The following is a 44,071-nucleotide window of genomic DNA, read 5'->3' on the forward strand; positions in this document are numbered from 1 at the left end:
CGCGTCAGTTGCTCGAGTTCCTCAAGGCCGATCACGACCGAGGACGAGCCTGCGAAATTCGCTTCTATCACGCGCTGCGACAGCATCGCCTGATTGATTACAAGTTCGCCGACGAGGTTGATCAGCCGATCGACGCGATCGAACTCGACGCGGATCGTCGTCTGGGTCGGGACGACGGCTGCGGTCTTGGATTCAGCTTTCGCAATTTCGGCCGCCGGAGCCGGCGTGCTGGCCGGTTCAACGCTCGTTGTTTCCAGTAAGGCCTGCATTTGCGGCGTGGCAGGCTCGGCAATCGTTTGCGACGGTGCCTCGGGCTCGACCGCCGGCGCGCCGCTCAATGCCTGACTGAGTAACGCCGCTATATCGGCGTCAGAAACTTCCGCCTGGCTGTCGGTCTCGATTGAAAGATCGGCTTCGCCTTCGACGAATTCGAACACTTCACGCACATCGGCGATTTCGTGCTCGGAGTTGAGATCGATGGACCACGCCAAGTAAGCGCCGCCCGGATCGACGGCATCGAGTTGCGGCACCGCGGATGTATCGCAGGTCGCCTGCATGATGCCGAGACGGTTCAGCTCGCGCAAGACGAGCACGGTCTCGTTGGCGTTGCCGTAGAGCTCGGGGCGGGGGCTAAAATTGATGCGATAGTCGTGGCTAGGTGTTGCCGGTATGTCTATTGTGATTTCCGGTAATCCGAAGTCGATGACCGTCGGCTGAAAGTCGATGACTTCCTCGACCTCTTCGGCCTGACCTTCGATCACCGTCAGCGCCTTCACTTCGCTCGCGATGGCGGCGTAGCTCGACTCGTCGATTTCCTTGCCATCGCGAGAGGCTTCGACGAGATCGGCAAGAACGTCGGCAGCGCGGAGCATGACTTTCATCACGTCCGGCAAAGGCGTCAGCTTGCCGCTGCGAACATGATCAAGTGCCGTCTCGAAACTATGGGCAAATTGCACCAGCGCGGTGAGTTTGAACGCGCCAGCGCCGCCCTTGATGGAATGCACGGCGCGAAAAACCGCGTTTACGGTTTCGGAATCGGCACTTCCTTCGTCCATCGCGAGCAGGCCGAGTTCCATCTCGGAGAGCTGCTCTTCGCACTCCTGGAAAAACGTCTGCCGGATTGCCGCCATTGTATCCACGGTCATCACTCCACTCGTGGACTTAAGCTGCAACGCGCCGGATGGCGGCGATGAGTTTGACTGGTTCGAAGGGTTTGACGATCCAGCCGGTCGCGCCGGCTTCCTTCGCCCGCGTCTTTTTCGCCGCGTCGCTCTCCGTCGTCAGAACGAGAATGGGAACGTTGCGGTAGCGGCCGTCTTTGCGCACGGCCTCAATGAGACCGAAGCCGTCCATCTTCGGCATGTTGATGTCCGTCACGATGACGTCCGGCATCGCCGTCTGCAGAACCTCGAGTCCGTGAACGCCATCGACGGCCTGCATCACGTTAAAGCCCGCTTCCGCGAGCGCCATTCTCAGCATGTCCCGCATCGTGCGAGAATCGTCGACCGTGAGTATCGTTTGCGTCATGGCGTTGTTCCTTGGAGCATCAGGTCTTCGCGCGACAATCCGATCAGCGCGATCGTATCGAGTAGCTCAGAGCTGGAATTCGTAACGCAGTAACTCATTCCGTCGGCCTGCCAGGTGCGCGCGGCTGCGATCAAGATTTGCAGCGACTGCGCACCAACCCGGCGAACCTGACTTGCATCGACGACCAGCGCGTTGCCGCGCCGCGCCAGCAGCATGTCTTTGACGGCCGCCGCAGCCGAGGCGTCGAGGCAGTCCGGCAATATCAGCGCAGCTGAACCTACCTCTGGCGCCGACTCGACGATCCCGTCCATCGGCGTAGCTTTGGCTTTGGCAATTGCTTTGGCCTTGGGGGCCGCAGCTTTCCTCGGCTTGGCCTTCGCCTCTGCCGATTTGCCGGTGCCAGCCTTCAGCCGGCCGCCGGAAGCGGCCGCTTTCTGCTTTGCGCGCGGCATTTAGAATTCCTCCCAGCCCGCATCGGCTCCTGACGCGGACCTGTGGTGGTGCGTTCCGTTCATCGCCACCTTTGACTTCGCCGCGGTACGCGTCGCGCGAGCGGCGGGCTTGGCGGTTTCGCGGCGCGACGACATCTCGACGACCGTCTCATCTCCCGTTCTGAACCGGCTGACGAGGCGGGCAAGTTCCTCGGTCTGCTGGGCCAGTGTCTGCGTCGCGGCGGTCGCCTGTTCGACCATCGCGGCGTTCTGCTGCGTCACCTGATCCATCTCGTTGACGGCGGTGTTGACCTGCTCCAGGCCGTGGGCCTGCTCGTTGGCGCTTGCAGCAATATTCGTCACGATGGTGTTGATTTCGGCGACCTGCGAGACGATGCGTGTCAGCGCAAGGCCGGTTTCGCCGACAAGCTGCACGCCTTGTGCGACCTGACCCGTCGAAGCCGAAATCAGACCCTTGATCTCCTTCGCCGCTTCGGCCGAACGCTGAGCCAATGCGCGAACCTCGGACGCAACGACCGCGAAGCCACGGCCGGCATCGCCTGCACGCGCTGCCTCAACACCGGCATTCAATGCCAGAAGATTGGTCTGGAACGCGATCTCGTCGATGACACCGATGATCTGGCTGATCTGCTTCGATGAATTTTCGATGCCGTTCATGGCTTCGATAGCTTTGCGGACAACCTCGCCGCCCTTTTCCGCATCGGCCTTGGCGACCGACACCGTTTCGCGGGCGTGCGTCGCGCCGCGTGCCGTCTTGTTGACGGTATCGGTGATTTCCTTGACGGCGGCTGCCGTCTCCTCGAGGCTGGCTGCCTGGTTTTCCGTGCGGCGCGACAGATCGTCGGAAGCCTGCGAAATTTCCTCGGTCCCGAGTTTGATGCTGCCGGCGCCTTTCTTGACGAGCGCGATCGTGCTCTTCAAATGCGTGACGGCGGAGTTGAAGTCCGACTTGAGCTTGGCAAATTCGGGCGCGACTTCGATGTCCAAGGCTGACTCGAGATTACCTTCTGCAAGGCTCGACAGTGAGCTACCGAGTGCGTCGACAACGAGGTGGATTTGCTTTTCAGCAGCCACTTTCTCGGTCTGCGCGCCTTCGAGCTGACCCATCATCAGATTCATCTGACTGATGATCGCCTCGTATTCCGAAATGACCTTCTCGGTAATGCGGTGAGAGAAGTCGCCTCTGGCGATGCGGTCGGCGGCTCCCGTGAAGGCGTCCATGAAGCGCTCATGCTCGTGGGCATAGTGATCGCTTTGTACCTGCTGCTCCTTGGCGGCAGCGACTGCCGCGTCGGTCATCGCCTTGTTCTCGACGACGGCTTCCTTGAAGCGGGCCAGAGCTTGCGCGATCAGTCCGTTTTCATTGCTGTCCGTCAGATGGGGAACGTCGACGCTAAGATCCTTGCGGCTGATCTGGTCCATGGCGCGGATGAGATCCGCGAGCCGCGTCGACACGCCCTTCGCCAGCATTGAGACGACAAATATCGCGCCAACGGTTGCTGCGAGAAGGAGCGCCAGCGTCCGATATAAGGCACCGCGCGCGTCGGCGGCATGAACCTCGGCCAATTGCACGAAGAGATCACCGGCCTCGCGGGCGATTACGCCGACCGAGCCATTAGCGCTAGCCAGCGCGTCCTGGATCTCGGGTGCAATCTGAGCGCGCTGGAAGTTCGCGGTCTTAAGTTTTGAGGCAATATCGTCGAGTTGCGATAGAAGCTGATCGCCTCCTGTTCCCAGCGTGCGCTTGGCATTGCCTGAAGCGTCGTCGGCCATCAAATCGCGGAGCGGCTCACGAAGGTTTTGCGTCGCTTCGCGCATGGCACTGTAATTCATCGCCAGCGCGGCTTCATTGGCACCGGCGCCAGGAGCAGCGAGAGTGTTCTGAAGCTCTACGAGGGCAAGTTTGATTTTAGGCAGGCGGTGAATGAGGATCTCTTGTGTGTGATGGGCATCAAGCGAGGTGTCCACGGTCATTGCCGAGTCGTCTGCAATTTCGCCGAGCAAATCGACGCCGATGCGCGCCCGTTCGCCTGCCGATTTGGCGCTGACGAATGCATTGATCTTGGGCTGGACGCCAGCGAACTGGCCGCCGCGCGACGTAAGCGCGGTCAATTCGCCGTTCGCCATTCCGGACCTGGCGTCATCCGAAGCGAGATCGGACCAGACGGCGCGTGCAAGATTTGCTCCCGCAATCTCTCCTTCGACTATGTTGATGTCGCCCATTTTATTGGACGCATAGATGCTCAATTGGATCAACGACGGTACGAGAAATATCGCCGATATCAGGGCAAGCCTGCGCGGCATTGACCACGTGCTGTTGATGTAACCGATGACCATGGCTTCGACCTGTTGCTAGCGGTTGTTGATGATTCGTCCAGTCGGAACGAAAGGAGAGAGGGCTATAGAGAGGGCGCTCGTGCGACTTCGAAAGTCGCTCGACATGCGTTGCCGATCGCGAATTATCGGCGATTGAGGCTGAGAGGCGGCCACGAACCGTCTTTGCGGCGCCCGGCACAAAACCGGCAGCGCTTGACGTTGTGATCGAATATTGTTGCAGCCGACGAATTCGCTTCATCCGATCGTGCGATCGGATGCGATTGGACATACGCCATGAGCGTGTTCCTGCTTTCTAAAAGCCCGGAACATGTCGGGTTGTACCGACTCGGCTGCGCGGCATCATGCCTATGATTCGAGTATCAAGCAGTCGTTCGATACAAATAGCCGTCAAAACTATCGAATTCGTTTACAACGTCGGACGGCTGCATTTTTCTGTACTTTAGTTTCTTGCAACGATATTTAGGCGGTATTTATCGGCTCGGAATTGCAATTCCGATTTATGTGCGCTGCCGTCAATTATAATTCCAAAATGATTTGAGGGCGGCGCGGCCGTTACACACGACCTTTTCCAGCTCATGGGATCAATACGGCGCATATTCCGTTCGCGATGTGCCCCAGCCGCAAACCTTGCCAAACTATTTATTTAGCCAGGATAGGCGTCGCGGCGCCCGGATGAACACCGCCCCGATAGACGTGTCCTGCATGTGCACCATGCGGCATTTGACGATGAAATCGTTTTCCGGAATTTCGAGATAAAATTCATTCTCGACGGCTTCGGGTCGCGCAATTTTGATTCTCGCGCCGGCCTCCGATAGGTCGATCACGGTTGCCGACAGGCGCGCGCCGCCGTCCTGGACGATCGTTGCCGATTTGAAAGCTGGCCGGCGGCCGAATTGGCGCCGCCCGGGAGGTTTATCTATCACGAAGTGCTCACTTCATATGAGTCCGGTAGAGGGTGAACGAGCGACCTTGCGTCGAACTGGTTGCGCTGCGGTATATGCAAAAGATCATTATGCGTAGAAGCCTTGATTATGCGAAGTGGCGGGAAAATCCCGACTAATTCAACTTTAAGACATTTAAGTCTAATTATTCGTATCGAGAGGCTGAAATCCGAGAGGATTCCATCAGAGGCATGAAGCCGTCCTGTCGCGCCAACATCTGAGTGGCATGCGCAATCATAGATCGAAAGCCGCTCGAGATGGGCCAATGCCCAATCTCGCTCGTCGCTCCAACCCGCCGCAAAGCGCAGGGAGGAACGGCGAGGATAGAGCGGGGGGAAATGGCGCCATGGCGTTGAATTTAGATGGTCTCGCTTCCAGTGCTTCGGCCTCCAAAGTCGTGGAGCGCAAAGTCAAGGGACTGCCCCATCTCGACTCATCTTGGGGCGCCAAAGGGCTCGCCTCGGCGCTCGACCAGCTGGGTATCGTGTCCGTCACGGACGCTGAAGGCTGCATCGTACATGCGAACGATGAGTTCGTCCGCGTTAGCAAGTACACGCGCGAAGAGCTGCTCGGGCAAAACCATAGGATGCTGAATTCGTCACATCACTCGAAAGAGTTCTGGGACGAGGCGTTTCGCAAGCTTGCCAAGGGCCAGCCGTGGCGATCACCGGTGAAGAATCGCGCGAAGGACGGCGGCTTCTACTGGGTCGACGCACTAATCGTTCCCCTCAAAGGCCGGAATCGCCGGACGAAGGGATACCTGTCGGTCCAGATCGATATCACCGTGGCGGTGACGCTCCATATCGAATTACAAGAACGCACGGCTCTCCTGCAGGGAATTGTTGAAAATTTCCCGGGCGGCATCGCGGTGTTCGACAAGGATCATCGCCTGATTCTTTGCAACGAAAAGCAAAAGCAGTTGATGGACTACCCGAGCGAGCTGTTCGAGAATGGCCCGCTGACGCGCGAACGACTTTATCGTTTCAACGCCAATCGTGGAGAATACGGCGCAGGCGACATCGAGGAGCAGGTCCACTCGCGGCTCGAAATGGCTCGAAACGGAGCGCCCTATATCTACGAAAGACAGCGGCCAAATGGAAAATACGTCGAGGTTCGCGGCACGCCGCTGCGTGACGGCGGTTACGTCACCACTTACCTCGATATCACCGATCGCAAACGCGATCAGGAAACGATTGGCCGGCTTGCGCACCACGACGCCCTGACAGGACTGCCGAACCGCGCCCTGTTCCACGATCGCATCCGATTGGGCCTGGCACGCGTGAAGCGTGGTGACACGCTGGCACTGCATTGCCTCGATCTCGATCGGTTCAAGTCCGTCAACGATACCTTGGGCCATCCGGTTGGCGACTCCCTGTTGAAGGCGGTAGCGCATCGGTTAATCGGCACCATACGGGACACCGACACCGTTGCCCGGCTGGGTGGCGATGAGTTCGCAATCATACAGGTTGCCCCGAAGTCGCTCGCAGAGGTCGAACGGGTTGCCAAGCGCGTCATAGCCGAGCTGTCGGAGCCGTTCATTATCGGTGAAAACTCGATTTCGATCGGAACGAGCATCGGAATTGCGATGGCTCCGCCCAACGGCATTGACGTCGAGCAATTGATGAAGAACGCGGACATGGCGCTCTACCGCACCAAATCGCTCGGCCGCGGCACATTCGGTTTCTTCGAAGAAAACATGCACGAACGGCTGCAAAGCCGGCACCAAATTGCAATGGGACTCCGCGAGGCCATCGCAAATGGCAAATTCGAGCTGCATTACCAGCCTATCGTCAACGTCAAGACGCGCAAGATCGCCGGCTGCGAAGCACTCATCCGCTGGTCGCATCCCGAGCGAGGATTGATCCCGGCGTCAGAATTCATTCCCATCGCCGAGGAGTGCGGTCTCATCGGTCAGATCGGCGATTGGGTTCTCAAAACCGCCTGCGCCGAAGCCAAGCATTGGCCGGACGACATCTGGGTTGCGGTGAATATTTCCGCGGCTCAGTTCCGTGGCCAGGATCTCATCGACAAGGTAACGGACGCATCGAACGGTTTCCCGCTCTCGCGCCTTATTATCGAGATTACGGAAACGCTGCTCATGAAGGATCGCGAGGTCGCAACGGTCACGCTCGATCGGCTACGAAAGATGGGCGTCCGCTTCGCAATCGACGATTTCGGGACTGGCTTTTCATCGTTGAGTTATCTGCAGAGCTTTCCGTTCGACAAGATCAAGGTTGATCGCTCGTTCGTGTCGGCTATCGCCAATCACAAGCGCTCCACGACGCTGCGGCGCTCGATCATCCAGCTCGGTTACAATCTCGGCATGACGAGCGTCGCCGAGGGTGTCGAGACCGAGCAACAGCTCGATCTGCTTCGTGCCGAGGGATGCGTAGAAGCGCAAGGCTTTCTCTTCTCGCGCGCCGTTCCAGCGGCGAAGGTCCGTACGCTTTTTGCCAATCCTCTATGATGAGATGCTTGGCGCCAAGGATGGAAGGGTGACAGGGTCATGCTGAGCGCACTTCGTAAGATTTCGGAAACCTCGAAATCACCGCGGCGGGCCGTCAGCGTCTCAAACGAGCCTGTCGAAGGCAACGACCTTTTCGAAGCGCTTGTTTGCGAATTCCATTGGACCGCCTTGCAGATCGGCGCCATCACCTGCTGCATGAACGCGAGCCTCGCGTCCGGGCGCACCTGGATGCTCAGATCATGCATCAACCTCGTGCCTGTGGAATCTGTCGTTGTGAAACAGGCGCTGCGCTCCTGGCAAGACCTGGAACTTCCACGCGAGCTCGCGGCTGCAATCGGCCGAATCTATTTCGATCTCTCCGATGCCAAAAGGCTCGCCCTACCTTTGATCGATAGCGCCGGCGTCTTCGTCGGCCCCCAAATTCCGTTGGCCAAACTCGAACAAATTACTGCCGTCTGGCGCAAACTGGCAGAAGACTGCAATGGAGCCGTGCAGGATCTCGAACCGGAAACCCGCTGGCGCCTTAGCGGCCTTTACACCAGCAATGCACTGGCTCTAGGCAAGTTCATGAAAGAGGCGATGACCGGCAAGCGGTCATGCGTCAATCAATTCGGCGAAGTTTCACTTCCGGTTCTCCCGCAGCGCCGCAGAACGCGCCGTTTCACGTTTCTGCAGCCGTGCAAAGTTACATTCCAAGGCAGCACCTCAATCGCGTCCGCGCGCGAGATTTCCAAGAATGGCATCGGCCTCAATTGCGAGCGCGGATTCAAATTGAGGGATCCGCTATTGCTGGAGTTGAGAAGCGGGCGCCAGATGAAGGGTATTGTCGTCTGGTGCAAAGCCGGGAAGGTCGGCGTTCAGTTCGATAGTCCCCTCGCCGATCACGACCCGCTCATTTCGACTTGAAAAGTCTAAAGCGAATCGAGCCAGGCTATGCGTCGGACATGATGCAATTGCGCCCGGCAGCCTTCGCTTCGTAGAGCTTCGCATCGGCGCGATCGAGAAACCCGTCAGACTGTTCGCCGTTCCGCAACTGCACTATTCCGAATGACGCCGTGACTTTGCCGATGGGTTGTCCGGTCTTGTGGTGCATCCACTTTTTGCTTTCGAGTTCACCGCGGATTTGTTCACCCAAGTATTGCGCTCCGTCGATCTTGGTATGCGGAAGCACGACGATGAACTCCTCGCCGCCATAGCGTACGGCAGTGTCGCGGCCCTTGATATTTTTCGCCAGCATTTCTCCGAAGCGCCTCAAAATCTCATCGCCCACCGCGTGCCCAAACGTGTCGTTGATGCGCTTGAAGTGATCGACGTCGGCCATTATGAGGCAAAGCGGTTCCTGCAATTCCGATGCAGTCTTGACTTCCTTCGGCAGGTTCGCCTGCAGCCAATGACGGTTCTTCAAATACGTCACGGCATCAAGCATTCCGAGCCTCTGACTCTCGCTGAGATTGGCCCTGAGTTTCTCGATCTGCACTTGGGATTGTTCCAGGCGCGTATTGAGGCGGCTTACTTCGCTTTGCACTTTAACGTTATCGCTGATGAGCAATTGGACGACGGCCCGGATCTGATCGGGCGAGGTCAACGTTTGAAGGTGCTTGTTGACTTTCGCCAGCGCCTCGGAGTGGGAACCGCTGAAATCGATATGCTTGATCAGCAGTGTCCGGACGGTGAGCACCTCGCCATCCAATTCCTGTCCCACCTTCTCCAGGCGCTCGGACAATACGTCGTTGTCCTCCTTCTGGCGCGCCGCGTTGCTCATGAAGAAATGCCAGGCACCGAGAGCAAAGGTCACCGAGCAAGCAACAACGAGCCCGAAGAACAAGGCGAGCGCAACCGGATTTGGCCCGAGGCGCAACAATCGTCCTCGCGGGTCGAGCTGCGCAAGTTGCCACGTGCCGTCCGACCAGTTGGCAAGGGATCCAATCCCAAGGTCGGGGTGCAACCAGGTGGTAAAGATAAGAAATGTAAATCCAATCATGACCACGCTGGCGAGCATGACCGCGACAGCCGCCGGCACTTGCTTCAATTGCAATAACTGCATTCGTTCCCCGCTCGGCTCGAGTGGCATGTGCCGATATGCCCACTCTCTCAATCGCTGCGCACCCCATCACGCGTTTCGCGATCATCCCTAATCTAGATGGGCAGCAGCGCTTGATCTGTCGCCAAGGAGGCCACCAGACGTGCACTGCCCACATTTCCGCTTAGCAGAGACGATACCTAAATTCGAGAGAGGAGGCGGCCGGAAACACAACTTATGAATCTTATTGCACCAAAATACCTGTCTAGGATGCAATCAGACGGACAAAGAACCCATTTATTGGCGCCATTCAGGAAGCGCAATTCCAAACGCTATAGTCAAAATTATCGAACATTTTCTGTTACTTAAAGCCTATTGCGATCCGCAAAAATATCTGTTCCGTAAAAGCCTTCAGCAGGCTGCCGCTGTAGCCGCCGGTCAGCATGATTATGATAAAACCGGCTATGATCTTCGGCACAAACGTCAACGTCATTTCTTGCACCTGCGTCAGTGCTTGAAAGAAAGCGATGCCGACTCCGATCACCATCGCCGATCCAATAACTGGACCCGCCAACAGCATCGTCAGCCAAATGGCTTGCTGAACAAGCCCTAGCGCATCGCCCTCAGTCATCAGTAGCCCACCGTCACGCCCGCATCGATGACGAGCTGCTTGCCGTCAGTGAAAATGGCGGTGGCGCCGCTCGAGTCGACCCGAACCGACTCGACGATGCCCGCCACCGTCCCATCTGCCGATGTCAGGGTGTGCCCGACCAGAGTGCTGGCCTGGGACAAGTTTGAGACCGTGAGCAGCTGATCGAGCTTGGTGTTCATCTTCATGCCCTGCTCGACATTGGAAAACGAAGCCAGCTGCGACACGTATTCGGTCGAGTCGGTGGGATTGAGCGGATCCTGGTTCTGCATCTGAGCCAGCAGAAGCTGCAGGAAGGCATTGTAGTCCAGCGTTGGCGTAGACGGCGGAGCCGAAGTGCCCGTCGAGGGCGTCGAACCGTTTGTTGACGGAATCGTGGTCATGCGACCTCCTTGCTGAGTTCTTGTGTCCTGAGTGCGGTTGCGGCTTCCAATGGGAGAAGCATTCTGACCTTCTTCAGCGCCTCGAATATACGATCACCGTCGAGCAACTCGCTTGCCTCCTTGAGGCCCTGGAGAATTTTCGGCTCGCTGATGGTTTCGAGAAGTCCCGAGACGGACTCTTTCGCCATCGTCCGCGCCTTCATATGCAAGGCCGGATCCATCAGCATCATCTGAATCATGAAGTACAACTGCCTGAGCGGCGTCGTCGTATCCTCAGGCTTCATGACGTGTTGCTCTAGCAGAAAGATCACGTCGTTCATCAGCTCGATACTGACCTTGCGGTCGACCCTCAACACGCCGCCGTTGACAAAAATGCGTTCGCCGGCGCGCAGAGTGATTTTCAAGCCGCTATTCATCACAGGCCTTCCGCGATGACATTGGAAATTTCGATCAGCCCCGCGAAATTGTTCGATTTTCCATTACTGATCGATTGCGCTTCGCGCAGCATCCAGATGCCGATAGAAATGAGTTTGGCGCGGACGTCGTCGGGAAGCGCGTTGTCCGGCTTCGCCAGGTCCTCGAGCAGGAAGCTCCACAGGCGATTGAGAAAACAAATCGCGTCGATTGCTTCGCGCGAATTGGTTCCCGCCTTTTCAGCCGATTTCAGAAGCGCGACGGATTGCTCGATCGCAAGCCGCTCATTTTCGCGCTTACGGCTGCCCGATTCACTCAACGCCTCTTCATATGAGAACTTGTACATCGTCCGCCTTCCGGTGGGTTCGGTGCTAGATGCGCGCCTTAAGACGAGGGCGTTAGATAATCCATGAGGCTGAGATTGTTCAGTCGATTGGTGAGCGAGTAGGCTGCTTCGAGTTGCGTTGTCAGCGTCGAAATCTGCGTCGTTACCGTTGTCGGATCTACCGATTCCAGGTTGCCGATCGACTTGGTAAGAAAGTCGATCTGCGCGTCGATTTGATCATTGGTATCGGTTACTCGTTGTTGCGTGACGCCGAGAAACGACTGAACCTTCGTCAGCCCTCCGGTCGCCTCGCCTACAAGGGTCGTGGCTTTCTGAACCACGGCTTGCTGGGTGGCGGCGTTCAGATTCGTGAATCCGAGGCCGGAGACCATCGCGTAGGCCTGCGTCAGCTTGCGGAACGCGGTATCGTTTGCCGTCGTCGACGTCGCAGCGACCTCGGTACGGGAGATTCTGTTCGTCACGGCTTTGTCGGAAGCAGCGGACCAATTGTTTGCCCAGTTCGCATCCGAGAAGAGGTCCGAGAATTCGTTATCGAGAAAGTCCTGCATGTCGGATGCTGAGATCGACGCGACAGCGGGATCATCGGGGCTCATTCCGAACTTCGCCGTAAAGGCGCCCGTAACCGATTGCCTGCTTGCGGACGGCGTGCCGGAAAAAAAGTCGTCCATCGGCTTGACGTCGGAATTTATACCAGAGAACAGGAACTGTCCGTCCAGCGACGAATTAAGCTGTTCCTGGAGCGTCTGCATGCCGGCCTGAGCTTCTTGGGCGATCGTGTCAGGCATGCTGGATGTCGATTGCGCTCCAACCAATGCCGACAGGAAGACCCCAGCCTTGTCGGCAATCGTCTGAAGAGCCGACTGAGACGCTTGCATGCGCGTCAGCACGATGTTGTTCGTGTCCTGTATGGACTGAATGTGATTGAGATCCTGCCGCATCGAAACCGTGATGCCGGTGCTGGCGCCAAGGGTCACGCCAACGTCCGCATGTCGCCCCGTCGAGAGCTCTTTTTGCGCATCGACGAGACTTGCTTGAATTCGCGCGATCGAGCGCCGTGTCTCATCCGAGAGGGAGGTCGTCGAGATAAAGGACGTTGTGATCATCTGGTCTAACCGACGGCCTGGAGCAGAGTTGAAAGCATGCTGTCAACGGTGTTGATGAGCCGCGACGACGCCTGAAAGGTTCTTTCCAAATCGAGGAGATTGGTCATTTCCTCATCCAGGTTGACGCCCGTGACTTGCGATAGAGCCGACGTAGCGCGATCGGCGACGGTCTTGCGATAATCAGCCTCGGAGCTTGCCGATTGCCGTAACGCCTCGAGCCAGGAAACCGAACCTTTTGCATACGATGATATCGAACCCGACGGCGGTAGCTGGGTCGAAGAATCGAAGGTGCGCTCCGCATCGATGTTTGACATCAGCGCTTGAATTCGATCGGTGTAGGAAGCGGCGCCGGTGGTATTGTAGGTATATGCCGGATTGCCGGGATTGGAGATGCCGCCGTCTCTGACAAGCTCGGCGTTGCCGCCTTGAGTGGGATCAGCATTTTTGTTGACGGTTATGGATCCGGCGAGCCCCGCCATCACACTACCCGATGGCGGCACTCCCGGACCGCCCGCGTAGGTGAAAAGGCCCGCTGCGGGTGGCAACGTCGGTGTCGCCGACTGATCGGTTTCGGCGAACGTTTCGATCAGTCCTCTCGCTATTTCGTCGAGCTGACTTTGATAGCTGGGTGCGATTTCGTCACGAACCTGGACCAGACCAGCGAGCTTTCCGCTGCTGATCGCCATGACGTGATCCGTACCCGCGATCGGCACGCCGTCGGCGTAAACCGCGCCGCCGGTGGCGCCTCCAGACAGGTCTTGGGTCTGCTGGAACGCGACCTGTCGCGGCGACTTGTCGAAAAGGGTCACGCCGCTATCGGTATAGATGGCCATGTCGCCATTGTCGCGCGTGACCGTGCGTATGCCGACCTCGGATGACAGTTGCTTCAGAACGGCATCGCGGGAATCAAGCACATCGGTGATGTCGCCACCTTGGCTCGCACCTTTGACGACCTGATTGTTCAAATCCTTGAACTGGGAGAGCAGATTATTGATGTTATCGACGGACGCAGCGATATCGGAATCGGCTTGGCGCCGAACGTTCGTAACCGTGGCGGATGCGGAATTGAGCGCGGTCGCCAAGTCCTTCGCCGCGGACACTACGGTCGCGGCAACTGCGGGGTTCTGGGGCGTCGCCGAGTAGCTCTGTAATGCAGAGTTTAGTTTCGCAATTAGCGCCGCCGGCGATCGTTCGAGATCGGTTTCATCGACGGTGCTTTGAATTTGATCAAGCGCCGTCGTGATCGCCGTTTGAGATTGGTAATTCGAATTCGAGTTAAGGTAGCTGTTGAGAAGGAGCGGATTGTACGACCGATCAATCCCCGCGACGCTGACGCCCGCTCCGGGGCCGCTGACGAGACGGCCTGTTTTGCGTGTTGCATCCGGATCGCCGACACGCGCGATGTTCCTCGACACCACTGAGATTTGCTCGGCGGTGGCTGAGAGACTTGAGCGCGCAGTGTCGACACTAAGCGTAAGCGCCATGAGCGGGGCCTTTCTGTCGAAAGCTCCCTGTTACCGCACCAGATTCACGAGCACGTCCAGCAACTGGGCACCCGTTTGGAACACTTTTGAATTTGCCGTGTAACTGCGCTGAGCCTCGACCATTTCGGTCAATTCGGACGCGAGGTCGACGGTCGATTTCTCCAGGGCGCCGGAGACGACCTGGCCAAGAGAACCGGTGTTCGCCGTTCCTAGCTGAAGGTCGCCCGAACTTTTGCTCGTGGCGAAAACGTTGCCCGAAATCGCCGTCAGATTGTCGGGGCTGGCGACGTTCGCGAGAGGTATCTTGTAGGCATCGACACGGGAACCGTCGGCGTAGATGGCAGTGACGATACCGCCTTTGCTGATCTCGAGCCTGTCGACGGCCGCCGGCGCATTGCCATTCGCAGTTGCCTTTTGCGGCGTGTAATCGCCAGCCAGCTGTGTCGTGTTGGTCAGATTGAGTGTCAGCGCGGCGCCGTTTGGAACAGTCACCGATAGCGATGAAGGGCTGGTGGATGCCAGCTGCCCCGTCGTGCCGTCAAAGGTGAGTGTCGAAGTCGTGAGCGCACCGCCGGTATATGGGAACCCGCCGGATGCGGAAGACTTGGAATGATCATAGACCGCCACTTGCCACGTGTTGGCGGCGGTCTTTGCAGAATAGATATCGAGGACGACTTCGTTACCGAGGTTGTCATAGGTGACGAGGGATGTCTTTCCAGCGTACTCAGATGTAGCGGCATTCGCACCGGGAAGATCGGCGGTAGCGGTAACGGCGGCGCCCGCCGGCAAGTTGACTTGAAATGCGCCGGTCGTCGACGGCACGGCTTTCATACCGAGATTGGCGCTGCCGACGACTTCGAGCCCCGCCGGACTATTGATGATCGAACTCAGATCGCCACCGAGAAGGCTGTACCCTAGCAACTTAAAGCCGGCGGCGTTGACGAGTTCGCCTTCGCTGTTCGGGACGAAGCTTCCAGCGCGCGTCAGGTAGGGTGTTCCTGCGGAGCTCTGGACCATGAAGAAGCCGTTGCCGCTGACCGCGAGGTCAGTCGGAGACTTCGTGTAAGTCATATCGCCCTGCTCGGAGACTCCGCGGCGCGCAATCGTGGAGACGGACCCCGGCACGTATTCAAGGACGCGGCCTTCTGCAACGAGCGTCGCGAATTCAGTCGAGGCGGTCTTGTATCCGGTCGTATCGACGTTGGCGATGTTATCCGCGACTGTACCCATTCGGTCAGACTGGACAGACATCCCCGAGACGCTGGTAGTCATTACTCCGTAAAGGCCCATCGCCGTTCTCCTCGTCACGTATGATGCTCACCGCGAGTGAAGCATCGGGGCCTTGCGCGAGACTGGTTGGTGCCTCTTCGGTGGACCGCTGCGGAGCACCTTCGGCTGCAACGTCCTTCAGCCGGTAGCCAAGGAACCTCTGTGAATCGATGGGATCAATTCCAAGCCGCTCCTTCAAGCGTTTGCGAAGCCGGCTAATGTGACTTTCAATGACGTTCTCGTGGATTTCGTCGTTGAAGATTCCGTAGACGCGATTGAAGATTTGAGTCTTCGTTATCCGCGTATTCCGGCTCAGGACCAGGCATTCGAGGATTCTTCGTTCGCGGCGGGGCAACGGTAGAACGTCGCCGTTGACGAGTGGATCGCGCCCATCGAAGAAGATCCGAATGCCCGAAATGTCGACGCACTGCTCGGTCAACTTCGTGCGCCGCCGGATGGCGCCGCTGCGCGCCAATATCTCTCTGACGTGGAAAGGCTTTGCCAGGACATCATCGAAGCCGAGCGAGAAGAGATCGAGCGTTTCCGTAAGCGCCTTCGCCTCGATCAAGCCGATGAGGGGTGCCCGCGACCGCGACCGGATCCGCGCCGAAATCTGGCGACGGGTCTCAACCGTTCCGAGGAGAAAGCCTTCGACGACGGCGATGTCAGCATCGCTGACGAGTTCAAACCATTCCTGGAACTCCGCGGGTTCGACCGCAATGGCCGCGATGCCCTCGCGCTCGAAACACGCGACACAGCCGCCCGCCACCAATGGGCGGTCGTCCAAGACAACAAACATTATGCCTCCCCCAGCAAATCATATGCTCGGTCAAATGAAATACATTGATTCACGTTCACTATTAACAATTATTTCGTAATTGCCTGGGTCACAAATGACACGGCAAATCAGAGGGCTAGCCGATCGGTGCAGCTACACGGATTTGCAGAATATTGGCGCGGGAAATATCGTGCCGACCCAAGCTTGCATAAGCCATTCATTTGACAGGTTTTTGCAGCGGCCGCTAACCAGGCGCTCGCGCGACTTTGCCTCGGCGAAACCCAATTTCGCCAATTCCGCCGGCAATTGCCGGAATTGGTTACATTTTATTGAACGAAATTGCATCGACTTAGAAGCATTTAAATAGCATTGCTGAAGCTTTATTGCGGTTTAATGCATTGGTGCCGCGAAGCCAGAATTCGCAAATTGATGATGCAATCCAGGTTGTCGACGAGTGCGCGTATGAAACGAACCAGAACCCGAAAGATGCGACGCGACCCTGAAGCGCAGGATCTCGTTCCTTCAAATCTGCTGCCCGCGTGGGAGCGCCGCGATGAAGCCAGGCACGTTTCGCGCCAGCATGTGGCTATTCGGTTTCGAAATTCGAATCTGATCTGCGATCTTATGGATTTGTCAGAGACTGGCGCCAAGATCTGTGTTCTCGACGGCGTGGTCCCAAACGTCGACGAAAATCTTGTCCTCACACTCTTTGACGGTACGGTCGTGGAGGGGCGGGTTTCGTGGCTTAGAGACAAAAGTATCGGCATTGAATTCACGAACCCCGTCACCGATGCCGACGAACGGCTGGATTTTGAAGATCTCGGCAGCGGATTTTTCGGCAAGGCCGTTACGTTGCAAAAGTCGACAAGGCGTTCGTGACGGATCAAGCCGGAACGGTCGCGGCAAGGGCTCTGCAAGGCGCGTGCGGTAAGAATACTAAGATTATCGTAACCGCCACCGAGCCGCCCGCTTGTCGCCATGCCATTCCGCACCCCAGCGCTGAACAATTTCGAAGCACTCATTGAGGATCTGTTTGCAAAGACGGATCCACAGGACGAGGCGCCGAGGGTTCCACATCAGTTTTCGATAGATAGCCTTGAAGCAGCCTGGGAACTGGCGTCGAGCGCGCGGGGCATGCCGACGCCCTCCTCTTCCGACGACCGCGGCAAAACTTCCACACCTGTTTATGGCTACGACGGCGCGGAGGCGGCTCTCGACGTCTCCCTGGACGCCAACAGAATCATCAGCGAACTCGGCCTGCGCCCGGAAGCCTTAGAAGCCGATATCGTAGCCTTGCGGCGCGAATTCGCGCTCCGAAACCACCCCGATCGCGTCCCGATTGAGCTTAGGGACATGGCAACCCAGCGTATGATGATCGCCAACGATCTCATCGACCAGTACGTCGCCAAGCTGCGGAAGGCCGCCGGTTGAGATTGGCATCGCAAACTTAGCTAAAATGCAAACAGCTTCGTTCGCGATCTTCCCACGATTGTCGGCTAGTATCCCCATCATCGGTCAGCAAGGGCCGCTCAGAAGCGACAGGGAATTCAGTTATGGACGAGTGCTGTTCGGAGTTGCAGATTTTGCGCGGGCGTATGTCCGGCCTCGGCGAGGAGCTCGATGGCGTCTGGGCTGAGAAACTGAGCGAACATCTGCATCTTGATCGCAGCACGACGGAATGTGCTTATTGGCACTCCGGCTATCATCAGGCCCTGGCCGATGTCCTGCAGATCATCGCAAAGACCCAGCCTACCGCCGGCATTTCGGGCAAGTCCAATCTTCGCCTTGTGGCCGGCTAGGGTGCAGAAAGTTACCTACGGGCAGAAATTGGTGAAACATTTCACACTCTTTTTCGAAAGCCTGCTTCTGCATCGTGAAGTGCCGAAACTTGAACTGCGACGCGGTTCCGATGTGACCCTTGAGCTTTGACTTCAAGTCTTCGCCGGCACTGCCGACGTACGTGATCGAGAAACGTCCCCACCTGTCGGTAAAACCTAGCGCGTAGGCGCCGGGACAATTATCGACCAACTCTTCCTCGATGGTGTCCGATCCCAGGGCAAAGGGGCCGTTAAGCCCGCTCCCTATCAGTTCCTGCTGCTGCGTCATCGGGAAAAGCGCCTAGATATAAATCGCATTCGCTTGGCGAGAGTTCGCAGCGTCAGTTGCTGCGGAAGCTTGCGGGTTGTTGCTTCTGGATCGTTGCTGCGATTGATCTGGTGTCGAACCGTCGCGGCGTTGCAGGTCCCCATCTTGACGCTGGGCAAAACCCATCCGCGTCTGCCCGTTATCTTGGAACTGCATTCCTGACGTCGGCGGAGCTGCGGTTACGGCCGTCGCACCGCTCGCGCCGGCGTCGGTAATTTTCAGCGTCGACACATCGTATCCGGCATCGCGCAAACTCTTCGTCAGAGCATCCCGATCATCGCTCAGCAATTTGGCGGTCGAGGCCTTCGTGGCTTCAGCCTCGACCGACAGGACGTTAGATTTGAGGCTTAGCCGCAAAGTAACCGAACCAAGATCGGCGGGCGATAGAGTCAGCTCCATCGTTCTCATGACTTGGCCGGGAGCCATGGTCCGATTCTGCAACGGCAGAGAGGCGTTGGCTTGCGGCGCCTCACCCGTTCCGCTCGTTAGCGCGTTAAGAACACCGTTTCGGACCTGCTGCGTGGCGTTGGACATCCCGACAGGCGCGCCCGTGTCGTCTGTCACGATTTTATCGACGGGCTTCGATGCAAAAGCCTCCAAAACCGCATGACCTTTGATGCCGTTCGATGACCGATCACGCGGCTCCGAGCCGGCCTCACGCTTATCGCCAAATGATTGTTGATCCGGCGCGTCGCGCGCTGCATCCACTGGGGAACTTTCCGCAAGCACCGGCTTCATGGGTTCCGACGTTGTTGTTGCAGTGGTGCGATCGTCGTTTTTCGCCAGTCCGATCGCGGCGAACGACGCCATCGGATTGGCCGCCGCGGAATCTTCCGATGACACCGTTGCTGCGTGTGAGCTGGCCACCGTTGCCGTGTTGCTAAAGCTCCAATGTGTTTCGCGAGACCGGACGATGATCGCGGACGTGACCTCATCGTCGGTCGGTTGAGCAACATCTGCATTTGCCGCCGCGTCGCTGGCGAGCAATCGTTGCCTGGCCAGCTGCAGTGCCGTTGTACTTTCGTGTTTCGGTGCTTTCGCCGAGACGGGCACGCTGCCGACGTTCGAAGCCGGCTCGCCGGCTGATTTTCCGCCACTCGATTTCTGCGATCGATCCAAAATCACTTGGCCAAACCCGAGCATTGCATTCCAGTCGGCCGTCGGCCCAGCGGCGGTGGCAGCATTCTGCGGAGCCGTGCGATCGATGCCGTCGATCGTCGCTTCGAATGAGTTGCTGTGATCGTCGCTTTTCTCGCTGTCGTCGTGGGACCGTCGAGACGACTTCTCCGTACCTTTGACCCCAATGTGGACGTCGGCTTCATCGCGATGCCCAGTTGGGCGTGGTGAATCTTCCGCCTTTTCGGCGACGTCATGCGCAAATTTCGCATGGGCTTTCGCCGCTGCCCCACCCTTCGCAGCACCCGTATGCGCAGGGACGACAACAGAAGCTTGGCCGGCGCTGATTGCGGATGTCATTTTACTTTCCCTTGAATGAGCGTCTCGGCCTGTTTCAGGATTGCGTCGGCGCTTTCGAGAGCGCTCGCCACTTTCGGCTCTTCGGCCGTCGTTTTTCCCAAAGGCATCTGCGCGGCCGCCGGGTCCGCTTGAGCAACGTTGGCTGGCTCGCCGCCCACTACGACGCGGGCGATGTAACCAGCGACAGCACGAATTTCCGTGTCCTGGTCCGAGAGCTGATCGGCGGCGATCTCATCCAAGACCTTCAGCGCGTCCGTGGCCCGGCTCGAGGGCGCTTCCGCGGCCGCCTGATACAATCTGGCTTTCTCCTGATCTTCCGCAGATCCGTTGCCCATCTTCAAGACTTCGCCGGCCGCCGTTTTCGCGAGCACGAGGCGTCCATGCAAAAGTGCCTCGGCGGACATATTCAGCAGCAACTTCGCGCGGACCTGCTGATCCGTTCCCTCAATGGCGCCCATAAGACCGGTAATAACTGCCGCATCGTCCATGTCATCTCGCTGCGCCACAGCCTGTGACAAATCGCGAAACAGCTTTCTTGCGTAGATTGATTTTCCGAAGCGATGCACGTAATCGGCGGCCAGCATCATCCCGCGAATGGCATCACCGGAACTGACGAGAAGCGGAATTTCTCGGCGCGCGGCGGCCTCCTCGATAGCCGTGTTGGGGCTCGCGAGGCGTGCTTCGTCGAGCAGATAAATGGCCTTCGAGCCATCCTTGTCGAGATAGAGCGAAGCTCGCGCCAGGGCGAAAGGCCCGACCAGGCTGACGTCGAGCGACCTCGGATCGATATCCTGAAACAGCTTGCGTGCGACTTTCGTTTGTCCCTGCGCGAAGCTCATGATGCCGTGCGCGAGCTTTCGATCGGCTTCATTCGGGGTACTGCCGTTGACGTATGGCTTCAGGACTTCGGGGTCCCCGCCGCTCAGCACGTAGACGAAACTGGCGCGCAGCTTGACGTAGTCGTCCCAATCCTTCTTCTCGAAATACCGGATGACTCCGGCAATCTCCGAAAGCAGCCGGCTTTGATCTGCGATCGCCTCGCGGTCGCCGCCGATAATTCTATCTTGTACGCCGCCCAATGCCTCGACGAGATCAAGGGTGCGCTTCCTCGATTGCGCATCCGCTTCGGACTGACCCGCATACGAGGCGATCGCGTGGCCCGGATGGAGCTCAGGCAGCGTTTCGGCAAGGGTGAGTTTGGGCATCAAATAGTAAAATGCACCGGCCACGACGCCGGCAAACAGCAAAAATGCGGAAGCGATTAAGCCAATCCGCTTCATTGCTTGTCCTCTTTGATGAGGATGTCGATCCTACGGTTCTGCGCGGCTTCGGTATCGGTCGGCACCTTCGGATCGCGATCGGCTCGGCCTTCTATCGCGACGACGCTCGATTCCGCTATGCCGCCCCGAACGAGCATGTAGTAGGCCATTTGCGCACGAGCCGCCGAAAGCCGCCAATTGTCATAGACGCCGCTCTTATAGCGGCGGCTGTCGGTGTGGCCGCGAACGACAATCTCGCCGGATACGCCTTTAAGAACGCCGCCGATCTTACTCATCGCGAGTACGAGTTCGGGGCGCGGCTTGGCGGAGCCCACTTCAAACATGCCGAAATGTGCGTCGTCGGTCAGGCTGACGAGCAACCCCTCGGGTGTTGCCTTCACCTCTACATTCGGCAGCTCTCTCGAAACCTGCGAAATGGCACTGCTGATCTCTGCTTCGAGTTTCTTCGCCGCCGCGTCCTGTGCAAGCAGCTTCGCTTCTTTGATTTCTGCCGCTGTGGCGTGCTTGCCCGGCTCCTCGGCTTTGGCCGGCGCGTTGGAACTTAATTTGCCGGGCTCCACGCTCTTTGCCGGTCCCGAAAGTGACTGCTTGGACGCCTGCTCGGTGTTGAGCGGTGCCGATGGAGGTTGCTTGCTTGCTTCCAGTATCTTGCCGGGGACGGGCGGTACCACCTCTGGTGCAGGCCTCAGCGCAGGCTGCGCCTTTCCAGACTTGCGGTTGAGGCGATCGAACGGATCTTTCAAACCACCATCGGCGGGGCTAGTCTCCGTGGCCGGCTGCCTTGCTTTTGCTTCGTCCGCAAGTTGCTCCAGAAGGTCTCCGGGATTATCGAAGAGCGCCTGTTCCTCCTGCGCCTCGGCGCTCTTGCCGCCGGCTGCCGGGCTCAGCTTCTTCGCGGCTTCGTCGTTTGCTTCGCCGGTCTTCTCTTTGCTTTCTTGCTCGGCCTGTAGTTTCTTCTGTTGCTCGCCCTGCTTTTCGAAGCCCCTCTTACCCTTCTTGTCGGACGGCTTCGGTTCGATTTCCGTCAGATCCTCCAATCCTTTCGGCGTCGCGACACGCTCTGTCAGGCGCATCGGATTGAAGTAGGCGGCGACCTGCACGATGGTTTTCTTGTCGGCGGCGTTGATCAGCCACATGACGAGGAAGAACGCCATCATCGCTGTCATGAAGTCCGCATAGGCAATTTTCCAGACACCTCCGTGATGCGGTTCTTCGACGTTGCGCCGCCGCCGAACGATGACCAGAGGGTGTGAGGAAACGTCTTCCTGTTCGCCGCTCATGCTGTCGCCGCCTCGAGTTCGGCGATCCACGCGGATATATTCGCTTCGATTTCGGTATCCTCGATGTGGGCGCGAATGTCCGGCGAGCCGCTATCGGAGTAGCCGATTTGGAGCGCTTCCGTCGGCAATCGCTCTCGTAGCTGGGCCAAGACTTCAGCCGGCGCTTCGATGTGCACTTTGGCGCCCTCGGACAGCGCCCGCGCGATGGCCTTTTCAAGATCCTGCAGGGCGCGCTCACGCAGCCTTTCGATCAACCAGGGGCGCAGCAGAACAGCCACGCGGTCTTCAATGTTGCGCTCGATCAATTTCACCGAGGCATCGAAACGTGCCGCGAGTACGTCGGCGCAGTCGCGATGCCAGGACTGACGCTCCTCGTCGAGCTGTGTGGCGTGGAGAATTTCCGACTCGGCCAAGCGGAGCTCGCCATCGGCCTGTGCTTCGGCGCGGCCATCGGCGATGCCTTGCTGATAGCCGTCTTCGAATGCCGACTTGAGCTGAGACTCGTGATCGGGCTTCCCGCCCCCGTCCTGGCGATCGAAATCGGACAAGAGGGGGAAGGCCGGACTGTGCAGTCTGGTCGTCATCCGTTCTTGACCCAGTGCTTCATGACGGCCGTCGCCTGTTCTTCGTCACGATCAATGATGGCTGCGAGCTTTTCGACAGGTCCGAGCACCAGGGAGCGGCCGAACGACATGCCCGATGCGAGGCCCGACGCAAGGCCCAGCCCTGGTGACATTGCCGAATCGGTATCGAAGGGATTGGCACCCGGCTCTAGGAGTGGCGATGCCATTTCGGGCATGTCGAGAGGTACATCGGCGCTACCCGTCATGCTGCCTGGGCCCGCGAGTGCCGCCTGGGCGCCGCCCTCAAACGCGGCAGTCTCCGATCCCGTCAGCAGGATGCGCATCGCGGGGCGGAAGCCAGCCAAAATAACGATCGCGGCGAGAAGGAGAATGGTGAGTGACTTGATGCCGGTACTTGCCAAGCTCATCAGGAACGAGGTCGACTCGAGCCCCGATGCGCCTTCGCCGCCAAAGGCTGTCGGCGCGAAATCGACGGCGGCGACGCTGATCCGGTCGCCACGCTTGGTATCGATGCCGGCTGCCGAAAGCGCCAGCTTCTCGATCTGAGCGACTTGCTTGTCGAGATCTTCGCCTTTGGCCTCCTTGCCCATGACCTCGGAAAGGCGCTTCTTATTTATGACGATGGCGACAGAAATGTTGTCGACCTTGTAGCCTTCACTTGTCGTCGAAGCTGACGACGAACTGATCTCGTAGTTTGTCGTTTCTTCTTTGCGGTCCTGGGCGCGTTTCGTCTGGTCTTTTCCGGCGTCGTTCGCTTCATTGGGGACGTTTTGCTCGACACTTACCGAGGTTTTTCCGGAAGCGTCCTGCGAGCTTTGCGCTTCCTTGACCGTCCTAATCGAGCGTTCGACCTTTGAGTCGGGATCGAATTTCGTTTCGCTCGTCTGGTGCTTGTCCGTGTTGAGCCGGGCGACCGCACTGACCTCGAAATTGTCGAGACCCAAATAGGGAGAAAGCGTGCGCCGCACGCTGTCTTGTATCTGCTTCGCGATCTGGTGCTCGAGATCGAGCTTTTGCGAAGGCGCGTCGCCGGGTGTGCCGTTGGCGCCGCCCAGCAGCGTTCCATCGGTGCCGATGACCTCCACCTCGTCCGGCTTCATTTCAGGAATCGCCGCGGCCACCAGATGCCTGATGGCTGGTGCCGCAGTTGCATCACCAGCGACGTCCGTTCTGATGACCACCGAGGCTGACGGGGTCTGCTTCTTCACACTGAGCGCGTTTCCGTCCGGCAGAACGAGATGCACGCGCGCGGCACGCACGCCCTTCAAATACTGAATTGTGCGGGCAAGTTCGCCTTCCGTTGCCCGGACGCGCGTCACCTCTTGCATGAACGACGTCAGCCCGAGCGCACCGAGTTTGTCGAAAAGTTCGTAGCCAGAGCTTGGGCTTCCGGGCAGACCTTTTTCCGCGAGAAGAGCTCTGGCCTCAGCAGCTTGGCCGATCGGAACACCGAGCTTGGTGCCGTCGAGGCTGGCCTCAAAGGTGATGCCGGCCTGCGAGAGCACGGATCCCATGCGGCTTATGTCGGGCGGCGTCAGGCCGACGTAGAGAGTCTCGTAACTCGAGCGCGAGGCGAAATAGCTGCCGATGGATATGAGAGCGAAGACAAAAATGCCGGCGGCGCCGAGCGCCATCAAGCGCTTTCGCCCCAAACCTTTGAGGCTGCGGAATAGATTCTCGAATTGACGCCAATCCATCTCTGCAGCCCTGCCGGCACGAGTTCGTGGCGACGGTAGAGATGGAACCTTGTGCAAAGGTGACGGGTTGCCGGCCTGGCCATCGTCCGAAATTGACGGAGAATAGAAACGGGGCCGGCAACGCGCTTTTGAGCGAGTCTAAAGATAAGGGACAGTGCAGTTGAAAGGCTTGGCGCCGGTCAGCGCCAAGCCTCAATCGTTATTAGCCGCGGAAGAGCGAGAGAATGTTCTGGCTCGACTGGTTGGCAATGCTGAGCGCCTGGACGCCGAGCTGCTGCTTGACCTGGAGGGCCTGCAACCTGGTCGATTCCTGGTTCATGTCAGCATCGACGAGCTGAGAAATGCCCGACGTAATCGAGTCCCTCAGAGCGGAAATGAAGTCCGTCTGCAGGTCGATGCGCTGCTGGTTGGCGCCGAGGCTGGTCGCAGCCTTGGTCATTTCCTGGAACGCTGCGTCTGCGCCGGCGATGTAGCTGTTGAGCGTCGCCTGGTCGGTCGTGCTGTCGGTCAATGCGCTGATGTCCATCGAGTAGATGGATGCACCCGCCGTTCCACCGATCGCGCCGGTCGAATCGCGCTTGGCGTCGAGGATGCCGCCGGTAGCACTCGTAGCTGTCGAAGCATCAAACAACACCGAGCTCTGCGTGTTGACGCTGATGCTGCCGACCGAAACGGCGCCCGAAGCCGAGCGCGTGAACGAAGAAATGATCGACTTCGTTGCGTTGAAGCCGGTCGCCGAAGAGTCGACCGAAAGCCAGTTCTCGCCCGAGAAGCTTGCCGAATCGGCAATACCCTTAAGCTGCTTCTGCAGTTCGCCGATTTCCGACTGAATCTTGGCGCGGTCAACGCCCGGCGCTGCGGCGGCAACCAGCTTCGTCTTGATCTTGGAAACAAGATCGATGCTGCTGTTCATTGCCGTGTAGGCGACGTTCACTGTGCCTTTGCCGAGGCCCAACGCGTCCTGAACCGTCGAGAGTGCGTCATTGTCCGAACGCATCGTGGTTGCGATCGACCAGTAGGCTGCGTTGTCTGCTGCCGAACCGACCTTCAAGCCGGTCGAGATGCGGTTCTGCGTCGTCAGCATTTCCTTCGAGGTCTGCTGAAGAGACTGCAAAGCCGTCATTGCGGCCATATTCGTGTTAATGCTGCTCATTCCCATGTCCCTTGTCCTTCTACTCGGCACCAAAAGCGCACATTACTGGGGGACATACCGGATTTTCCGGCCTGACAGATCGGCGTCATGCCTGTGGCTTCGCTGAGGCGCGCCACTCCTGTCATGCCAAATCAAATAGCTTAGAGTTATTTCTGATTTGTTACTTTTGCGATCGATACACTTTGGCTGATGGCCATTGGGCAAGCCTCTGTGTCCGCCCGGTTGGCGGCGTCCGCGCTAGACGAACGACTTGACGAGCGCCCCTACAAGCAGGCTCCAGCCGTCGACAAGTACGAAGAACAAAACCTTGAGTGGTAGCGACACCACCGTCGGCGGCATCATCATCATTCCCATCGCCGTCATGATCGTTGCAACGACAAGGTCGATCACGAGAAACGGCAGCGTTATGAGAAAACCGATCTCGAAGCCACGGCGAAGCTCGGAGACCATGAAGGCCGGAACGAGGATCCGCAAGTCGTCCGGCCCGGCCTTGTCCTGCTCGCCGAAGCGCTCCGCCGACAGGGATTCGAATGTGACGAGGTCTTTTTCGCGCACATTGGCGCGCATGAACACCCGAAACGGCTCGGTCGTTCTTGTATATCCATCCTGCTGACTGATCTTGTTTTCGACCATCGGCTTGACGCCATCGTCCCAAGCCTTTTGGAAGGTCGGCGCCATCACAAACAGCGTCATGAACAGAGCCAGGCTGACGAGGATGAGATTGCTGGGAGTGGTTTGAAGTCCGAGGCCCGAACGCAGAAATGAAAAGGCAATCAGAAACCTGGCGAACGACGTCACCATGATCAGCAGCCCCGGCGCGACCGACAACACGGTCATCACCACGAGAAGCTGAACGATTCGTCCGGATGCCGAGGCGTCGCCTGCGGGAAAGAGCGATCCGAAATCGACGGTCTGGGCCAGCGCGCCGGTCGACGTCAGAACCAGAACAGCAAGCGACGAAAGTACCCGTTTGCTCATCATTCGAGTATGAGGCCGCCGATCAAGAGGCCGAGAACAGCGCCGCGGCCGCGGATCTTCGCCCGGTCGTCAAGCTGCTCGCGCAAATTCTGAAACCCCCTGACGCCCTGGATATCCGAGACGTTCAATCCCTCGAGGAAGGCTATGACGTCCTCCCGGATTTCGCTCTTCAAGGTTCCCGATTCAGCGGTTCCGTGCGCAGCGATGATCGATAGGTCGAGCCTGACGTTGGTTTTGGGCTCGCCTTTCAATTGAACGATGATGGCAGGGACTTGAATTTCCAACGCATCATTTGGGAAGCGGCCCGCCGACGGCGCGCTCGACTCGGCGGCCGCCGCCTTGGCGGGCGATGCAGGGTCTCCGACACCACCGAGATAGCCGAATGCGGCGCCGCCACCCAGGCCGATCAGGATCGCCAATAAGATTGATATCAAGAAGCCGGCTGTGCCCGCCCCGCCGGCGGCTTCGTCTTTTTGTTTGTCTTTAGACTGCGCCATGTGCCGGCCCCGCTCTCGATCTAGAACGGAGATACAATGTCGAGGACCTGCTGGCCGTAGGCGGGTTGCTGAATTTCCATGACCCGTCCCCGGCCGCCGTACGAGACGCGCGCCTCGGCGATCTTGTCGTACGAGATCGCGTTGTCAGTCGAGATGTCACGAGGCCTGATGACGCCGGCGACACTCAGCACGCGCATTTCGTAATTGACACGCACTTCCTGCGTGCCGCTGATCACGAGATTGCCGTTCGGCAAAACCTCGCTGACCACCGCCGCGACAAGTAGATCGATGCTTTCGGAGCGGGCGATCGCACCCTTCGAGTCTGTCGACGTGGTCCGGTCGAGGTTGCCATCGAGCTTGGCGTTACCCGCCGTGGCCGCGCCGGAACCGAACCCGAAGGCGTAATCCAAGGCCGAAGTCAGGCCGACGCTTGCATCGCGCGACCGGTTCAAAGAATTGTCCAACGAGGCCTTGTCCTTGATTTGGACCTTCACGGTCACGACGTCACCGATGCGAAACGCGCGGGCATCTCGAAAGAGGTCGGCGCCGGAATCCCGCCATGTGGAATTTCCGGAATGGTAGGCCGCTTCGGTGATGGGCAAGCCAAGATGAACGGTGCGATCCGGCACGAGGCCGCTTCCGACGGGCGTCATTGCCGGCTCGCGTCCGACTTCCCTGAGTTGCCCGGCGCACGCTGAAACCGACAGCGCGAGGCAAACAGCTACCAACGGGGCACAGCGGGGCCTATTGCTGCTCATTCGCCCTGCGCTCCGGCTTCATGGCGATTTCTCCGGCACCGGCGATAACCGCCGAAAGCCTCGCGGCCTTGGCCGCTTCCATCTCCGCCATAATGAGACTGGCATCTTTGGTCGAAAGCTTGGACATTATCGCCGCTGCTACGAACTCATCCATTGCCATGAGCTGAGCGGCGGCGGCGTCGGGCTTCATCTTGCCGTAGATTTGCACGAGCGACTCGGTCGCGTGCGCGGTGAATTCCTCGCGCTTCGCCATCCAGCCTTTAAGTTCTTCGGTCTTCGCGGCGAGAAGCGCGACGCGGTCATCGACCTGCTTTTCAATCTTTGCCAGATTGATCTTCTGCTGCGCGAGCTGAGCGGCGGTCGCGGCGTCGAGCACGCTCGAGCAATACTGCTCGGCCGGCGAGAGCTTAACGGCTGTTGTCGGCGGCAACGGCAGGTTGTCAGCCTCGTTGTCTTTTCCGCTACTGTTTTCGGCGGCGGAAACCGCACCTGCCGACAGGACTGCGATCAACAACGTGCCTGCGAAAATCGGCGCGTAGCGCTTACCGCTCGAGATTTTTTTGGGTCTGATTTTACCATGCTGGCATGACTGGCTCATTGCACCACCAGCTCGGCCTGCAATGCGCCTGCCGATTTGATCGCCTGAAGGATTGCGATGATCCCCTGCGGCTTCAATCCCATGCGATTCAGCGCGGATACGAGCTCGCGGAGATTGGCGCCCTGCACCGTCGCGACCTTGCCGCCATTCTCTTGAACGCTCACGGCGGTGCGTGGCACGACAACGGTTTCGCCGCCTCTCGAGAACGGCGCCGGTTGCGAGACCAAGGGCGTTTCGGTCACGCGGACGGTGATGCTGCCGTGCGCTACCGCAACGGTCGAAATGCGAACATCGCTGCCGATCACGATCGTGCCGGTTCGCTCGTCGATGACGACGCGCGCTGGTTGATCCGGCTCGACCATCAGTTCGCCCACCTCGGCAAAGAGACGCGCCGTCGAGATTGATGGGGGCTTGCGAAGCACGACACTTTGCAGGTCCGTGGCACGCGCTATTCGCGCTCCGAAGCGGTCTTGCGCGTAGCTATTGATTGCATCAGTGACGCGAATCGCGGTCGCGAAATCCGGGTTTCTGAGTTGCAGCTCAAGGGGCATGGAATCGCCCAAAAAGCCTGGCGCGTCCTGCTCGACCATGGCGCCATTGGGAATTCGACCTCGCGTCGGAACTCCGCTGGTGACCGATTCGGCCCGGCCCTGCTTAGCGTAACCGGACACCGTGATCTGCCCTTGCGCGACGGCGTAGATCACCTTGTCGGCGCCGGCGAGCGGCGTCATGATAAGGGCGCCACCCTCCAATGATTTCGCATCACCCAGTGAAGACACGACGATATCGAAACGCGATCCCTTGGTCGCGAAGGGAGGAAGTTCTGCCGTCACCATGACGGCGGCGGCATTCCGCGTGCGAGGCTGGTTTTGCGCGCCGCGAATATTGACGCCCATACGGTCGAGCATCGCTTGTATCGATTGCTCAGTGAAAGGCGCATTGCGCAGGCTATCGCCCGTTCCGTTGAGCCCGACCACGAGACCATAGCCGACGAGCTGGTTGGCGCGGATGCCTTTAACGTCCGTGATGTCCTTGATACGCGTCGCGGCTTCTGCGGCACTGAAGGCGCCGAGAAAAGCGATGGCCAGGATCACGCACAGCTTCATTGCTCTTCGACCGCCAGCGTTTGATCCGGTTGTACGCGTGCCTTGATGACGAGGCCGGTATCGGGGTTGCGTACACTCACCATCTCGCCGGCCGATGCCGACTGCAGCGGAATTCCGGTGCCGACAACCGATACGAACTGGGAATTGTAAATGAGCTTGTACGGGCGGCCCTGAAGGATGAGGTCTTTGTCGCGAATGGCTGAATTCGGTATCAGCTCGCCCCGCAGCAGCGTCCGGCGCGAAACTTTGCCAACGACGTCTGCCGGGTTTTCACCGAAGACAGCGCCGCTGTCGGCGGACCGCAGAACTTTACGCTCCACCAGTGCGTCAGCCGTAATGACGTCGCCCGGATAGATGACGCGGCGCGGCACGAAGACGGTATGTGCGACATCGGCGGCTTGCGCCGGCACATGCACGACGCACACGAAGATCGCCACCGCCGCCAGTGACAGCATTGCACCATGAGCGCGCACGGCCGCCATCAACGGATGTCCTTGGTGATGACGTTGTACATATCGTCGGCGGCCGAAATGACCTTCGAGTTCATTTCATAGGCGCGCTGAGCCGAGATCAGGTCGGTGATTTCCTTGACCGGATCGACGTTGGAATTTTCGAGATAGCCCTGCTGGATCGAAGCATAGCCCGGGTCGTTGGGGTTGCCGATAATCGCATCGCCCGACGCGGTCGTCTGACGGAAAAGATTGCCACCCAGCGGATCGAGGCCCGTCTCGTTGGGAAAATTGGCGATTGCCAGCTGACCCAAGAGCTGCTGCGTTCCGGTGGCGCCGATGACCGCATAAACCTGCCCCGCCTGATTGACGATGATGTCGCTCGCGGTGTCCGGAACCGTGATTTCCGGTATAACGAGCTTGCCATCCAACGTAACGAGCTGGCCGTTTTGGTTCTTATTGAAAGCGCCGTCGCGCGTGTAGACAATCTCGTTGGCCTCGCCCTGAACCTGGAACCAGCCGATCCCATTCAGAGCCAAATCGTATTTGTTGCCGGTGCGGGCGAGCGTACCCTGCATATGCAGGTTGCGGATTGCCGCGGTCCTGACGCCGAGACCGACCGTGTTGCCTTCCGGAATAACCGTTTCGTCGTCGGTGGCGGGAGTTCCTGCGGCGCGCTCCGTCTCATAGAGAAGGTCGGTGAATTCGGCGCGGGCGCGTTTGAAACCGGTCGTGTTGATATTGGCGACGTTGTTGGCAATGACTTCAACGTTGGTCTGCTGCGCGGCCATTCCCGTCGCGGCAATCGAAAGGGCTCTCATGGGTCACGACCTCAAATTTGCATTCGGCTGATTTCGAGATAGGCGCCCACGACCTTGTCGCGCACTGCTACCACCGTCTGAAGCGTCTGCTCGGCCTGCATGACGGCCTGCACCACCTGCTGCAGCGACGCCTGGCCCTTCATGCCGGCCATGGCCGTCGATTCACCGGCCTTGATCGTCGAGACGGCGTCTGTGGCCATCGCTGCAAGCGTTTGTGCGAAGTCGGTAGTCGGCGCACCTGCGGCAGACGGTGCCGGCGAAGCTGGCGCCAACGGGGCTGCGGCACCACCCAAGCGATCGATATTCGGCGAAAGCATCGCGATCGACAGGCTCATGATCCCGGCCTCAGCAGATCAATCGTCATTGAAACGAGTTCGCGCACCTGCTTGATTACTTGCGTATTGGCCGTGTAGGCGCGTGACGCTTCGCGCATATCCGCAAGCTCGACCAGCATGTCGACGTTCGGCATCTTCACGTAGCCTTTGTCGTCGGCGGCCGGGTGGCCCGGCATGTACTCGGTTCGAAACGGCGCCTCATCCCTGGCAATCTTATCGACCCCGACCATATCGACGCCGTCGCCGGTATCCCCGTCATCGACCATGTCGCGGAAGCTGATGGTCTTGCGGCGATAAGGATCGGAGCCCGGCGTTTTTCCAGTCGTGTCGGCGTTGGCGATGTTTTCCGACAGGACCCGCATTCGGGTCGACTGCGCAAAAAGGCCGTGCGAGGCGGAGTTGGCGGCTGTTACGAACGGATCGCTCATGCGACTCAAGCCTTCGTAGCGGATTGCAACATGCGGCTGAATGCCTTGATTATCTGCGTATTCATCGAGTAATTGCGCGACACGTCGCTGGATTTCAAAAACTCTTCCTCGAGGCTGACGTTGTTGCCGGATTCCAGAACTTCCGCCTCGTCGGTGTTGACGTTGCGAGCCGTTCCGGCGCTGTCACCGGAAGAAAGATGCTGCGGGTCTGTGACGGCCATCGGCACCGCCTTGCGCATCACATCGTCAAAGCTTTCGATATCTTTGGCTTTGTAACCGGGGGTGTTGGCGTTCGCGATGTTGGCCGAGATCAGCGACTGGCGCTGCGCGAGCCACTCGTTTCGCCGAAATGCAGTATCGAAGAGTTGCAGGGGCTGCATGTGCGATCCTCGGAAAGGCCTCACACCTACTTGCACCCAGTTGCTTGCGTCGGCCTGGAGAGACCGTTGAACGTCCAACTTTTCGCCGCAACGATTGGCGCTAGTTCAGGCGGGCTGTCCCGAGCGCTTCGTGCAGGCGCCGCGTATTTTGGTCGGGACTCACCGATTCGCCGTCGAAGGATATGTATGTGATCTCGACGCCCGCTTCTTCGGCTTCCAGCATCAACCTGAAATAAAGATGGACGGCCTGGTGGTGAAATTCCATGTCGAACGATACCCGCGGCATCGTCCCCCATTCGAGGTAGACATCGCCGGCATGTCCGAACGTCAGCGTTTCGGGCTTGAACGACAGCTCGATCGACGCCTGAACCAATGTGCTGACGCTGGCGATCTGGCCGGTCTTCAGGTAGCTGACGAGATCGGGAAGATCGATGAGCCGCAGATCCGTGGCAACATCGCGGACGCTCTCGCCCAGGATCTTTTCACGGATCTGCGAATGGTCAATGCGAAACGGCAACATCGACGACGTTCCTCTTTAGGGGCGAACGGTAGCCATTCGGTTCCGCTTCTGGAGGCGGATGAATATTTCCGCGATAGCCCTGTAGAATTCGACCGGGATCATTTGATCCACTTCAACTTTTGCATAGAGGGACCTTGCGAGAGCCTTGTCTTCGATGACCGGAATGCCATTTTCTTCAGCCACTCTGCGGATCGATAGGGCAATCAGATCCTGCCCTTTCGCCACGACGCGCGGCGCACCGCCTTCGCTTCGCACGTAACGCAGGGCGATCGCGAAGTGCGTCGGGTTTGCGATCACGACGGTGGCGCGCGGCACGGCCCGCAACATCCTCTGGCGGGCGCGTGATCTTGAGAGCGAACGGCGTTTCGCCTTGATGTGGGGGTCGCCCTCGCTGTGCTTCCTCTCGTCCTTGATTTCCTGCGGCGCCATGCGGAGGGAACGGCGCCAGAGTACGTGCGCGACGGGAAGATCAAAAATCAGGAGACTGAAGGACAGGAGGGCCAGCGCCGTCAGCAATGCCACAACGCTTTTCTGCGAAAGAACAAGGATCGCGCCCGGAGCGCTCCAGACCGAATTGGTGAATTCGGGCCACATGATCATCAAGATCATAACGCTGGTGGCGGCGACCACGACCATGCGCAGCGACAGCTTCACGAACTCGAACAGGCCCTTCATGCTGAACATACGTTTCCAGCCTTGCGTCGGCGACACCCTCGACAATTCCGGCATCACACGCTTGAAAATGGGAACCGGAGGGGTCTGCAGTACGGCAGCCAGCACGCCGGCCGCAGCGAAGGCCAGTATGATCGGCGCGGTGACTGTGGCGGCGTGCTTGCCGACCACGTTGAACAGCACGATCACGTCACCACCGCTTTCCAGATGGATCGATCCGACGTTTGAGAGAAGGCTGATGAGAAAGCCGCTCAAGTGGCTGACGAAGGCTTGACCCAAAACCGCAATAACCAGCAACGAGGCGAGCAGGTACGCGAAATTCGGCGCCTCGCGCGACATCGGAACGTTGCCGTCCTCGCGCGCGTTCGTCAGTCGCTGATCGGTCGCCTCTTCGGTCCGGCTTTGCTTATCGTGCTCTTCGGACACGGCCGGGCCCTGGAGATGAGGATTAGAGTGCGGTCGCGGCTTCGCTTGGAAGCTCGATCGCGCCTTCGGCGACGAGCTTCAGAACCGAATCGACGATTGAGCGCCGCGTATCGATAATATCTCGCGCAGCGACATTGGCCGGGCTCTGCATTTCTGCCTCCGCCATCCGGCGCGCGCGCGGCGATAGCGCCGACAATACTTTTGTCTGTAGTTCCGAATCGGCGCCTTGCAACGCGATGACCGTGCGCTCGACAGGAACGCCATCCATAATCACGGTTAGCGCTTTCGCCGAAAGCCGCATCAGGTCCTCGAACTTAAACAACATCTTGCGGATAGCTTCGGCGTCTTTCGGCTTGAGGTTCGCCAGATAGGCGAGCGCCTCGCTGGAATCAGCCTTGTCGAGGTTGTTGAGAATACCCGCCATCGTCAGGTGCTTGCCTGCCGAACTCCTGTCGACGTCGAACAGCTCTTCGTGCAACGAGCCTTCGAGAGCCTCGATGACTTGCGGGGTCACCTGCCCAAGCCCAAGGATGCGATTGAGAAGATCATTACGTTCGGCGGGCGCATAGCCCTTCAATATTCCCGAGGCGCGCTCGCTACCGAGACGGTCGAGATAGTAGGCAACGACCTGCGGTGTCTGTCTGTTGAAATACGCCTGAAGAACGTCGTCTTGCAGCGCCGCCAGACGTGTCCAAATATCCTGGTGCGCGACGAATTGGTCATTGGCGTCGGCGGACGATTTCTTTTCCGTGATAACGTCGGTTACCAGCCGTTTCACATCCTCGGGCCGGCCGACGAATGGGGTGCCGAGACCGAGTTGTCCTTCGAATTCCTCGACTATGCCTTCGAGGTCGGAGGCCGAGATCGTCGGCATGATCTCGGTCGAGCGAACGATAATGTTCAGCTCTTCTGGGTTGAATTTCTTCAGCAGATCGCTGGCGCGCTGCTTACCGAGCGCCAGAAGCAGAACGCCGACCTTTTCGGGGCCCGTCAATGTGCGAGAGGGCCCGATTGCGTCCGCCAACGTATCTCTCATGTATTGCATCGGTTGCCGGCTACTTTGCGGACGGAGCAAGTCCGCCGACTTGCGTCAACACCACGCCGAACCGGGATGATCCCTCGTTGAGAACCACGACTTCGCCGCGGGCAATCAGCCGGCCGTTGACCAGAATATCGACCGGATCGCCGACCATCTTGTCGAGCTTCACGACCGAGCCCTTGGCGAGCTTGGCCAGGGTCGCAACGGGCATTTTCGCCGAACCCAATACGACTTTCATCATTACCGGCAAGCCGGCGATCATGGCGCTGTTGTCCGTCTGATCGTTTGCAGACGCCGCCACATCTTCGCCAGCCCCGTCGTGCAGAGCGGCTGCGAATTCCGCGCCCTCCGCCATGCCGGCGAGCGTTTGTTCAAAGTCCGAGGCGACGGTCTCGGATGCGTCTTCCATCGCTTGCGCTTCACCCGGCGTCATTTTCGGCGTTGCCTTCGTTTCGTTGCCCGTCGATTCGGATTATGCCGATCCAAACGTGCCGCAGCCTTGAGGGACACGGCGCTACAGTCCGTAAAACTCATCGATCGCCTCTCTATGCCGATCGAAATCATCTTCGACTCGCAGGGTCAGCGCCTCTCCCTGCTTTCCAAGCTCGCACCAGAAAAGCGGGTTGTCGTCGGCTTCGAGACGGACCCGAGACAACGACGTGCTGGAAAGCTCGACGATCGAACCGACGGCGAAGCGCTGAACTTCGCCGAGCGGAATGGGCCTTTCCTCCAACACGCCGTTCAGGCTGATGAAGGCGCGCGCGATTTCTTCGGAGAGTTGTTTCGACCACGCCGTATCGTCGCGAAACCTCGACTGGCTTCCCGCCGCGCCAGGCGCCTCGCCGACAACGCCGCCCGCCAGCAAATCGCGGATCGGTTCGAGGGCTGCCTGCGGAATGACGATCGTCAGCACGCCCGCGTGGCCACCGTATTCAAGAGACAATCGCGCCGCCACGACAGGCGAAGACGTGCTGAGCTGCGGCTCAAGTTCGATCTTGTCGACCACGGACCCGACATCAAACGCCACGTCGACTAGTAACGAAAACGCCGACGACAGCGAGCGCGCGAGCCGGCGGAAGAGGACGCGCATCACGTTCCCGTCCGTCTTCGTCAGAGGACGAGGAGTGAAGCCGACGGCGGGAAATCCTTCGCAACCCGTTGCGGCTTCCACGAACAGTGCCGTCGCGAGCGGGTCGCTGATGAAGTAGACCCAGCTTCTCCATCTTTCAGCGCGCACAACGCCTGCGAGCGTATTCGGCGGCAGCGTGCATGTATCGCCGAGCGTCGAGGCGGTGAGGTCGAGGAGACGGACTTTCAGAGGCAGGAGCGACAGATTGCCGATCTCTTCGACCATGATGCGAGGCAACTGGCTGAAAATGATCTGCAAGCCCGGAAGGCGGTCGGGCCGGTTATGACCTGCCGACAACGCCCGCTCGAGGGACTTTTCTCGTTGCGGCGACTTGACGGGCGCTTCGGTGCTCACGGCGTGGCCCGATCTGATCGCACAGGCGAGGCAAGGGCGCCTTGCACAGGATTCGCGGGTCTAACTCGTGCGCGATGGCGAGGTCGAAGCATCAAGCCGCCCTTCTCTCGCCTTGCGTGCGCCGATCCATACCGCCGCTTATCGTGGCCGCCTCAACGTCGTCGATCGACGGCCGTTCGTAGGCGGAAATCGCCTTCCGGCCATGTTCGATCGCGACTTGCGGCATGGCGCCGTTCATGAATGCCAGAAGAGATTGCTTCACGATGACGTAGCATCGGAGGTTCTTGTCGCGGATAATCTTGACCTTCGTGGCGAGCGGACCAACCACAGCGTAAGAGAAGAAGATACCGGCAAACGTGCCGACAAGTGCCGAGGCGATCAGATGCCCGAGAATTTCGGGTGCCTGGTCGATGGCGCCCATTGCCTTTACGACGCCGAGTACTGCCGCGATGATGCCGAGAGCCGGCAGGCCGTCGGCTACGGCAACAAGGGCATGGTAGGCCTTGAGCTTGTCGTGACGAACGGTTTCGATTTCTTCGTCCATCAAAGATTCGATTTCATGGGTCCGCGCGTTGCCCATGATGATCAATCGGAAGTAGTCGCAAATGAATGTCGACAGCTCAGCGTTGGACGTGACCGAAGGCGAGCGCTTGAACACTTCCGACTCGTGCGGCGCGTCGATGATCATCTCCATTTCGGCGCGTGATTTGTCGCGAAGCTCGCGCATCATGAAATAGAGGAGCGACAACAATTCGATGTTCTCGGCTTGAGTCGGGGTGCCGTTCTTGAACGCTTCGAGGGTCGCCTTGCCGGTATCCTTGATTGTTTTCATTGGGTTGGCGACGACGAAGGTGCCGAGCGCAGCGCCGCAGATAATGACGTATTCCCAAGGCTGCCAGATGACCCAGACGTGGCCGCCCATGGCTGTAAAGCCGCCGAGCATGCAGGCCAGGGTGATGAACAGACCGAGGATGATTGTCACGCGGAAATCCCAACTGCATTAGGCGAAGTCTTAATAGGGGCGCTTCGCCTTGCGCGGGACTTACCCGCTCCGGCCCAGGCCCTTGACACGCCCTGAGCGTCAGCCCCCCACAAGTTCGCGGCCGTAGCTTCGATTGGCCATATCGGCGACGTGAAATCGGTCGACGGCTTTATGAAGGACAAGCGGCTCGTCAACGACGCGATGGCGGCCTAGGGGCTTGGAGACTTGTCGTAATGCAATCGAATATCTACGTCGCTCTTTCAGCCCAACTCGCGTTGCAGCGGCGCCTCGATACGGTGGCTAACAATGTGGCGAACGCCTCGACGGCCGGCTACCGGGCGGAGGAGATGTCGTTCGAAGAGCTTCTGTCGGAGAAGGGCAAGGAGCCGGTCAGTTTCGTCTCGAAGGGGGACTCTCATCTTTCCCTCAAGATGGGCGACTTGGAGCAAACGGGTCGTCCGCTCGACGTCGCCGTTCGTGGCAGCGCCTGGCTCGCAATTCAGACGCCCCAGGGGATAGCCTATACTCGCGATGGGCGGATGCAGATGACGACAGAGGGCGTGCTGACGACGCTCTCGGGCCAACCTTTCCTCGATGCCAGCGGCTCGCCGTTGCAGCTTGATCCGGAGAAACCGCCGCCGACGATCAATAAGGCCGGCACGATCACGCAGGACGGGCAGGATCTGGGTGCGTTGGGGATATACCGCATTCCGCAGCAGGCCAAGCTGACGCGCGCCGAGGGTTCTTCGGTTACATCCGATATACAGCCTACTGCTGAACTCGATTTCATAAGCAACGGCGTCGTGCAGGGCTTCGTCGAGAAGTCGAACGTCAATCCGATGCTCGAAATGACCCACCTCATTACAATTCAAAGAAATTTTGAAGCTGTCAGCACCATGCTGCACGATACAGAAGCGTCGCTTCAGGATGCGTTGAGAAACATCGCGGGCTCTTGATGCGGACGCGGATTCACCCGTTCGCCCCGCCGATCGAAGTTCCTAGCGTGGTACGCAATATCGTTCCCGAGAAGGACTAATCGTGACAAGCCCAACATCGGCGACGGCGCTTGATCGGCTCGATCTGTTGATGGCTCTCGCCACCGCACGCCATCCGGCGCATAGGGTGTCGGGAAAAGTTGCGCGGATCAGCACGACGTACCTCGTCGTTTCGGGGCTTTCAAAGTTCGTTTCAATCGGCGATGCCGTTTCAATTGCAGGTCTCGGAGGATCGGTGCTCGCGGAAGTGGCGAGCATTGACGCCGATACGATCAACGTCACTCCATTCGTCGACGATCACCGGATCGAGCTTGGCGCCCGCGTCACGGCAATGTCGGGGCAGCTGACGCTATCGCCGCACGAATCCTGGCTTGGCCGCACACTGAATGCCCTCGGCCAGCCGATCGACAGCGGCGAGCCCTTGATTGAGGGTCACCATGCGGTGGGCATTCAGGGGAGCCCGCCATCGCCGATGCTTCGCAACCGGCTCGGCCAGGCGCTGACGACCGGCGTCAAGGCTATCGATCTTTTCACCCCGATTTGTGCGGGGCAGCGGATCGGCATTTTTGCGGGCTCAGGTGTCGGCAAATCGACGTTGCTCGCGATGCTGAGCCGGGCCCCGTCTAGCGACGTGACCGTGCTCGCTCTCGTCGGCGAGCGCAGCCGCGAGGTGCGCGATTTTCTCGATGATACATTGGGGGCGACACGGGCCCGCGTCGTCGCGGTCGTTGCGACGTCGGACGAAAGCCCGATGATGCGCCGCTTAGCGCCGAGCACGGCGATGTGCATCGCGGAGCACTTCAGGGACCAAGGCAAGAATGTCCTACTCATCGTCGACTCGCTGACGCGCTATGCGCATTCGATGCGCGAGCTTGCGCTAGCGGCGGACGAGCCTCCCGTCGCGCGCGGTTATCCGCCGAGCGTTTTCAGCGCCCTGCCAAGGCTTTTGGAGCGTGCCGGAACGGGCGAAGACGGCGCCGGCACGATTACTGCGATCCTTTCGGTCCTCGTCGATGGCGACGATCATAACGATCCGATCGCCGACGCGACGCGCGGCATCCTCGATGGCCATATCGTTCTCGATCGGGCTATTGCGAGCCAGGGGCGGCTGCCGGCAGTCGATCCTTTGGCCTCGCTGTCGCGGTTGGCGCCGAAGATACGGACGAAGCAGCAGGCGCAGTTCGTGACGCAGCTGATCGAATTCATTTCCAGGTTCGAAGACACGCGCGATCTGCGCGCCATCGGCGGTTACAAGGTCGGCAGCGACCCGACGCTCGATCGGGCCATGGAAGTCGTGCCCCGGCTTTACGATGCAATGAAGCAGGACCTCGAAGAGCCGCCCGTAGACGATGTCTTCGCGTTTCTGTCGCAAAAATTGCCCGGTGCACCGCGGCAGACTTCTTCACCCTCCCGATAGCGCGAGATCAGCGATGACACGCAAAGGCCGGCGTGACATCTCGACTTCGAGACACGAGCCGCGGCCTAGGGACGGATAAGCGTGGCAAGCAACGCGGATACCGTTGGCCGGCTGCTGGCAACCAGCACCCTGATGAAGGGCGAGAGAGAGCTGCTGCGCAAGCAGGATGAGCCGGCGCCGGAAGCCGCCAAGCCTGGCCCTCAGCAGACGCCGACGCCCATTTCCCACGATTCAAAAGCGACTGCGGCGGTGTTGCTGAAACTGCTCGACGACCGCCTGCAGGCTTCCGAAGCCGAGGCCGCAAGTCCGGAGAAAGCAGCATTTGGCACGCGCCGCGCGGCTGTCGACGATGCCACAGAATCTTCGAAACGCCTCAGTGCCAGATATGTCGAAGATGGGTTGACGGCTGGAAGCGACGCCGGCCGGTCCGAAAGCGCAATTCCCATTGCGCCATTTCGCGTGCGCGATGCGATGCCCGTGGCCGCGCCGGAACTGCAGAACTTTCTTCAACGTCTCGCAGCATTCGCCGCCGGAAGGCCTGATGGAAGAACGTCCACGGATACCAACGGTGTCCGCGATCGCCGCGACTTCAATCCGCTTGGCGGGACGGCCGTCGTCGCGATTTTCTTTTTCTCGCTCATGCTCGTGTGGCTGATGGCGATGATCTTCGGGTGGCACGCCGGATAGCTAAAAACTGGCCGATGCAGGAACGCGCAACCGCGTCACGCGGATCGCGTCTGCGGGTCCGGCTTCGGGCCGGACTTGCGCGCTTCGTCGCCGTCGGCCTGTTTCAGCAGATCGGTTTTCGACAGGTACGAGAGCAGCGATAAGAGAGCCTGATCGCCGCCAAGTCCGGCAAAGGCGCCGGACGGCGTCGTGGCGATCCCAGTCGAACCGAATGTTGCTGGCGGGGAAGCAAAATCGCGATCCGTACCAGCCACCGGGAACAGAGGTGCAGCCGAGCCGGGGCCCGGGCCGAGATTTGCGATGCGGGGGCCCGCGGAATTCGAAGCTGCCGGCGTCGCAATGCCCGTCGCCGGAGCGGAGGTTTGCAGCGCAGCAAGCAGATCGTTTTGCCCGCCCGGTGTTCCCTGTCCAAACCAGGCGACCTCTTGCAACCGGCGCTGCACCAGCCCGTCGAGGACGGCACCGCCGGCCTTATTGTATTGAAGGAAAATGGACTGGGCTTTTTGCAGGTCGCCGCTTGCGACAGCTTCGCCAAGCCCGCTTTGCGTCCACGCCGTTCCGGCATTGTAGGTCAGCGACGTCAACGCCGCCTTGCTGCCCTCGTCGAGGCCCGGGGCGAACTTCTCTACAAAGTCGGCGGCCTTCTTGATCTCGTCTGCGAACCGCTTGTCAGCTTCGGCTTTATCGATGACTTCGCCGGCAAAACGAGCGCGTGTGCCGTAGCCGTTGGTATTTTGCGCATAGTCCCACCGAGCCTCGGGGGTGTAGCCTTCCGATTGCTTGATGGCGTCGAGATAGTTTGCGTCCAGCATACCGCGATGCTTGCCATGCCGAGCTTGCGGCAAGCTGTTGCCCGAAACGAGACCAACCCGGTACCGCGCTCAACGCCGCGAGCGCGCCACGTCCCGCAGCACGCTGGCCTCGAGTTGTACCTCGTCCAAGCGATGTTTCAGGACGTCGCCGATGCTGATAAGCCCGACGACCGCGCCATTGACGACGACAGGTACGTGACGAATACGACGCTGCGTCATGACGTTGGCAACGGCGGCCACGCTGTCGTCAGGGGCGCACGTCACAACGGACCGCGTCATCAGCTGCGAGACGCGCATCGACGGCAGATCCGTGCCGAATTCGTCTATGCCGCGCGCCAGGTCGCGCTCCGCAATAATGCCTTGCAGCCCACCACTGCTATCGAGAACCAACATCGCACCGACGGCCTCCGTGCGGAAACTATGGGCAAGCGCCCGCATGGTTGCGTTCGACTCGATGGTTTTAACTGCTGACCCCTTGGTCTTCAGAATGTCAGAAACGCGCATCTGATCGCTCCAATGTAGATCGGCCAGGCTTTCACAGTTGCCAGCATGCAGTCGCTGCAGCGCTGAAAGCAGATCAGCGCGATCTTCGGAACTGAGGTGATCGTGGCGGTGCCGATCCCGGCCTGGAATGAGGCTTGGCAAGTCTTCGACCACCACGGTGTCGCCGCCGAAAGCCGGGCTCTCGCGGCAGAATGCGCTACGGGTCGTGACGACTGCAAAACCTGCGGCCTTTGCAGCAAGTGCGCCAGCCCGTCCGCCCTCTATCACGAGGCAATGTTTCGGATCGACACCGAGGCTTGAGCCTACTTCTTGATAGAGCCGTTCGCAAGTGTCGGCGGCGTTGTCGGCGCGCGCTACGATCAGGTCGAAGGCCTCTCGGCCGCGCGAGCCCAAGACCGTGGCAAGAAGACTCTCGGTGTCATCGACTTCGAGGAGCGCGACCAAAGCCAGCCGCATTTTTTCGGCACGCGCCGCGACAATCAAATCCCTAATTCCCGGACGCGGCTCGATTACGTTACCGACGAGCATTTCGCCGAAAATCTTCGACGCCCGCCGGTGCATGGCTCGAATGAGGAGTGACAGGTCCTCGGTCTCGGGCTTGCCGCGAAGAGCTGTGCGTACGTAGTGGGATATTCGCGCCTCGGTGCTGCCGAGCTTCGCAGTCAGCGCGAACCCTTCCCGGTCGCATGACCATTTGAGCCCGGCTTCCGAGAACACCTGCGCAAAGACCTGCCTGCGCACATCCTCGGTTTCAGCGAGAGCGCCGTCAGCTCGGATGATGATGGCCTGCAGCGTCATTTACCGCCGTTTGCGCACCGCAAAATACTCAACCTAGCTTCGTGGTACTCCCCGGCCTGCCGTCCGCCAACGCGACGTAAAGTCTGACACATTGCAGCACAAATTCAGCGCTGGACGCGCATCGCGGACCTTTCCCAAAATTCAGGCTTGGAGCTGGAAAAGCTGGGTTCTGGGCTGTCGTGCGGCATTTCAGGCTGCGACCTCCAGCGCACGGCTTTACCTAATCGACTTTGACGAGCCGACGGCCAGATCAGTCCTCGGACGATGTGCTCAGGCATGAATATTTTTTCAAAGGGCCATCCTGCCATTGACCCGCCATAAGTCCCGTGCGCACTACCGTCTTGACCGCTGCGGCAACGCAGGCCTGACCTCGATCATCCGCGTTTGCTGCAAATGACCGTTGAACCGATTTCGGGCTATGAAGCCTCATCGCTCCAGCGGGCCGGCGCCACCGCCGGTCAAGGCAAACTATCCACGCCTATCGTGTGGGCGGCAACGGCCTGCATCGCGCTCGGCCTTGCCTACTACCATTTGCGTTACGAGGGCTGGTTAGAGACCATTACGTTCGCGGCATCCGTTACCGCGGCGCTCATCTTCGCCCTGATTTTCGTGTCGCGGCGTGTTCTGTTCTCGATCACGCTGATCGCACTGCTTGTCGCGACGATCGTCATCGCGTCCGACGTCAAGCGCCACTACATCGAGATGGTGCTGCACGCCTATGACGTCGTCTTCTATCTGACGTCGTGGTCGACGCTCGTTTACCTTTGGGTCGACCACAAGTCGCTGCTGCTGGCAATCGTCGGGATGATCGCCGTTGCCACGGGCTGCGGGCTTCTGCTTTGGCAATACGATGGCACGCGCATCCCGCGCCCGATCAGCGGCGGTCTCTTCGTCCTTTGCGTCTGCCTGGCGACCTGGTCCTGCTACGCCAAGGGCGAACGCCGGAATACTCTCTTCTATTGGGACAATCTCTACCTCTCGTCGTTCTATTCGTCGTGGTCCGAGACGCTTGAAACGCTTTGGAAGGGCCAGCTGCTCGATGCGTTGAAGTCGCAATCCCTGCCGCCGTTCAAAATTCCCGCCACGTGCAACCCCACCGAAAAGCCGCCGCACATCATCCTGATCCACCAGGAAAGCGCCGTGCCGCCATCCTTCTTTCCCGAGATCACCTACGACCGGGGGCTCGATCCCTTCTTCAAGTCGTTCGACGGTAAACTCCACAAGCTGCGCGTCGAGACTTACGGCGGGGCGTCGTGGATGACGGAGTTTTCCGTTCTCGCCGGCGTGTCGACGTACTCGTTCGGCGGCATGCGGACGTTCGTGCAGACGCTGATGCAGGGGAAAATACATGATGCCGCGCCGCAAGCCTTGGCTCGCTGCGGTTACCACAACAGCGTCTTCTACCCGGTGCCGAAGGGCTTTGTTTCCAACGGCCGTTTCTACTCGACAATCGGAATGCCCGAAATCTTCGACTACAAGGCACAGGGCGCCAAGCGGTTCAACGAGCGCGACCGCTTCTACTATTCGAACGCCCTTGCCAATATCGAGCGTCACATCGGGCAGTCGAACAGCCCTCTCTTCACGTTCATCATAACGTCGGC

The 44,071-nt window shown here is 59.2% G+C and carries 47 protein-coding genes; 9 read left to right on the plus strand and 38 right to left on the minus strand.

What is annotated here, in order from left to right; all coding sequences use genetic code 11:
* The 5 genes from VN623_RS01885 to VN623_RS01905 all read right to left on the minus strand — a co-directional run.
* Positions 1-1,145: Hpt domain-containing protein (locus VN623_RS01885; RefSeq protein WP_325567544.1), on the minus strand; the 1,145-nt coding region annotated here is incomplete at its 3' end.
* A gap of 16 nt (positions 1,146-1,161) precedes the next feature.
* Positions 1,162-1,527 carry a response regulator gene (locus tag VN623_RS01890; RefSeq protein WP_325567546.1) on the minus strand — a complete coding sequence of 122 codons (366 nt, stop codon included), beginning with the start codon at positions 1,525-1,527 and terminating at the stop codon, positions 1,162-1,164.
* Positions 1,524-1,979: an STAS domain-containing protein gene (locus tag VN623_RS01895; protein WP_325567548.1), complete on the minus strand. Its 456-nt coding sequence runs from the start codon at positions 1,977-1,979 to the stop codon at positions 1,524-1,526. The genes VN623_RS01890 and VN623_RS01895 overlap by 4 nt, the downstream gene beginning before the upstream one ends.
* Positions 1,980-4,316, minus strand: coding sequence for a methyl-accepting chemotaxis protein (locus VN623_RS01900; protein WP_325567550.1), 2,337 nt, complete (start codon positions 4,314-4,316; stop codon positions 1,980-1,982).
* Positions 4,317-4,951: 635 nt separating this feature from the next.
* The gene (locus VN623_RS01905) at positions 4,952-5,239 is read right to left on the minus strand and encodes a PilZ domain-containing protein (RefSeq protein ID WP_325567553.1); all 288 of its coding nucleotides are present in this window, start codon (positions 5,237-5,239) and stop codon (positions 4,952-4,954) included.
* Positions 5,240-5,603: 364 nt separating this feature from the next.
* Here VN623_RS01905 and VN623_RS01910 point away from each other — a divergent pair, with 364 nt between their 5' ends.
* Positions 5,604-7,724, plus strand: a complete 2,121-nt coding sequence (locus VN623_RS01910) for an EAL domain-containing protein (RefSeq protein WP_325567555.1) — start codon at positions 5,604-5,606, stop codon at positions 7,722-7,724.
* A 39-nt stretch (positions 7,725-7,763) separates the two neighbouring features.
* On the plus strand, positions 7,764-8,630 hold the full coding sequence (locus VN623_RS01915; RefSeq protein ID WP_325567557.1) for a PilZ domain-containing protein: 867 nt from the start codon (positions 7,764-7,766) through the stop codon (positions 8,628-8,630).
* Positions 8,631-8,655: 25 nt separating this feature from the next.
* Here VN623_RS01915 and VN623_RS01920 read toward each other — a convergent pair whose 3' ends face one another.
* The 9 genes from VN623_RS01920 to VN623_RS01960 form a co-directional block, all read right to left on the minus strand.
* On the minus strand, positions 8,656-9,768 hold the full coding sequence (locus VN623_RS01920) for a diguanylate cyclase (RefSeq protein ID WP_325567559.1): 1,113 nt from the start codon (positions 9,766-9,768) through the stop codon (positions 8,656-8,658).
* Positions 9,769-10,105: 337 nt separating this feature from the next.
* The gene (gene fliQ / locus VN623_RS01925) at positions 10,106-10,375 is read right to left on the minus strand and encodes a flagellar biosynthesis protein FliQ (RefSeq protein WP_325567561.1); all 270 of its coding nucleotides are present in this window, start codon (positions 10,373-10,375) and stop codon (positions 10,106-10,108) included.
* A complete protein-coding gene (flgD, locus tag VN623_RS01930) occupies positions 10,375-10,776 on the minus strand; it encodes a flagellar hook assembly protein FlgD (RefSeq protein WP_325567563.1) in 402 nt (133 codons plus the stop codon). Before flgD ends, fliQ begins: the two co-directional genes overlap by 1 nt.
* On the minus strand, positions 10,773-11,192 hold the full coding sequence (flbT, locus tag VN623_RS01935; RefSeq protein WP_325567565.1) for a flagellar biosynthesis repressor FlbT: 420 nt from the start codon (positions 11,190-11,192) through the stop codon (positions 10,773-10,775). The genes flgD and flbT overlap by 4 nt, the downstream gene beginning before the upstream one ends.
* Positions 11,192-11,536 (minus strand): flagellar biosynthesis regulator FlaF, encoded by a 345-nt coding sequence (gene flaF / locus VN623_RS01940; RefSeq protein ID WP_325567567.1) that lies wholly within the window; start codon positions 11,534-11,536, stop codon positions 11,192-11,194. The genes flbT and flaF overlap by 1 nt, the downstream gene beginning before the upstream one ends.
* Before the next feature lie 38 nt (positions 11,537-11,574).
* Complete coding sequence (locus tag VN623_RS01945; RefSeq protein ID WP_325567569.1) at positions 11,575-12,639, minus strand: flagellar hook-associated family protein; 1,065 nt, start codon at positions 12,637-12,639, stop codon at positions 11,575-11,577.
* Positions 12,640-12,644: 5 nt separating this feature from the next.
* Entirely contained in the window at positions 12,645-14,123 is a 1,479-nt protein-coding gene (gene flgK / locus VN623_RS01950; RefSeq protein WP_325567571.1) for a flagellar hook-associated protein FlgK, read from the minus strand.
* A gap of 30 nt (positions 14,124-14,153) precedes the next feature.
* Positions 14,154-15,413 carry a flagellar hook protein FlgE gene (locus VN623_RS01955; protein WP_325567573.1) on the minus strand — a complete coding sequence of 420 codons (1,260 nt, stop codon included), beginning with the start codon at positions 15,411-15,413 and terminating at the stop codon, positions 14,154-14,156.
* Positions 15,358-16,191, minus strand: coding sequence for a response regulator transcription factor (locus VN623_RS01960; protein WP_325567575.1), 834 nt, complete (start codon positions 16,189-16,191; stop codon positions 15,358-15,360). The genes VN623_RS01955 and VN623_RS01960 overlap by 56 nt, the downstream gene beginning before the upstream one ends.
* A 441-nt stretch (positions 16,192-16,632) precedes the next feature.
* On the opposite strand from VN623_RS01960, the gene VN623_RS01965 reads away from it, so the two are divergent.
* The 3 genes from VN623_RS01965 (at position 16,633) to VN623_RS01975 (ending at position 17,969) form a co-directional block, all read left to right on the plus strand.
* Positions 16,633-17,049 carry a PilZ domain-containing protein gene (locus VN623_RS01965; RefSeq protein WP_325567577.1) on the plus strand — a complete coding sequence of 139 codons (417 nt, stop codon included), beginning with the start codon at positions 16,633-16,635 and terminating at the stop codon, positions 17,047-17,049.
* Between the two features lie 99 nt (positions 17,050-17,148).
* Positions 17,149-17,601, plus strand: coding sequence for a molecular chaperone DnaJ (locus VN623_RS01970; RefSeq protein ID WP_325567579.1), 453 nt, complete (start codon positions 17,149-17,151; stop codon positions 17,599-17,601).
* 122 nt (positions 17,602-17,723) lie between these two features.
* Positions 17,724-17,969 carry a hypothetical protein gene (locus VN623_RS01975; RefSeq protein WP_325567581.1) on the plus strand — a complete coding sequence of 82 codons (246 nt, stop codon included), beginning with the start codon at positions 17,724-17,726 and terminating at the stop codon, positions 17,967-17,969.
* Between the two features lie 319 nt (positions 17,970-18,288).
* Here VN623_RS01975 and VN623_RS01980 read toward each other — a convergent pair whose 3' ends face one another.
* From VN623_RS01980 to motA, 22 genes are all read right to left on the minus strand, one after another.
* Complete coding sequence (locus VN623_RS01980) at positions 18,289-19,791, minus strand: flagellar hook-length control protein FliK (protein WP_325567583.1); 1,503 nt, start codon at positions 19,789-19,791, stop codon at positions 18,289-18,291.
* A complete protein-coding gene (locus VN623_RS01985) occupies positions 19,788-21,071 on the minus strand; it encodes a hypothetical protein (protein WP_325567585.1) in 1,284 nt (427 codons plus the stop codon). The genes VN623_RS01980 and VN623_RS01985 overlap by 4 nt, the downstream gene beginning before the upstream one ends.
* Positions 21,068-22,351, minus strand: a complete 1,284-nt coding sequence (locus VN623_RS01990) for a MotB family protein (RefSeq protein ID WP_325567587.1) — start codon at positions 22,349-22,351, stop codon at positions 21,068-21,070. The genes VN623_RS01985 and VN623_RS01990 overlap by 4 nt, the downstream gene beginning before the upstream one ends.
* Entirely contained in the window at positions 22,348-22,935 is a 588-nt protein-coding gene (locus VN623_RS01995; protein WP_325567589.1) for a hypothetical protein, read from the minus strand. The genes VN623_RS01990 and VN623_RS01995 overlap by 4 nt, the downstream gene beginning before the upstream one ends.
* Positions 22,932-24,632, minus strand: coding sequence for a flagellar basal-body MS-ring/collar protein FliF (gene fliF, locus VN623_RS02000; protein WP_325567591.1), 1,701 nt, complete (start codon positions 24,630-24,632; stop codon positions 22,932-22,934). The genes VN623_RS01995 and fliF overlap by 4 nt, the downstream gene beginning before the upstream one ends.
* 202 nt (positions 24,633-24,834) lie before the next feature.
* The gene (locus tag VN623_RS02005) at positions 24,835-25,791 is read right to left on the minus strand and encodes a flagellin (RefSeq protein ID WP_325567593.1); all 957 of its coding nucleotides are present in this window, start codon (positions 25,789-25,791) and stop codon (positions 24,835-24,837) included.
* Between the two features lie 231 nt (positions 25,792-26,022).
* Entirely contained in the window at positions 26,023-26,763 is a 741-nt protein-coding gene (fliP, locus tag VN623_RS02010) for a flagellar type III secretion system pore protein FliP (RefSeq protein WP_325567637.1), read from the minus strand.
* On the minus strand, positions 26,763-27,260 hold the full coding sequence (locus tag VN623_RS02015) for a flagellar basal body-associated FliL family protein (protein WP_325567595.1): 498 nt from the start codon (positions 27,258-27,260) through the stop codon (positions 26,763-26,765). Before VN623_RS02015 ends, fliP begins: the two co-directional genes overlap by 1 nt.
* Positions 27,261-27,280: 20 nt before the next feature.
* Positions 27,281-28,018 (minus strand): flagellar basal body L-ring protein FlgH, encoded by a 738-nt coding sequence (gene flgH, locus VN623_RS02020; RefSeq protein WP_325567597.1) that lies wholly within the window; start codon positions 28,016-28,018, stop codon positions 27,281-27,283.
* Entirely contained in the window at positions 28,005-28,616 is a 612-nt protein-coding gene (locus VN623_RS02025; RefSeq protein WP_325567599.1) for a hypothetical protein, read from the minus strand. Before VN623_RS02025 ends, flgH begins: the two co-directional genes overlap by 14 nt.
* Positions 28,613-29,722, minus strand: coding sequence for a flagellar basal body P-ring protein FlgI (locus VN623_RS02030; protein ID WP_325567601.1), 1,110 nt, complete (start codon positions 29,720-29,722; stop codon positions 28,613-28,615). The genes VN623_RS02025 and VN623_RS02030 overlap by 4 nt, the downstream gene beginning before the upstream one ends.
* Positions 29,719-30,204, minus strand: coding sequence for a flagellar basal body P-ring formation chaperone FlgA (gene flgA / locus VN623_RS02035; RefSeq protein ID WP_325567603.1), 486 nt, complete (start codon positions 30,202-30,204; stop codon positions 29,719-29,721). Before flgA ends, VN623_RS02030 begins: the two co-directional genes overlap by 4 nt.
* Positions 30,204-30,992, minus strand: a complete 789-nt coding sequence (flgG, locus tag VN623_RS02040; protein WP_325567605.1) for a flagellar basal-body rod protein FlgG — start codon at positions 30,990-30,992, stop codon at positions 30,204-30,206. Before flgG ends, flgA begins: the two co-directional genes overlap by 1 nt.
* 11 nt (positions 30,993-31,003) lie before the next feature.
* The gene (locus tag VN623_RS02045) at positions 31,004-31,327 is read right to left on the minus strand and encodes a flagellar hook-basal body complex protein FliE (RefSeq protein WP_325567607.1); all 324 of its coding nucleotides are present in this window, start codon (positions 31,325-31,327) and stop codon (positions 31,004-31,006) included.
* Positions 31,324-31,755, minus strand: coding sequence for a flagellar basal body rod protein FlgC (gene flgC / locus VN623_RS02050; protein ID WP_325567609.1), 432 nt, complete (start codon positions 31,753-31,755; stop codon positions 31,324-31,326). The genes VN623_RS02045 and flgC overlap by 4 nt, the downstream gene beginning before the upstream one ends.
* Before the next feature lie 5 nt (positions 31,756-31,760).
* Positions 31,761-32,135, minus strand: a complete 375-nt coding sequence (gene flgB / locus VN623_RS02055) for a flagellar basal body rod protein FlgB (protein ID WP_325567611.1) — start codon at positions 32,133-32,135, stop codon at positions 31,761-31,763.
* A gap of 100 nt (positions 32,136-32,235) precedes the next feature.
* On the minus strand, positions 32,236-32,655 hold the full coding sequence (locus tag VN623_RS02060) for a hypothetical protein (protein WP_325567613.1): 420 nt from the start codon (positions 32,653-32,655) through the stop codon (positions 32,236-32,238).
* Between the two features lie 15 nt (positions 32,656-32,670).
* Positions 32,671-33,753 (minus strand): flagellar type III secretion system protein FlhB, encoded by a 1,083-nt coding sequence (locus VN623_RS02065; RefSeq protein WP_325567615.1) that lies wholly within the window; start codon positions 33,751-33,753, stop codon positions 32,671-32,673.
* 22 nt (positions 33,754-33,775) lie between these two features.
* Positions 33,776-34,789: a FliG C-terminal domain-containing protein gene (locus VN623_RS02070; RefSeq protein WP_325567617.1), complete on the minus strand. Its 1,014-nt coding sequence runs from the start codon at positions 34,787-34,789 to the stop codon at positions 33,776-33,778.
* Positions 34,790-34,808: 19 nt separating this feature from the next.
* Positions 34,809-35,225 (minus strand): FliM/FliN family flagellar motor switch protein, encoded by a 417-nt coding sequence (locus VN623_RS02075; RefSeq protein WP_325567619.1) that lies wholly within the window; start codon positions 35,223-35,225, stop codon positions 34,809-34,811.
* A gap of 81 nt (positions 35,226-35,306) precedes the next feature.
* Positions 35,307-36,275, minus strand: a complete 969-nt coding sequence (locus VN623_RS02080; protein ID WP_325567621.1) for a FliM/FliN family flagellar motor switch protein — start codon at positions 36,273-36,275, stop codon at positions 35,307-35,309.
* Between the two features lie 91 nt (positions 36,276-36,366).
* Complete coding sequence (motA, locus tag VN623_RS02085; protein WP_325567623.1) at positions 36,367-37,257, minus strand: flagellar motor stator protein MotA; 891 nt, start codon at positions 37,255-37,257, stop codon at positions 36,367-36,369.
* A 233-nt stretch (positions 37,258-37,490) separates the two neighbouring features.
* Here motA and flgF point away from each other — a divergent pair, with 233 nt between their 5' ends.
* The 3 genes from flgF (at position 37,491) to VN623_RS02100 (ending at position 40,356) form a co-directional block, all read left to right on the plus strand.
* Positions 37,491-38,213, plus strand: a complete 723-nt coding sequence (flgF, locus tag VN623_RS02090; RefSeq protein WP_325567625.1) for a flagellar basal-body rod protein FlgF — start codon at positions 37,491-37,493, stop codon at positions 38,211-38,213.
* Between the two features lie 130 nt (positions 38,214-38,343).
* Positions 38,344-39,669, plus strand: coding sequence for a FliI/YscN family ATPase (locus tag VN623_RS02095; protein WP_414653147.1), 1,326 nt, complete (start codon positions 38,344-38,346; stop codon positions 39,667-39,669).
* Between the two features lie 81 nt (positions 39,670-39,750).
* Positions 39,751-40,356 carry a hypothetical protein gene (locus VN623_RS02100; RefSeq protein ID WP_325567629.1) on the plus strand — a complete coding sequence of 202 codons (606 nt, stop codon included), beginning with the start codon at positions 39,751-39,753 and terminating at the stop codon, positions 40,354-40,356.
* A 35-nt stretch (positions 40,357-40,391) separates the two neighbouring features.
* Here the strand turns inward: VN623_RS02100 and VN623_RS02105 are convergent, their stop codons facing one another.
* Together VN623_RS02105 and VN623_RS02110 are read right to left on the minus strand one after the other, a co-directional pair.
* Positions 40,392-41,168: a lysozyme gene (locus tag VN623_RS02105; protein ID WP_325567631.1), complete on the minus strand. Its 777-nt coding sequence runs from the start codon at positions 41,166-41,168 to the stop codon at positions 40,392-40,394.
* Positions 41,169-41,237: 69 nt separating this feature from the next.
* Positions 41,238-42,470: a CBS domain-containing protein gene (locus VN623_RS02110; RefSeq protein ID WP_325567633.1), complete on the minus strand. Its 1,233-nt coding sequence runs from the start codon at positions 42,468-42,470 to the stop codon at positions 41,238-41,240.
* 393 nt (positions 42,471-42,863) lie between these two features.
* On the opposite strand from VN623_RS02110, the gene VN623_RS02115 reads away from it, so the two are divergent.
* Positions 42,864-44,071, plus strand: a 1,208-nt coding sequence (locus VN623_RS02115; RefSeq protein ID WP_325567635.1) for a sulfatase, incomplete at its 3' end; no start/stop codon positions are given.

It is taken from the genome of Hyphomicrobium sp., assembly GCF_035572195.1.
Lineage (GTDB): Bacteria > Pseudomonadota > Alphaproteobacteria > Rhizobiales > Hyphomicrobiaceae > Hyphomicrobium_B.

What these genes read in the sequence shown, in the direction of transcription:
- VN623_RS01945 (WP_325567569.1), bottom strand. Translation starts at nt 12,639, where the DNA reads ATGATCACAACGTCCTTTATCTCGACGACCTCCCTCTCGGATGAGACA.
- VN623_RS01890 (WP_325567546.1), bottom strand. Translation starts at nt 1,527, where the DNA reads ATGACGCAAACGATACTCACGGTCGACGATTCTCGCACGATGCGGGAC.
- VN623_RS01965 (WP_325567577.1), top strand. Translation starts at nt 16,633, where the DNA reads ATGAAACGAACCAGAACCCGAAAGATGCGACGCGACCCTGAAGCGCAG.
- fliQ (WP_325567561.1), bottom strand. Translation starts at nt 10,375, where the DNA reads ATGACTGAGGGCGATGCGCTAGGGCTTGTTCAGCAAGCCATTTGGCTG.
- VN623_RS01975 (WP_325567581.1), top strand. Translation starts at nt 17,724, where the DNA reads ATGGACGAGTGCTGTTCGGAGTTGCAGATTTTGCGCGGGCGTATGTCC.
- flgC (WP_325567609.1), bottom strand. Translation starts at nt 31,755, where the DNA reads ATGAGCGATCCGTTCGTAACAGCCGCCAACTCCGCCTCGCACGGCCTT.
- VN623_RS02045 (WP_325567607.1), bottom strand. Translation starts at nt 31,327, where the DNA reads ATGAGCCTGTCGATCGCGATGCTTTCGCCGAATATCGATCGCTTGGGT.
- flgH (WP_325567597.1), bottom strand. Translation starts at nt 28,018, where the DNA reads ATGAGCAGCAATAGGCCCCGCTGTGCCCCGTTGGTAGCTGTTTGCCTC.
- flgD (WP_325567563.1), bottom strand. Translation starts at nt 10,776, where the DNA reads ATGACCACGATTCCGTCAACAAACGGTTCGACGCCCTCGACGGGCACT.
- VN623_RS01980 (WP_325567583.1), bottom strand. Translation starts at nt 19,791, where the DNA reads ATGACATCCGCAATCAGCGCCGGCCAAGCTTCTGTTGTCGTCCCTGCG.
- flaF (WP_325567567.1), bottom strand. Translation starts at nt 11,536, where the DNA reads ATGTACAAGTTCTCATATGAAGAGGCGTTGAGTGAATCGGGCAGCCGT.
- VN623_RS01960 (WP_325567575.1), bottom strand. Translation starts at nt 16,191, where the DNA reads ATGTTTGTTGTCTTGGACGACCGCCCATTGGTGGCGGGCGGCTGTGTC.
- VN623_RS01915 (WP_325567557.1), top strand. Translation starts at nt 7,764, where the DNA reads ATGCTGAGCGCACTTCGTAAGATTTCGGAAACCTCGAAATCACCGCGG.
- VN623_RS01900 (WP_325567550.1), bottom strand. Translation starts at nt 4,316, where the DNA reads ATGGTCATCGGTTACATCAACAGCACGTGGTCAATGCCGCGCAGGCTT.
- VN623_RS01995 (WP_325567589.1), bottom strand. Translation starts at nt 22,935, where the DNA reads ATGACGACCAGACTGCACAGTCCGGCCTTCCCCCTCTTGTCCGATTTC.
- VN623_RS01955 (WP_325567573.1), bottom strand. Translation starts at nt 15,413, where the DNA reads ATGGGCCTTTACGGAGTAATGACTACCAGCGTCTCGGGGATGTCTGTC.
- flbT (WP_325567565.1), bottom strand. Translation starts at nt 11,192, where the DNA reads ATGAATAGCGGCTTGAAAATCACTCTGCGCGCCGGCGAACGCATTTTT.
- fliF (WP_325567591.1), bottom strand. Translation starts at nt 24,632, where the DNA reads ATGGATTGGCGTCAATTCGAGAATCTATTCCGCAGCCTCAAAGGTTTG.
- VN623_RS01920 (WP_325567559.1), bottom strand. Translation starts at nt 9,768, where the DNA reads ATGCAGTTATTGCAATTGAAGCAAGTGCCGGCGGCTGTCGCGGTCATG.
- VN623_RS02060 (WP_325567613.1), bottom strand. Translation starts at nt 32,655, where the DNA reads ATGTTGCCGTTTCGCATTGACCATTCGCAGATCCGTGAAAAGATCCTG.
- VN623_RS02015 (WP_325567595.1), bottom strand. Translation starts at nt 27,260, where the DNA reads ATGGCGCAGTCTAAAGACAAACAAAAAGACGAAGCCGCCGGCGGGGCG.
- flgF (WP_325567625.1), top strand. Translation starts at nt 37,491, where the DNA reads ATGCAATCGAATATCTACGTCGCTCTTTCAGCCCAACTCGCGTTGCAG.
- VN623_RS02105 (WP_325567631.1), bottom strand. Translation starts at nt 41,168, where the DNA reads ATGCTGGACGCAAACTATCTCGACGCCATCAAGCAATCGGAAGGCTAC.
- VN623_RS02110 (WP_325567633.1), bottom strand. Translation starts at nt 42,470, where the DNA reads ATGACGCTGCAGGCCATCATCATCCGAGCTGACGGCGCTCTCGCTGAA.
- VN623_RS02075 (WP_325567619.1), bottom strand. Translation starts at nt 35,225, where the DNA reads ATGACGCCGGGTGAAGCGCAAGCGATGGAAGACGCATCCGAGACCGTC.
- flgG (WP_325567605.1), bottom strand. Translation starts at nt 30,992, where the DNA reads ATGAGAGCCCTTTCGATTGCCGCGACGGGAATGGCCGCGCAGCAGACC.
- flgK (WP_325567571.1), bottom strand. Translation starts at nt 14,123, where the DNA reads ATGGCGCTTACGCTTAGTGTCGACACTGCGCGCTCAAGTCTCTCAGCC.
- VN623_RS01970 (WP_325567579.1), top strand. Translation starts at nt 17,149, where the DNA reads ATGCCATTCCGCACCCCAGCGCTGAACAATTTCGAAGCACTCATTGAG.
- VN623_RS02005 (WP_325567593.1), bottom strand. Translation starts at nt 25,791, where the DNA reads ATGGGAATGAGCAGCATTAACACGAATATGGCCGCAATGACGGCTTTG.
- VN623_RS01895 (WP_325567548.1), bottom strand. Translation starts at nt 1,979, where the DNA reads ATGCCGCGCGCAAAGCAGAAAGCGGCCGCTTCCGGCGGCCGGCTGAAG.
- fliP (WP_325567637.1), bottom strand. Translation starts at nt 26,763, where the DNA reads ATGAGCAAACGGGTACTTTCGTCGCTTGCTGTTCTGGTTCTGACGTCG.
- flgB (WP_325567611.1), bottom strand. Translation starts at nt 32,135, where the DNA reads ATGCAGCCCCTGCAACTCTTCGATACTGCATTTCGGCGAAACGAGTGG.
- flgA (WP_325567603.1), bottom strand. Translation starts at nt 30,204, where the DNA reads ATGGCGGCCGTGCGCGCTCATGGTGCAATGCTGTCACTGGCGGCGGTG.
- VN623_RS02095 (WP_414653147.1), top strand. Translation starts at nt 38,344, where the DNA reads ATGGCTCTCGCCACCGCACGCCATCCGGCGCATAGGGTGTCGGGAAAA.
- VN623_RS02070 (WP_325567617.1), bottom strand. Translation starts at nt 34,789, where the DNA reads ATGAGAGATACGTTGGCGGACGCAATCGGGCCCTCTCGCACATTGACG.
- VN623_RS02025 (WP_325567599.1), bottom strand. Translation starts at nt 28,616, where the DNA reads ATGAGCCAGTCATGCCAGCATGGTAAAATCAGACCCAAAAAAATCTCG.
- VN623_RS01985 (WP_325567585.1), bottom strand. Translation starts at nt 21,071, where the DNA reads ATGAAGCGGATTGGCTTAATCGCTTCCGCATTTTTGCTGTTTGCCGGC.
- VN623_RS01910 (WP_325567555.1), top strand. Translation starts at nt 5,604, where the DNA reads ATGGCGTTGAATTTAGATGGTCTCGCTTCCAGTGCTTCGGCCTCCAAA.
- VN623_RS01990 (WP_325567587.1), bottom strand. Translation starts at nt 22,351, where the DNA reads ATGAGCGGCGAACAGGAAGACGTTTCCTCACACCCTCTGGTCATCGTT.
- VN623_RS02030 (WP_325567601.1), bottom strand. Translation starts at nt 29,722, where the DNA reads ATGAAGCTGTGCGTGATCCTGGCCATCGCTTTTCTCGGCGCCTTCAGT.